The following is a 47,865-nucleotide window of genomic DNA, read 5'->3' as shown; positions in this document are numbered from 1 at the left end:
CAATTACTTCTGATAATGGAAGTGAATTTGCAAATATTAAAGAAATTACTGATTTAGGTATTGATTGGTATTTTGCTCATCCTTATTGTTCTAATGAGAGAGTAAGTAATGAAAATAATAATAAAATAGTTAGAAGATTTATATCTAAAGGTGTATCTATGGATCATTTAACAAAAAAAGATGTTAAACACATTGAAACATTCATGAATAATTATCCAAGAAAAATTTTCAATGCTTTAACATCTAATCAAGTTTATGAGTGTCTATTAAATCTAGTTTAATTAAACTTTTGGACACTTACTATTTTAATTTAGGTTTTAAAAAATAGCATTATTACAAATTCTTGTAATAATGCTATTATAATTAAAATTCTTCATATACTATATTTTCTAATTCTACAGGTTCTGTTCCTGAAATAAATAAAATTTAAAAGTATACGCTAACAAATGCTAGTTTTTACTAGCTTTTAATTGCTTTAAAAATCATAAAAAAGTAAAAAAAATAACGTTTTTTAAATAAAAATGTATTTTTTAGGGAAGTTTTCTCTTACTAAAAAAGTGAGTTAGTTAAAAAAGTCTAGAATATCTTTTGTATCTTATTATTTATCAAAACTCATTATCATATCCATAAGTGCTTTAGAAGTTGTACATTTATTTTCTTTCTTGTATTTATTTAACACTCTATTCATTTCATTGTATTCTATTTCAGTATATTTATATCCTAAAAATCTTTTATCTTTTAGAACTCCATTTTCTTTGTTAGGAACTCCCTTTTTTCTTCCTCCAAATTTTTTACCTGTAGTATTCATTTTAACCTCCTATTTTTTCAAATATAAATAGCCTTGTATTAATGTGATTAGTATAATTAATACTACCAACCCTTTTAATATTATTTCTTTCATTTTCTCACTCCCTTGCTTTTTTAATATATATAGTGTAAAATAAAAGTAGAGTAAGGTAGAGGATTTCTCCTCTTACCTTTAAGCTATCGCTATTATTAAAGTTACTATTATTAGAATTTCTTTTATTATTTGAAGGGTTATTAGAATTTCTTTTTTAGTAATTTTAGTAGTAGCTTTTTTATTTTTCTCTACTTTTTTGTTTTTCATTTCTCTTACCTCCTCTCTACATATATATTATACTATATCTAAAACTAAAAGTCAAGTACTTTTTCAGATTATTTTATCTATAAATAAAAAAAAGAAGGGCAAGATTTCTCCTGCCCTATAAATTCATTCCATCTATAATTTCTAATACTTCAACATTCAAATGGTCTATATGATTCTTAATAGCTCTTGCAATATTTTCAGTGCTACATAAAGTATTAATCGAGGTACAGTTATTTCTCTCTTTTTCCTCTATTGCACATTTTAATATTTCCATACACTTGGTATGTAATGACGAATAGTTATCAGTAATCAAGTCACTAATCTTTAAAAGATTCATTCCGTTCGTTTGACCTCTAACAATTTCTTTCATTCTATTAATGATAGTCAACATCTTCTTGTCTAACTCAATATTAATATTATCATAATTTGCTTTGATATTATTTCTAATTAAATATTCTAACATTTCAGCCTTATATGTTTCGCATATTCTAATCCAATAAATTCTAACATAAAATTTCAAATCTTCATTACCTAAATGACCATTAACTAATTTCTCTTTAACTAAGATTATTGCCTTTATTATTTCCTTTTGATTCTCAGCATTTTCTTTGAAATATTTAGAGGTAAAATATAAAAGAATAGCACTAGCTACTAAACTAATGCCGTTATCTCCGATTAATTTTATTAGGTTGCTTATTAATTCTAATTCCATATTACCACCTACTTACCTATATACCAAGTAGCACCAACTCTAGCAACTGCCTCAGTTTCTTTAATATTAAAAGGTTTTGTTTTTATAGCTATATCTCCATATACCATACTTCTTGAATAATCTCTTTTAATATCTCCTAAAACATCGCTAAAGTCATTATATTGATATAGAGGTTTAGGGGAATTTACTTCCCCATTTCACCTTGATTTTCTTCTTTTGCTTTTTCTTCTTCCTCTTTTTCTAAAGCACCATTAATTTCATTTATTTTCCAAGCTTTTTCAATAGCTTTATCAACTATATTTTCATTGATTTCTTTTCCAATTTCTTTTGCTCCTCTTTCAATAATTTCTCCAGCAAGTGCTTTCTTACTTGCTCCTGACTTATCTAAAAAGTGTTTATCAACAAAGTTTACTGCTTGAATAGATATTTCTAATATTTTATCATCTACAGTAGTTGCACTTTTCTTAGCTAAATATCTAAATAATGGTAATAAACTACCAAACAAACCTACTAACACTCCACTGACTAAATAAATAATTTCCATTTTTGACATAATAATCACTCCTTATATTTTTATATTTTAATTTTATATTTTATGTTCCAACTGTAAATTAATAGTTTACTGTTGCTTTTTAATTCTTGTAAAATGTGGTTGTAAACTAATAGTTGACTACCACTTTTTCAGTTGTTCGGGTTTTCCGAACTACTTACAATTTCAATTCGAAATGAGGGTAATCTTTGAAACTTCTCCAGTCTCCTCCCCATTCTACTTTAACGTCTAATTTTCTAGCTACTTCTTTAATATGATTAGCTACTATTCTTAATTTGTTCGCGTCCCATTCAACCTTACCAGGAATGTTAGGGTTATAAATAGCGATATCTATAGCATAACCGAACCCATCTTTTTTAGCCTGGTGATTAGACTTCTTAATTGTACCGTCACAATTTGTAACTTTTTTTCCCGGCTTAGTTCTTCCTTGTTGATACAGTCTATTCTGTTCTTCTTCCGTCCTAACCCCTTGAGTGATTAAAAAATCAAAAGGAGACTCCTTAATAGCCTCCTTAAATACTTTTACTAATAATGGGTGTATGCCCTCAAGTCTTTCTAAACTCTTCTTGCTAAAATTATATGCCATGAAATCTCACTCCTTCCACATTTACTTTTTCTATTAAATTTTTATTTTTTAACGCCACTATTACATCGTAAGGCATTAGATTAATATAATCTTTAGGATTAAGAAAATCTAAAGATTTATCAAGCATTTCCGCTACCCATTCTGAACAAGTATACTTATCTGGATTATGCCTTCTCCTATTAAAGATACAAGTTAAGATAACCCCTTTCCAATCATATTTCTTACCTCTAGTTTCTTTGTAGAAAGTTTCTAACCCCTCTGAAACATCTACATTTAATTTGAATATGTCCCATTTTTTAGGGTTCAATCCTTGCTGCACCCTTCTCACATGCTGATCATTACTTATTCCTATAAGTACTCCATCTTTATAAACTTCTATATGAGAATATGGATGACCGAGCCACCACATTATTGGTCCGCTCCAAAATGTAAACTTATCTTTATAAGCAACTACATATATATTATTCTCTTGTAAGTTCATACGTTTTCAACTCCTCTTCGTTCATTGTTTTGATTTGTTCTCTTATTTTTGACCATTTAATCATTGCTTGAGTAGTCTGTGTGGACATGATCATTGCCATTTCCATTAATTCTTTTAAGGTTAAGTCAACGTAATGCTCGTTTCCGTTATTATCTTTCATCTTCCAATTTGAAAAATGATTTTGCTTAGTAGCTTGCAGCATCATGATAATTTTCATCAACGAACTTTGGTCTTCTAATTCTCTATTAGGTTGAAGGAAGCCCTTGAATTCGAAAGACTTTTCTTTTTCAATTTGTTCGTAAGTTTTAGTTTTATTAAGTAGAAACTCCCTTTTCTTTTCAAAGTCATACTTTAATACTCCTTCATTAATATATTCATATTCACCAAGAGAAATTTCTTTAATTGATTCATTTTCTATTATTTCATTAGATTTTAACTCATATTCTTTATTCTTATATTTTGAATATTTGAATTTTTCTATTTCCTCTTGATTCATAGAAATAATTTTCCCATTTTCTATTTTAGAATATTCAAAAAATTCATTTGAAATAATTCCTCCCGGACAAGATTTCAATATATCTTGATTTTCTATTTCATCAAAAAAAGAGCCTATATAGGCTCCATTACTGTCATATAAATATTTACTCATTTTTATTCACTACCCTTCTCTAAATCTTATATTCGGAAAGTTGAAATCATTTCCACTATTGCTTCCTTTTTTAGATCATTTTAATCTTCCCATTCATCTACCGGTGGTTTAAAATGATTATTTCCATTATTAATTGGTTTAGATCCAAATTCGTTATCTCCTTTGAATTCTAAGCTAAATGGAGGTATAATGTGCGCAAACTGACACTCGTTCCAATCTCCAGCATCATCATAAGACCAAATAGCATAAAAAACCTTAATATATAAATATCCATTTTCAAAAGTGTACCCTGTATTCATAAACTCATCTTTAAACCTGTTAGTATCCCTAGTTTCTTCACTGAAATTAAGTGATACATTTATAATGTTCCCATTTTCAATAGTAAAGTTCAATTCAGTATCAATTTCCTTTGGCTGCCAACGGCAATATGTGTCACCGTCACCTCTAACGTCCGTTGCACTTAAATAATAAGCATACCTAGCTCCCCACGGACCTTTAGTCCCCCATTCTTCATGTTGATTTCTATCAGTGAATACTGACTTAAATCTGTACACATAATTTCCATCTTCCTCTAATTTGAAATATATTCCATATTTATTGAACTCATGATTTAAAGTTCGAGCACTCTTGCCTGAGTAATCACTTCCTTCCATATCATTGAAATACGGTAGCCAAAACCTGTTAGTTGTTATTTGCGTTGGGCTGTAACTAAAATTAAATCCATATGTGGCATATGAATTTTCATGTTGAATATCGTAAATATGAAAATTAAAAATATTTTCTTTTTCTTCTAATTTTTCAGTATATTCAAAAAAATTTTGAAAAACTCCAAATTCAAATTCATTTCTATAAAAATCTTTTAATCCATATTGTTTTATTTTTTTTAGAAAACCTCCAAAACATAAATATGTCTTTAACTCTTGGGATGTATATTTGTGAACAGGATTATTGTTTTCTAAAAATTTTTCAAAATTTGTATAAATTATTTTCCTTTCATTTAAAATATCTTGTTTTTTTAAATAAGTATAATTTAAATTATTTCCATACGAGATTTTTCTTGAAAAATAAGGGTTGCTTTTTTTTATTTCTTCATAAGAATTATAAGTTTTATCGTAATAATCTTTTATGGGAAATTTAAAGAAAAATTTAGGGTCATAGTTATTTTTTATAGCAACTCTTTCAAATGTACTCCAAATATAACTGACGTCGACTTCTTCATTAAAAAATACAATAGTTTTCAAATTATATTGCTTTCTTAATTCCTGCTTTCTTAATGTCCATTTACTTTTTTGTCTGTCTCCATTTAATCCTTCAAAAAACATCCATTTATATAAATTTTCCATACTATCTACTATATCTACCTTATACCCATTTTCTCTATATCTTAAACCTACTTTCTTGAAGTTACTTTCGTCCACTAATTCTTTTCTGACTCCGTTTACACCTTTATACTTATATAGATAGTTTCCATATTTAACTATATCACCTTTATTAAGTACGGCAGGTAAAGTCTTTGGGGTAACTCCTATTATGGTATTTAATGTAGGCTGTAATTCCTCTTTGTATAAAATTTCATTAGCCATTTTCTACCCCCTTAAGTCTATTCTTTTGAAATTAGTCTCGTCCGGTATGGAATAGCTACCTGTTCTCTTACACTTATATAGATACCACTTGCTACCATTCTTATATTTCATTACATCACCTTTTGAGTATGTTTGAGAGCTACCTCCTTGTTTAATAACTCCCTCGCCTATAATAGTTTTTAATATTTCTTGCATTTCCTCTTTAAACACCATACTAAACACCTGCCCATATATCGTCTAACCTAGCTCTTTTGCTCTCTAGAATTTCATTTAATCTTGGTTCATCAACTAGTCTTTTCCATTCATTCCAAACTCCATCTCTTTTTGAACGAACATTAACTGTAGGGTTATCTTCTTCCGTCAAACCTAGCTGAACTCCCCAATCAGTGTCATATTGAAAATTAAGAAAAGATGTTGATTTCCCTCTTATCCTATTTTCTCCAGAATTTACGGAATAAAGACCGTTTGATAAGAAACTATTCATATCCTTTTTTATAGGTTTATTCAAACCTATACCGAATTCTTGTATTTTTTCTAATGCTTTTTGTTTAATTTCATCGAATGAGGTTATGCCTCTGTTATCATTAGATATAGGCTCGAATAAAGTTAAATTTATATCGGTATTATCCCCTTTAGTTAAGGTTAAACGTCCATTACTAAATGCTCCGTTTTTTAGACTTGCTTTTAAGGCATTCTCTATCTTTTCCATATCTCCATTGTAATCGACTCTTTTAAGTGAATCAGTTCCAATAAATTGGTTTAACTGGAACACTTGAGTTTTGTTAGTACTCGCCATTTATCTACCTCCTATTCCTTACTTTCTTCTATACGCTTTCGTTATATCTTTCAAATCTATTCCAACTTAAATTAAGTCCGTCCCACGCGTCCCAATTCTTATTATAAGCTTCATATTTAACCCAAATAAGTGAGTTGAAATATATAAGCAGTTCAATGTGACTTGGAATTATTAATTTTAATTCTTCTCTTAATTTCTCTTGAATTCCATCTAAGTTTTCATTAGTGTCATGAACTCCTATCAATACTCTATAAATTTCGTTCTGCTCCGTTACTTCCACTAACGTATCTTGATTTAAGATGTCTTTAATAATGTAAGCTAGATTTAATTTGGTGATAGTCTTCGAACCTCTTAATTTCGTAAGGATATCGAGTTTAGTCTTAGACGTTCCTAGAGTCTTAGACCAAATATCTAGTCCTTCTTCATTAGAGGTGATTATAATTAGTTCTCTTTTTAGTTTTTCTATATTATCAAAATTTTCTTTTTCAATGTCTAATAATTTATCCTCTAGTTCGTCGAACTCGGGTATACCTTTGTAGTAATCAGCTAATCTATACATTTAAATTCACCGTCCCAAGTACCGCTATACTTTCTCCTGGAATAGATACTCCGTTAGTCCCATTATTAATTCTTAAATCGTTGAAGTCAATTAGACCTTTTAGTCCATAAAGAATAGCACTCACACGACCATATGATATAGAGCCATTGTTTAAATTAACATTAGTAATATATTCGTTTAATTTAACCTTGAATTCTTCTTTAATAGTTTCTATGTCAACTAGCTCACTTTTACTAATTCTCGCAGTAAAGTTAATATTTAGTGGTGTAGCATTAGCTACTGTCACAGTCGCCCCGATAGGTTTAAGATTATCAATATACCTTTTAACTTCTTCTATCTTCTCATTTTCAACAGTTCGACCTAGATTACTAATTACTACCACTTTTACTGTCCCTGGTCCTGCATGGAGAGGATATACCTTAGCTTGCCCTATTCCATTAATCGATGTCGCCCAACGTTTATAATCATATACGTTTCCAGAAGTTGCAGGTTCTCTAACTTTCTCTAAGTATCTCGCTCTTAATTCAGAGTCAGTTTCAACGTCTTCTCCGCCTTTGAAATCATTTTCGTTAGTCACATTACTAACCCCATTAATGGTAGTCCCTAACTTATTAATCATATTACCTTTAATATTATAGTTTCTACCTATTTCAGTAGCTACCACCTCTATTGAAACATTGCCTTCAACTCCTATTTCACTATCTATTAATGTAGCATATTCCAAGTTGTCGCATAATACTATGGTATTATGAGATATTCTAGTGCCTTGAGCCCCCATAAATTTAACTATTCCTTTTGCTTTTTCTCCTGACTTTCTCTCCATTCCTACTTCTGCTACTTTATGGTCTAAAAATTCTCCGGTTGCAGTAATTCCAAATGAATTAATAAATATATTCTTCATTAATTTTAATTTTTCTATATTATCATTAGCTACTATACTTAGTACATCATGAAATATACTTCCCTCTTCTTTATAGAATTGGTCAGGAATCATAGCTAACAATCTTTTAACTTCTTCTTCCTGAGTAGGTACTTCTAAATTGATTAAATCAATCATTTACTATTTCCTCCTCCCATTCTAGTATTTTTTTATTTTTTAATTGAACATCAAAACGTATATTTAATGTCTTATTCTTTTGAATTATTTTAAGTTCGTTAACTGCCAATATGTCGTCATATTTTAATAATTGCTCTTTTAAATTACTTTCAATTCTAATTTTATCAACTAAGGTATATTTTTTACCATAGGTCAGTTGCTTGTAATTAGTTCCATAAGTTTTATGAAACTCCCATTTTCCTAATTCTGTATATAGTAGTTTTTGGATATACATCTTAGTCAGTAGCTCTTGGTTATCTATTTCTGGAATACCATTAAAATATTTCATTTTTTTATTTTTAAAGTCAACTATGTATGAACTAGTCCCTTTTATATTTTCTTTGCTCTCTTTTGATTCAACGGACGTGTCCGTTAAGATTTTTGGTAATATTCCCATTCTAATTCAACCTCCTTTAAAGGATCCATAATGTCTACTATGAAATATTGGTCCTCAGTTTCATTTGTTATTACAAGTACCTTGTCTCCTTTTTTTAAGGTTACTAAGAATTGAGCCTTGAATTTTCCTTTTTCTTTAGTTGCCATTTTAGAACTAAATTCATCCATATTTCCACTTGGTACGGATAAGTCAGTAACTACTGGGTTAGGTGGACTTGGTGGAGCTATATGTACTATATTAGCTGCCGCAGCCTTTAAATTCTTAAATGCTAACTTAATTCCATCTTTAATCTTATGTATGTTTCCTTGACTTTCGAATTTTTCAAAAGTCACATCTATATCAATTCTATTAGTAATACTTCTAGCTATAAATATTTGGTCTCCTTCAATTTCATGGTCTATCTCCATTGCTCCATTTAGTAGTTTCAATTTTAAATTTGGCAGAGGATCTATTACTTCTGCTATCATAGTGCCTAGATACGATCTATTTTCATTAGCTTTAAACATTTTTGCTAATTCTTCGAATGGATTATTGTCCACCTATACCAACTCCTTTAATTCTAAATTACCTTTAAATGCTCCATTTTCAAAGTCTAAGTTAACTGACTTAATCAAATAGTCTACATTTTCTAATTTAATCTTCTTACCACTTATAACATAAGTATCAGTAATTAGATTAACATTAACCACTTTTTTGATTTTGTTTAAACTATTTAAAGTAGTGCTGGCTACTGATTTCGCTTTCTTGTTTTCTTTGGAATTAAGCTCTACCACTTCTTGAAGTTTTCCATACTTATTGATACTTCCGCTATCTTCATTTTTAGCTAGCACTTTTAATGACTTATTGTCGTCCGATAACACTAATATTGAATTTTTCAATTCCTCTATGTTCTCACTTACTACTTTTTCACTTAACAATTTATCACCTTTAAATGTTTCTGCATCGTTTAATTTGAAACTAAGTGCCACTTCCTCATTTCCTAACTCTTCAATATATACTTTATTATTTAAAGTATATATAAAATATTCCTTACCGGTTTGCTTAGTATCTTCTTTAATGATATCAACTATACTATCACTAGCGCTTTTATTCTTAAACATAAGGTTAACCTTGGTGTCTAAACCACTTTTAATATTAATAGGTATCCCTAGTTCAGAACATATAGCCTTTATTCCTTCTTTCGCCGCAGTATTTCTAATCTGTTTTAGAATCATATTCTTACTTAAATAAAAAGCAATATCAAACGCCTTGATTTCGGTACTTTCTTTATCATAGACACAGTCTACTACTATACCTTGAAATATATGGTCTATTTCTAGTTTATCCCCAACTTTAACTTCTACTAAGAATTTAGTATTCTTGTAAAAAGGAAAAGAGATAGAAACAGTAGTAGATAAAGTATCTATGGAATTACTCATATTTAGCGACTGAACTAGTTTTGTCACATTCTTACCATTTAATTTAACTATCATATTTCTACCTCTTTATATTCTTTAACTTTAATATTAAAAGAAATATCTCCAACTCTGTCTAAATTGGAGTAACTAAAGCTAGCTAAACACTCCATTTGAACTATAGTAGTATTATCGTTACCTATAGTAATTAATAAAGGTTTCTTTTCTTTTCTAGGTCTATCGAAAAAGTTAATATACGAACTTAAATTCTTATTAGCTCTACGAGAATAGAATACGTAATCTTTCTCACTAATTATTCCAGTTATTTCAAACTCCCTTAACCTAGCATTACCAGGAATAGCATAAGTTTCGCCTAATATATTAGTAAATTCGTAATCATCGTATTCTCTATTTATTTCAAGTGCAGTTGAAAATGGAAGATGGAAGTCTACTCCATCATATGTAAATATTATCTTATCCAAGTACGTTACCTCCTTGTAGACCAAGTTGTCTATTAAATATTGCTGCGACTTCGTATGCTATTTCTTTAGAACTTTTGTCCGACCCATTTATATTTATGGTGATATTAGCGTTGCTTGTTTTGTTATTAACTATCTTCTTACTTAGATCATGAGGAATGATTTGACTTCCGTTAGGTAAGTTTATTAATTCTCCTCCACGTTCGTTAACCATAGTAGGTCCACCTTGGAAATAAGGAGTCCCCATTGCATTTTTAGGAATTTCAACACCTTTACCAAACCCAAATAAACCTTTTATCTTATCTATACCACCTGTTATAAGTCCAGTAATACCATCTTTTAATTTAATTATTATATCTAATACAGGTTGTATATATGATAACAAACTCTTGAACCAACCTATTAATGTTTGTATTGGTCCTGAATTTTTAAATGCAGTCCATAACTCGCCAATTTTAGATTTTACCCAATCAAAATTTTTGTATAAATAGTATGTTCCTGTCGCTAGTCCTACGACTGCTCCAATGACTAACGCAATTGGCGATGTTAATATCGCTAACGCTGTATTTAAAGCCCAAGTGGCTGCAGTCATTCCCCAGGTAATTAACGTACTACCTATCATTACTGTTTTTTGCCATAAAAAGGCTCCTATAGATTTTAAAATACTAGCATAAGTAGTATTTTCGGCTATGATTCCAAGTGCTTTAGCGTTATTTAAAACTTGTTGAGAAAAAATAATCATCTGCTTTGTTTTGTTATAAATTTTTAAAATTACAATGAGTCCCGAAAGTGTCACCGCTAATTTTTTTATCCAACTCCAATTATCTGACAACCATTTAATAAGTACAATTAAAGAATCTATTAATTTTATTGTAAACGATATCGCAACATTTATTGAACTTGTTATTACAGGTTCTATTTCTTTAATTTTTTTTATAAGGTCCATTAAATATTTCTTTATAGTCGGGATATTTTTAAGTAGTTCTTTCATTATATTTGTAACAACAGGCTGTAAACTTTCTCCTATGACTTCTTGTACATCTCCAAACTCATTAGCTAATGCTTTCGTTACCCCCTCCGGTGTTTCTCTTATTTTTTTATTTAAGTCTCCTATGGAAGTCTTAATCTTATTGTTTAAGAATTCGATTTTCTTTTCCGTATTTAACAATTTAAACGTTTTTTGTTCTGTCTCGTCCAGAGTTATTCCATAACTTTGAAGACCTTTAACCTTTCCTGAAAGAGCTTTAACAATCGCCTTACCTGCCATCATAGAATCTTCTACGGTAGCATTTAATCCTTTCTCTTTAACTAGCATATCACCTAAGCCACTTGTTAATTTTTTTATTTGCTCACCTTTTAATCCATATAGAGCCAATTCATTCATCCCCATTTGAAGAACTTCGTCACCTATTACTCCTTGTGACTGAACCACTCCTGCATAATCAAGTGTACTTTTAATCATCTGGTTTGTCATACCTTGTTGTTTCTTTAAAGAATTAGTTAACGTCAACGTAGCTCTATTTTGTACTTCATATGATTTTAATGAGTCTTTCATATATTTCCCTAACGCAGCCACAGAAACGATAACCCCTTTTACTATATATCCTCCAATTAATTTAAATGTTTTCTTCGCTCTATTTTTTAATTTTTTAAAATTTTTAGAAATATTTTTAAAAGATTTTCCTGTTATTTTTTCTATTGTTTTCATTCTTTTTGAAAATTGATCCTTTAATTCAAAAATAGCACCAATTTTAATAGCCATCTTTTAACCTCCATTCCTAATATTTTCATTTTCTATTTCTAACATCATAGAATAAGTGTAAATGATCATTTCATCTTCTGATAATGTAAGAATAGAGGACAAAGTGTGTCCTCTATTCAAATAATACGAAACAAGATTACAATAGTTGTCTTTTTTAAAATTATTGAATCCTTTTTCAAACTCTTCTATGACTTTTTTTCTACATCAACATCTAATTGATATACCTCAACGTTTATAAAATTAAATATTTTTTCTATAGGTTTTAATTTTTCATCATATATTTTAGCAATAACGTTTTCTCTTTTTTGCACTCCGCTTTTTTCAAATAACTCGTCGCTTTGGAATAATGGAACGTGTTCATATATTATCTTGTACATTGTTTCTAACGCTTTGTCGGTATTTTTATCCGCACCTTCTTGCATTTTACTAAATCTTCTAAGTGAAAATTTCTTAATTTCTAATTCCATATCTAAATATTCATCATAATATACATGATTATTTCCTTTGTTTTCCAATTTATCAATTAATAATCCTAATTTATCTTCCATATTATCTCTCCTATTCCATATGTTCTAAATATTCAAATTCTCTTGCTTTAAACGGTAATTCAATTTCGAATTTTTCATTATCTATCTTTTGTAATGTAACTTCCTCGAACGTTACTCCGTAATATGCAATAGCTTCTGAACCATTAAATGCTTTATCTTTCAACGTTGACTGCATGTTTATTTCAGGACAGTATCTATCTTTGATAATTTGTTCAATTAATTTCCCAAATTTAGAATTCACCTTGTTTATAGTCATCGTTCCTGAAATCTCATACCCTGCAAATTTCTTATATTTAACTAAATCATTAGCCCTTTCTACATCGAAATATTCCATAGTGACTTTTATTTCTGACTTACTTACTTCTTGGATAACTTCTCCATCAACTATAATTTCTCCAAATTTTGCTGATATTACTGACTTATCACCTTTGCTTGCTGCCATATTCTACCTCCTTAAACTGTTAAGAAAACTCTTAAATCAAAGTTTTCTATTACCTCTAATATTTTAACACTTGAAACGAAATATACATTTTTCCCACAAGTTTTGTGTCTTATGTCTGATTCACTTAATGAACTAGTGTCCTGACCTTTACCTTCCCAGTATATACGCATAGCCTCTATATCCTGGTCTATAGTATTGTCGAACTCAGGATCTAGCACCTCTAATCTTGTTAATTCTTTGAAGTAAGCTTTAATTGACGTAATTATCATCATTTGCATCGAATAAGTATTCTTATACCCTCCGATATATAGTCTAAAGTTAGCATCTATATCATCCCTCATTAAGTCCATTGCCTCAACTACTACTATACTCTTCATAGCCTCCGAATGGTCTTTGTCTACCGTAGTTAAAGTGTTGACTCCTGCCACTATTTTAGTCTTTTCACCGTCATAGTTAAGCACTAGATTACCTTTGTTTATTTCAGCATCAATATCTTCCACGTTTGATGTTTTTAACAAACCAGATAAGTTGTAGTTAGTAGCACCTCTTGAATAAGGCATTCCAGCTAGGACTCCTAATAAGTAAGGAACCACTTTCCAACCATCTACTTCTCCTCTACTATCATTGAATGTTACTTTAGTATTAACTAAATTTATTAAATGCATGCAATCCTGATTAGTTAAGTTGTATACTACCCCTTTAATTGTCTTTAGCGCCTTATCTGCCGTCTTAATATATTTTGCCAATTTAGTATGGTCTTGAGCATCCCCTGACAATACCCCTACATAATTAGCTTTAATGTTTTCTAAGTCTTTAATAGCCTTATCTATAGTATAGCTATCCCTAACATTTAAGATAGTCACCTTAGCTGCTCCACCCACGAACACATCTTTAACATATTCAGCATTCTCGGTTGCTAATCCATTGACGTCAGTTAATTTCTTGAATACTTTAATGTTTTCATTTAAAGTATTATCTTTTATTATTAGCGTCACATGCCCTTTAGGACTAATCTTAACGGCATTAGCTACGTTTTCTCTAAATTTAATATTAACTATTGGTGCTCCCATTAATATTCCTCCTTGTTTTCTATTTTTTCTATTGTTTCATATTCTTTTTCATTAATTAAACTATCTTCATTCTCTCTAAGTTCTGTTTCATTATCATAGATTCTAGTACTCCTATAATCTAACGCGCAAGTAATGAAGTCTTCATTATCATATACTTCTTTACTTAATATTTGCCATCCATTAAATTCAAATGAAAATATTTGGTCTAGTTTCTCTCCTATTTCTAAAAGTAATATTCTATTATCTACGTTAGGTTTAGGATAGAAATTGATAACGATACTGTAGGTATACTCGAGAATATTCTCAGTAATTCGATTTAAATTTCTACTAATCAAGTCTACTTTGAAACATGGGTATACTCCGTTTTTATCGATGTCTTGACTAACTATTTCTATTCCTGGAATATACTTATTTAATCTATCATTTATATTCTTAATCAATTCTACTATCATTAGAAACCTCCCTCGTCTATTACTTTATCAAGCATGTCCTCTAAATCTTTTTTTATATTTTGACAATACTTACTCACGCCTTTTGTAATCGGATACTTACCTGGTACATAGCCTTTTGAGGTCTTGTATCCATACTCTATTAAATGAGCGTGTGGGCTAGAATTGTAGGTACCTACAGCATAAGTACCAGTGTCTTCAAGCACTTTTGAGGTTTTGAATCTATTGTGATACTTTTTCCTAGGATTCTTTTGTTTTTTTCCAACCCCAACCAATTGTTTTGCAGTTTTCTTAATGGTTTTCGTCATGTTTTTACCCACATTTTTCAAATGCTTTTTCACTAATTTTGGAGTGTTTTTAGACATCTTATGTAACTCTTTAAGTATTTCTTCCGTTTCCATGTCAAATTCTAAATCCATTATTCTTTCACCTTCTTAGTGGCGAATATTTCGATATATTCATTAGATTTGAAATCTAAATTCCAGTAATCTATAGAGTATTTAACACCTTCTAATTCTAAGATACACTTAACGTCTAGCCCTTTAAAAGACTGTTTCCTTATAATAAATTTATATTGTGAATTTTCTTCTTCACTTTCCTTGTTTAAATCATTTAAAGAATTTTTTAAAGGCATGACCTGAGCGTATACTTTCTTAAACGGAATATATTCGTATGTACTTTCGCCTAGAGAGTTTTTAATTTTAGTATATTTCAATACTTGAACTTTTCTATTTAATTTATTAGTTAGATTCATAAGTAACTCCTAATATGTCTAATTGTCTAATTAACGAGCTGATAATATGATTAATCTTTGGTTCCTTTACTCCAGTTCCTCTATTATCGTATAAGTCCTGGACTACTGCTAATTGCAGTATCTTGACCTTTTCTTGATATTTACTATCTTCTTTAATTTTCTCCCAATTGGTGATAGCTCCTTCTAAAAATAAATCAGCCACAACTGAAATATTATAAAGGAGCGTATCGTCTTCATCGTAATCTATTCTAAGATATGACTTAATTAATTCTAAATCCATACGCTCCTCCTATATTAATTAAGCGTTAGCCCATTTAACATATTGAATTGCTTCCGAATCTAATACTTTATAAGTGAATCTTTCCATAGCTCTTATATATATCGACCCTTCTAAGAACCCAGCCTCATTAGATTTAGAGAATTCTAAAGTTTCTCTATCGAATTTAACTAAATATTGACTTAAGTCACCAACGAAGAATTCTACCTTATTAGTTTCTACTTTTGGTAATACTACGTTAGGTAATTCGAACACTGTGAATCCTAAGAATTTCTTAACATAAGGATTTAATGGATCAGGTATTAATAAGTATCTACCGTCGTTATCTTTTAAAGTTGCTAACGCTTTAACACCTTCTGTCGAAGTTACTATAGTAGAGTCTCTATGTAACGGGTCTAAGTTATATATAGCTTCTTCTAATTTTTCTAGTAACTTAGTCTTAGTAGCTTCTAACGGACTAGTCTTTTTCTTCAACTCAGTAACTACACAATCATTATTAGTTCTAACTGATTTTTTAGCTATTCTCATTTTAATTAAATCTTCTACGTTGAATGCTGCGTCAGCCATTAATTCTTCTGATACTGCCATTACATCGACATATTTATCTACAGTATATGATAACTGAGAGAATGATTCTTCTGATACGCTAGCTTTAACTCCTTCACCTAATTTTGTCATTTTAGAGGTAGGTTTGTTATCAGCTATTGGCATTACTCCTTTGTTAGTCTTAACTGGTATCTTAGTAACTAAATCTTCTAATGATGGTAAACTTCTTTTATGTTCATGTAATTTAGCTATGAATTCAGTAGGAACTAAGTATCCTCCTTTAGTATCTGTCCCTTCTACTTGACCTGTGAAATTTAAATATTCTTCCCTTTCCTCCGCGCTAGCTCTTCCTGTAATTAATTTCGCTAGAATCTCACTTACTCTTTTATTTTCCATTTTAACATCTCCTTTTATTTCAATTTTTGTGTCATTTGCAATTTCCAGTTTCTTTGTATCTTCAATTTTTTTAGCTAATTTAACTGAGTTTTTTAAAGTTTCTAACTCAGCTAATTTGTTTATAATTTCTTCTTCCGTATGAGTTTCAGTCATTCCTTGAATCTCATCAACCATAGCATTGTATGCTACTAATAAATCTTTATAATTTTTCATTTTTCCTCCTAAAATTTCTTTAAATTTGATACTTTTTCAATGATTTCTGGTGATAGTTTGGACGTTTCACTCTCGTTTTCTTCTACTTTTTCTGTGTTTTTTTTCAATAAAAAAGATGGGGCGTTCTCGAACTCCATGTTCGTAGTGCAATTCAGCACCTTAACCTCATCTAATAACTCGATATCAAAGTACTTTGTAGCTTCTTCTCCAGTGAACCACGTGGTAGCATTGACCATCTTGCTAATTTGCTTATCAGTAACTCCGTCTAATGCCTTCTTCTGATACACATATTCAATGTTATTCTGTATTTTATCTAATAAATTAGCCGTATCTCTTAATTTATCCGAATCGCCACTTAAATTCGCAAATGGTTTATGAATCATTAAATAAGAATTCTTTGGCATCTTGATTTTGTCGCAAGAAAATGCTATTACACTCGCGATGGAACCTGCCAAAGATTCTATATTCGCTATAGTTTTTCCTTTATGAGTTCTAATCAGATTAGCTATTTCTGTTCCTGAAAAAACATCCCCGCCACCACTATTAATATTAAATATAACATCGATGTTTTCATTTTCTTTCAAAAAATTTCTAATGTCTCTCGGAGAAGTAATATCTTCACCATAAAACCATTTCAAATCATCCGGCATAATGTCCCCACTAATAGTAATATCAGCTTGACTCTCTTCCACTCTATTTAGTATTATCATCCTCGATTACACCTCCTTTTTCATAAGCTTTTCCTATATCTTCCAACTTAACATAGGTTCCGTTGATTAAATTAACGTCTCCGTTTGGTAATTCGTTTTTACCTAGCATTACTCTAGCCTCATTAACAGTATATACTCCAGTAGATACTAAAGTTCTAATGGCTTCTGATTGAGTCTTACTGTCTCCTCTTAGAATTCCAGATAGATTAAACTTGAAGTTATATCCTTTAGCTCTTTCTTGCTCTGTTAATAACTTGTAGTCAAGTTCTTCCTCGTACTGTTTCAATATAGCTAACATAGTATCAGTATAGAAACTTAAATTCTGAGCCTCGCTATTAGAATAACTAGCCTTAGAATAGTCATTAAGATATATAGGGCTAATTCCAAACACTGCAGCAATTTGATTAGAAGTATATTTTCTAATTTCAAAGAACTGTGCATCAGTTAATTTAAAGTTTAAAGGAGTCATAGTAGCACCTTTTGGTAATATAAGAAAATTCTTATTAGAATTAGTTCTTATATCTCTCGTTAATACGTCTAATAACACCTTTCTTTTAGTGTCATTTAAACTTTGGTCTACTTCTACAACTCCCTTAATATTTAACCCATGATCTAATAATCTATTAAAGAATTGGCTCCCTTTTTGGTTAGTGTCGAAGGTATCTTTAAGTATATTTACTGCACTTTTGCCAATCACACCATCTTCTGATAAACCACTTTTTAAATGGATTATTTCATGTGGTAATAACACGTGTTTCTTCCCGTTTAAACTTATTCTATAAAGAACGTCAGGAAGTCCCTCGATGTCCCTATTGATTACCACTTCCACATTTCCACTTTCAAGCGGATATAAACCTTCTACCATACCAAACTTATTAAATTTAATATAAACATAAGCGTTTCCCTTATGATTACGTGAATATTCTATAGTTTGTTTAAATATACTAGGTGTCATGAACGAATTAGGGCGTTGATTAAGCAATCTAATTACCTCATGGTCATATATTCTGTTGTTTTTATCATCATATAGATGTATATTAAGTTTCGATACAGCTTCACTCAACTTCTTTAGACACGTATAGTATGTTATTTCACTCATAGGATTAGCTCTATAAACTTCGCGTTCCTCAAACATATCGAAATTAACTTCCCTTGTTTCTCTTTCTTCTACCTTATTAAATAAATTAAATATCCCCATCTTATTCACCTCCTCATTTATTTTCTTTGTACCACTCGTCAAACGAATCATTGACATCCTGTTCATATTCGGAATTGTTAAACATTAAATACCACGCATCTATGATAGATACGACAGGATCTATCTTTTCATTCCCATTTTCTTTTACTACTTTGGGCTCTCCGAATGAGTTATAAGTCACTTTAGCGTTACCCAATGACCATTTAAGCAAATCGTTATCTTTGTTGTAACTAACTATCTTACCTTCGAAACATATTCTAAAGTCATCAACCGTACTCCCTAGATTACGCGCACTTTGTTGAACAGAGGTGATACTATCTGTAATTTCCTCTAAATCACTTAAAAAAGCTCCCGCACCATACGGATCGTACCCAATATCTACTATATTCAATTCGTAAGTTTCTAATGTGTTTTTCAAATACTCTAATATGAATTTGTAATCTGTCTTGAATCCAGGTGTTAAAGTAATTAGCCCTCTTCTTATCCAATCTCTATACGGAGCTTTTGAGACACGTTCTTTCTTCTCTATTACTTCACTTGGCACGAACGAATGAGAATGTATGTAATAAGTCCCGTCCTCTAATTTAAATACCATTCCTATACTCGTTAAGTCTCCTCCACTCGAAAGGTCTAATCCTACATATACCTCTCTACCTCTCATAAATTCCAATGTTAAAAATGACCCGTTCAATTTAATTTTCGACTTATCTAGATAATCATTTTCACTCTTTTGTACCCAGAAATTCAACTTCTTAGTAAGAAAGTTATTCATGGTACTACCTTGCTTTTCCAATGCTTCCTTGTATTCATCGTTTATTCTTTTAATACCTTCTTCATTAATTGAATAGTCTTGGTTTAAGCAAATAAACGGATTAGCCTTAATCCAGTTATTAGTATTACTTACTTTGTCTTTGTTATCTAAATCGGCAATGAATATGAATAGTGAGTCCTTTTCTACTATTTCATTTAATATATTCTTACAATATGTATATTGGTGATAACAAGGATATGATAAATTAGGTCCTGCGGTAGTAATAGCGATGATTAATGAGTCGTCTACATATATTTGCCCGTCTGAAATAAGTTTATATACCTCCTCAGTTTTATGTGCATGGTATTCATCTATGATTCCTAATACTGAATCGAAACCGTCCAGTGACTTACTATCTTTCGAAAGAGCTATGATTTCATTACCAAACTTACTTATGATTAAACTCGCGTGTTCTTTGACTTTAAAGTATTTCTTTTTTAAAACTTTGTTGTTTTCTATAAATGTCTTAATATTCTTCCATACTATCTTTGCCTGTTCTTTTTTGGTTGCTGCACAGAATATACGAGCATTTCTAAAAGACTTAAACACAGAATAGTATATCGCTAGCGCAGCTAACAGTAACGACTTTCCGTTTTGTCTTGCAAGCTGTATATAGCCTTCGCGATATAAATTCTTTCCAGTCTTAACTATTTTCCATCCGACAAGGTTACCTAATATGAAATTCTGGAAATCTCGAGTCTTAAATTTTTCTATTCTACTATTTTTAACTATTACAAGTAGGTTGGTAATTGATATGATGTCATTCACCGCTTGAAGGTCCAAGTAATATTCCCTTTTTTTCTTTAAATTTAGATATCTTTTTATCACCAGAAACTGATTTGTCCCTATCGGCACTTTATGCTTAAATACATTAATTACATATAGGTCTAATGGGTTAGTAGGATCTAACTCTTTTAGTTCTTTCTTACTTAATGAAAGTTTCAAAAGGATCCACCTCTTCATCTTTCGGTTTAGTAGTAATTAGTTTAGTCCTATCGATGCTATTCAGCCCTAATCTGACCGCATAATCTAAGACAGTTTTTTGCATTAGTTTCAAGATATCTACATTAGGATTCTTACTAGTAGTGACGCTACCTTTATCGTTCATACGGAATATGATGTACCCTTCCTTATCTATTAAATTAGTTAGTTCTTGAACTCTAGCGTATGCGTCACAATAAATTGAGAGTAGCGGTAAATCTAAATTATCTAACAATTCTTTTTCATCTAACTCGGATACTATATCATAGAATATCACCTTTGATTTTTCATTCAACCATCCAGGAGGTATCATATTCCTACCCACCTTAGATTCTCTTTCTTGATGTTCTCTTAACGCTCTTTCCTCTTTAGTCAAATGACTCGTTTGTTCCGAAAGAGACTTTCTAGGTCTAGCCATATTTGATGACACCTCCTTTCGTGTTTATAAACAAAAAAAAACACTGATGAACTCAGTGTTTATATTTTATATTTTATATTTTTTTAAATTCCTAATTTATTAAAAATTTTATTTACAACATAATAGAAAGCTAACTCCAAGAAATAAATTAGAAATAGTCCAATCATTAAACAAATGAAATAGAATAATTTGTTTTCCCAAATCATACCAATTAACCAACTTATAACCATATAAGGCAATGTAGTATATAAAACCATACATATAAAACAAAGAATTAATATTCCAATCATTTTTTTCACCTAACTCTCTCGAATTTCCTTTTTTTAATTATAACATACCTTCAAATTAGTTTCAATACGTTTCACATGAGTTTTCGGAATTTCTCCACAGAAAAGAATCGACGCGGTCTCGAGGGCATTTTCGTGAAACTTTTTCACCTACCCCCTACCCATTTTTTCAGTTTAATTTGTAAAGCTTTTTTATCATTTCCGCTCTTATCATAAATTCGATGTATTCTGTTATGATTAGCAGTCGACACTGGAATAAGATTGTCAACATCAAGCGAACGTTTCTTCGACTCCTCTAAAGGAACAATATGATGAACTATCTCCGCAGGAACTATCCTTCCAGTCGTATTCAATTCGTATACATCTAAGTAATTGAATCTTTCTAACACCATCTTCCTAACTTTTATCCACTCTTTAGAATGATAGAATTCTTTAGCATCTTTATTTCTATTAAATTTATCATAAATCTTATGTCTACTCTTATTACATAAACATGTTTCTTTTAATTTTAGTTTCTTCTTACATTTAGCACATGTCTTATACAGCATTTCCACCTCCTAAATTAAATATAGGTGCCACTTAAATGACACCTATTTAACGAAAGGAAAACAGTATGAAAAAAACATTAAATTTATTCATCTATGCTTTTACACTTTATATTATAGCATACTTTCATATACACTATCGTATCATTTAGCGTATCACTTTTTATAAAGAAATCAAACTTTTAAACTCTTTAATCAGTTTATTATGGTGTCTTTTGTAACTACCATAACTAATATGCATAGTTTCTAGCACGACATCCAAATTTAAGTTATTGAAATATTTCAACTCTAGTATCATATAATACTCATTCTTTTTAAGAATATTTAACGCTCTTTCTATCTTGTTTATTACATCAGTATAATCTTTCAATTCTTTCTTTAGTTTTTCTATCTTTTCCTCTTTTTTTTCTAATTCACTTTTATATTCTTTGGTTCCTTGAACATTAATTCCTTCTTCTTTGAAATTTATAGGAACATATTCAGGACTACCAATATAATCAATGTCGAATTTAATCTTTTCCACCCTTCTTTTATAACTAGGATAATTTTTTAAAAGAACTTTACTGTCTTCTATTTTTAAGTGCTGAATATCTTTCATTTCATATTCTACGGCTGTCTTAACCTCTTTTTTAATTAACTCTCTTATTTCCAATTCTTTCAATTTAACCTCCTAATATGTCCTTGTGTATTTTTCCTAGCCAAGTATTAGCTAGAGTTAATAAAGTCTTTTCTTCCTTGGTTTCCTTACCTTGAATTGCTACTTTATAGTTATTGAAACATATTCCAATTCTGACCACATCTTTAACCATCTCTTTAATTTCATATATATCATGCATTGTTGCAGTTCTATAGTATTTCATGTAATTGTCGACAGTGTCTTTCTCTACCCTTTGCATATAATCTTGTAAAAATTCTTCAAAAATTAATCTTACTTTATTAGAAACATTAGTTTCAGCATCCTTATATAGTTTACTCCACCTTTTAATTAGTGGGCTAGTAGGATAGTCGTTAAACACCTCTTTTTCCTGGAAAACGATTTTAGTTTTACTTTCACACATATCAAGTAATATTCCTATTTGATTGACATCTTTTTTAAAGTCTTTATTCCAATAAAGAAGTTTAGCGAATGAATTCATAAGGACACCTAAGATTACTAATTTAATTCCTTTTTCTTTAGTTTCTTGGTCTAAAGGTTCTTTTTTAAATTTCAGTTTTCTCATTATTATTCACCTTATTTAATTCTAATTTAAGTTCTCTAACTTTGTATTTAAGCACGATAATTTCTTTATTCTTTTCACTTAAAGATACTATACAGTCATTAAACTTCTTAACCATTTCTTCCGTATCTCTTATTTGACTTTTAAGTTCTCTTATCTCTTTTTCTAGCTCTCTTTTTTCATGTAATAATTTTATATTCATCTCATATAGCTTATTTAATTGCTCTATTTTTGGTTTTTGGAGTTCTAACGACTCATTCCACCCTTTAAGGTACTTTTGAGCTCTAGCATACCAAATGAAGCCATATAGAGCTATAGCAATTAAGTTGGTACAATATAATATTTCAACTATCATGTTCTCCTCCTACTTTCCTGCGTTTTCTTCATATTTTAAGTTATTTTGATAATCTTTTTCTGATTCTTCATCGTAGCAATCTTCTATATTAGTCACATTAGCATTTCCAACCAAATATATGTCATATACATCTGATAATCTTTCCACATCGACCCAGAAATCACCTTCATTGTTTAATTCTACCACTCCTACTTCTCCATCGAAATATTGAATGATATCATTCTCATAGAAAGTTCCTTCATTCGTTATACATATTCCCTGCTCTACCTTGAAATCTTCACTCAAAGGAACTGCTTTAAACCAACCTTCTTTCATTATTCTAGTTCCATCCTGACTAAGAAACAAGTCAGGTTCATATTTCTTTTCTTTAGTGTTCCATATTCTATAGTTCATTATTCCTCCAGCAACATTTTCTTTATTCTTTCATATTCTTTATCTCTTTCTTCTTCAGTATCAAATGAAATGTCTATATCAACGGACTCTATCGGAGCTGTATCATTTACTGACAAACCTACTCCGCCAAAATTAAATCTAATATAAAATTCATCATAATCTTCGTATTTACAAAAAAATTTCACACTATCTAAGTTTATTAATGGTTTCCAATTTGCATTTTTTGGTTCAATCCATTTTGACATTTTTAATCCTCCTTAATATTCAAAAGGTAAAAAGCTTAATTTTGTTTCGCCTTTATACCCCTTGATAAATTTGATATAACAAAACATTGCACTGCTTTTATTTTTAAATGTTTCAAAATTTCCATTTTTACTGCACAATATTCTACTTGTACTAATAAAGATTGTATGAGGTGGATACTCCTTGTAAATTTCATATCTCCCTTTAGTTTCCAAAGCATACATAGGAACTAAAAATAAAAGTTTTTGTCCATCTTCTGCAATATCTAAGAATTTTTTTAAAAATTTATTTAATTCTCTGAAAGGAGGATTAGTTATTACATAATCAAAACCTTTTATATCCTCAATATCATACATATTAATAACTTTGTCTAATTTATAATCTCTTTCAACTAAATCATAACTTACTACCTCATCCGCATAATCTTTAAGGACAATGCTCATATGTCCATTACCTGCACAACTTTCTAATATTTTTTTATCCTTTAAACTTTCAATATTATTATCATACCAATTTACAAATTTTTTAAAATCTTGTGGGTTGGTTGCATAAAAGTCTAAACTTTCTCTTTCAATTCCAACCCTTGAATTACTTGCTATTTTCGTTATATTCATTTTTAATCCTCCTAATTTTCTTTTAATCAATTTCAGCCTTAACTTTTCTTAACTTTTCTTAACTTTTCTTAACTTTTTAAAATGCTTCAATATATAGTTTTATATCTTCTTTTAGTTCTAAACTTTTTAAAAAATTATTTTTAAAACAATCATTTTCATTTAAAAACTCACATAAATTATAAAACATCAATATTTTACTAGTTTTTAACATAAGCCACGTTTCATAAACCGTACCTTTTTCTACACCATCTTTACTAATGGGAACATTATAGTATGTTCCATATTTATTTTTAGTCGGTCTTAAATGAATATCATTTTTTATATTTGGAACTATTACTTTTTCGTTAAATTCTTTTAAATTTTTAATTTCGATTTTATCAATACAATATTCGTTATCCTCTAAATATTCTTTATCAATTAGATTTTCACTTATTAAGTATTCATACAGACTATCTGGATAGTCGTTATTTCCAAATAATTGATAATCCCCTATATCTACCCCATCTCTTTCTACATTAAGGTATATTCTATAACTCATTGCATACTCCTAATTCTTTATTCTTTTTAAAGTTTCGTCATCTATGATAATATTTTTATTTAATTTCCACTCACTAATATCACCATTAAACTCTGAGCCATTGAACATACAATACATATTTTTAACACTAGATACAACCCACTTGCTAATATCATCATTAAAGTATGAATTTTCAAACATATGGCTCATATCTTCAACATTAGATATATTCCATTTACTCACATCTCTATTAAATGAAGATTCTTTAAACATAGCATACATATCTTTAACATTTGATACATTCCAATTACTAATATCTTGATTAAACTCACAACATTTGAACATATAGCTCATATTTTCAACATTTGATACATTCCACTTAGATATGTCGTGATTAAATCCACTAAATGCAAACATTCCACACATATCAGTTACATTACTCACATTCCAATTTTCTATACCAGTGAAATCTTCCCTAACTGTATCAAAAAATAGGTCAGTCATATCTGTAACATTAGATACATCTATATCCCCTAAATTAATATCTAAATCATCTACTAATTTTTCTAATTCTTCTTTAGTTTTCGGTATGTATTTTTCCATAGTTTTCTCCATTCTCTAAATTTTCTTAATCTTTAATTTCATAACCAATTTTTCTCAAATTATCTTTATGTATAAATAAGTTCTCCGTGTACGATTTAATTTTACTAGCATCAACACAGTTATTTAAACGACTTTTAAAACCCGTTTCCCATATACTTATAAAATTTTCAGGGGCTTTGTACTCACTAATTAAAACAATGAAATCTTTTGATAATGTTTCCACCAAATCCCAAAATTTTACATTATCAAATTTGTTATGATAACCAATTACATCACTATACGGCGGGTCTATATAAAAAAGTGTATTTTTATCAAATTTTGAAAAATCTATATCAAATATATCGTTATATTCAAGTTTAACCTCTTTTAATTTATTTGATTGATTTAATAGATTATTATATCTTTCAAGTTGCATATTTCTAATCTTTCCTTTATCTTTTAAAAAACCAATGTATGCTTCAAACCACATACTCCCAAAAGAACATAAAAAAGCACAATATGCTACAAACCAATCTTCAAAATGTTCTTTATTATACTTAACTTTTAAATACTCGTCTTTTTCAATAAACCTAAATTCAAGTTCATTTCTTTTTACTTTCTCTAATAAACTAATTAAATATTTATTATTATCTATAGCCATCTTATTTTTAACATCTATATCATATTTTGGATTGGCAACAATATTACAACCCCCAGAACATAAATCTACAAATGTTGTTATATTATTATTTTTTATGATTTTATTTATTATGGGAATTATAAACTTTGCATATCTATTTTTGCTACCTTGATAAACCATTTTTATCTCTCCATTCTTTAATTTTTTTTAGCCTTTTAAAATGCTTCTAATATATATTCAAGCATATCTTTTAGCTTTGTTAGCTTATTTTTCATTTCTTCATCAGCAAGACTATCTAAATCAAAATACAATACATTACAAATTCCTTGAAGTGTTAAAATATCATTTTTTAATTCATCTCTATCAACTCCTGAATTTCCAATCTTTTCTGTTCCATATTTTTCGTTTAATTGGTCTACTTTTTTTTGCAACAACGGTACGTCAACGTTTAAAATTTTGTTGGGTTCGTTATCAGAAGTTTCCCATCTTCCTAAAAGTCCTAACACTGGTTCTTCTTTCTCTTCAATCATGAATAAGGGACTCAAAGTACTATATACTCCCAATTCTTCATCTTCAAATATTCCCCTAGGTAAAACTTCCTCATTTTGATGTGTTATATACCACACACTCCACTCTTCATTTATTTCAACTATTTTTAATTCTAATACTTTTTCTTTCATTTTCTTTTCTCCACTCTTTAAATTTTTTTAGCCTTTTCAAATGCTTCTAATATGTATTCAAGCTCATCTTTTATACCTGATAGTTTCTCTTTCGTTTCTTTATCGGTAAAGCTATTCAAATTAAACGAGAATACATTGAATACTCTTTGAAGTCTTAAAACGTTAGAATTTAATTTGTCTCTATCAACCATTGAATTTTCAGTCTTTATCCCATATTTTTCATTGATTTCGTCTACTTTTTTTATCAGTATAGGTAAATATTTGTTTTCAAGTATTTTAGGAGTTATATCATAGTGAATTGCTTTCCCTTTGATATTCAATATCCAACCTTCCTTTTCATCCTCAAAAATTGTAGGTTGCATAAAACTGTATACGCCTAATTCATCATCTTTAAACTCCCCTCTAGGAAACACCCACTCGTTTTGATATGTTATCCACCAAACTGAATATTCTTGGTTTATTTTTTTAATTTCTATTTCTAATACTTTTTCCATTTTATTCCTCCTCATAAATTTCTAAAAATGTTTTACCATCAATCGCAACACTTGGACTCATAACTCTGCTTGATATAAAGTCTTCTAGATTTGACCTAAGAAATCCTGTAGAAACTCTATATTCTATATTTTCTCCTACTATTCTATATCTAACTGAATATTTCATTTTAGGATTATGTCTACTTAAAAAATCTAATTGCTCCCCATTTAATATTAATTCTTTTATTTTCTTAATTACCTTGGCTCTCTTTTTTCTTTCAACGTTTTTCATTATTCCTCCCCTTCTTCATCTCCGTATTGATTTCTCCAACTAGCTATATTCTTCAAATTACTCGATTTGTTCCTACAAGCTAAACATGTATAAACTATCTTATTCTCTTTTTTAAGTGTTATCTTATTAACTATTGGATCTATTTCTTCATATGTAGCCTTAACTATAATATTGTTGTCACATCGTTTACATTTCCACATTTTTTCTCCTTATTCTACCCAAATCTCAACACCTGGATTTTTCTTATCATATTCATAATTGTCAAATATCGGAATTATATTATCTGCATTATCATCATCTATCCAACCATGTTTAGTCATTAAATCACATGGTAATTGAACTGCATTATGATAATCAAATTTCCTTTTACTATCTCTAATAAATTTAAAATGTATTTTTAGCGGTATTTGTTTATTGCCTACCATTTTAAGAAAATCACTTTTTTTGTACTTCCATTGGATTTCATATTCTTTCAAATATTTTCTTACTGTTTTACTCGATATTAAACAATTTCCAGTCCATTGTTTTGAATTTTTACTGCTAGGAACATTTCCTTTTATAAAGATTTTATCCATTCTTACTTTCCAGCCTTTCTTGATATTTAGTAGTCCATAGTTTAATTCTTTCTTTATCTCCAATTTCTATTACATGATTAGATTCTATATTTCCAATTAATAATGGTATATCAACATTCTTAATATTAGAGTAAACATTAACCATATTTCTTAATTTTGAATTTAATAGAATTTCTAGCTTATCACTATCCATTTGACCTAATCTCTTTAATCCACCTAATTTATCTACTATCACATGAACTATTGGATTATCAGAAACATAAGCTATTGTTGTGTTTTTAGTCATTTGTTTTATTTGGAAATATACCTCATGGTAAATTTGCTCATCTTTTATTATTTTTTTATTTTCTATAATCTTTCTAATTTCTCCTGGTAACGGAAGTTTAGAATAAGAATTATTTTTTAAATAATCTTCTATTCCTACAGTGTATTCTTCATTTTCTAGATCATTAAGTAAGTAATAATATGCTTTTAGCTGTTCTTCAGTAAATTTCTTATTTAAGACTATTTCTAAAAGTTGAATTCCTCGTAAAAATATTTCTTTTTTTAACTTGATTTTATGCATTTTTCTCCTTTCAGAAGATTTAAAGAAAAATGTTGTGTGTTTTGTTAAAATTTTTTAACCCTATATATATTATTATAGTATTATTTATTATTTACACACACATATATTATTCTTTTATTTATTATATTCTTTTCTTTATGTATTCTATATAATTAATTCTATGTTATTACTATTTATATTATTACTATCTATATTAGGGGTTGCTTTTTCCAACCTACTCTAAGTTGCTTTTTCCCATCTAGTGTAGGTTGCTTTTTCCAACCCACTCTTATTTTTCTAACCAATAATATTTACTAGCTTTTCCTTTTTTTCTAATTACTTTTATTATCCCTATTTCTTCCAACTTTTTAATTGAATCTGTAATATCTATTAAATAATTAGTGGTAAGTACTTTTTTTAATTCTTCTCTTGTAACAATAAAATATTTTTCTTTATTTTCATCTTCTAGCTTAGTAATACTTGCTCTTTTTAACATAAATAAGTAAATTTTCACTGTATTATAGTTTATTTGGTTAGATAATATAGCATTGTATATTTTGTTACTAACCTTATAAAATTTACTTGCCAATTATCTAACCTCTCTTTCTTTTAAATTACTTACCTAAAATGGAAAATCATCCTCTTCTTCCATTACTTCTACTTTAACTGCCTTTGAATTATTATTTGGTTGATTATTATTTTCATCATTTTTATATTCTATAAATTCAATTGAACCTACTAATATATCAGTTGAATATCTTTTTTCTCCACCCTTTTCATAACTACTTACTGATAATCTTCCTGTAACTAGTATTCTTTGTCCTTTAGTGAAATACTGTGCTATTAATTCTGCTCTTTTTTCCCAAGCAACACAATTAATAAAATCTACTTCATCCTTATCATTGTCTCTTCTAACTGCAATTGAAAATCTTAAATAAGCTTTACCTGTTCCTGTATATTGAACTTCTGGGTCTCTTGTAAGTCTTCCTAATAATGATACATAATTCATTATTCATTTACCCCCTCTTCGATTATTTCTCCAGTAGTTTCATCTATTATTTCCACTTCTTCAATTTCCATAGGATCTAAAATTTCATTGCCTATATTTGATTTTTCTATATTTTCTTTTTTAATTTCATAAGTTTTTTCATCTTTGGATGCACTTTCTAAAAATTCAACTGAAACAGGTAAATATTTTAGTAACTTTTTAATTACTGTTTTCTTTGCCATTTCATTAAAATCAGTTTTCCAAGGACTTGAAGAGCTATTAGCAGCTTTACTAAATTTATCTCTATGTTTTTCTATTTCTTCTTTAGTCATATATTCAAAAGAAACTGCACCATCTTTAAGTTTAGCTACAGCATAGTATCCTATTTCTTTTCCTCTATCCTTGAAATTAGGTATATGCACTACATTTCTTTCTATACCAAATGTAATTTCAAACTTATCGTTTTCATATACTGGATAAGCATATATATCACTTAACTGCCCACTTCTTCTTAATAGCTCAATTAAACCTTTGTACCCTATTTGAAATTGCACTTGATTTCCGTAAGGTATTAAATATGCTTGCCCTAGTATTCCAGGCTCTAATCCTAATTGTGCCGAAGTCATTAATGCTCCTAATAAACTAGCTTGCTCACATTTAGCTAGTTTTGGATTTTGTCTTATGCTAGTTAAAGCTATTCTTACAAATCTATCGCTATTAACATGTTTAGGTAATGCTACTTCGAATTGCCCTTTCATGCTTTGAATAACATCATAAATTGTTTTAGGCTTATCTTTCTTTGCTATCTCTTGTTTTGTATTATTAGTTATTAATCCACTTTTTACTGTTTCCATAATTTTATTCTCCTATTCTTTCTATTTTTAAAAAGTTCACTTGATATGGAACTTTATATTTATCTTCTATTTCTTTATACTGTGTTATCATTTCTTGATAATCTTTTTTAAATTTAGGGTCTATTTTAGTTCTATTTTGTGTTACTAACTTAACTTTAAAATTATCTCCTACCATTAAATTGGTTTCATTTTCTATTATTTCATTCATTAAATCTTGTTCAATAGACTTCACTTTTTTTTCTAAATCCTTAATGCTTCCTTTTAATATTTCTAAATGTTTGATTTTGTCTTCTTGTTCTTCATCTATTTCAATTCTATTTTCAAAAGTTTCATACTTACTTAGCAATTCTTTTTGATATTCACTATATGCATCACTTCCATCTGGTGCTGGTAGTCTTTTAGGAATTATATATGTTTCCCAGAAATCTTTAGCAGCCAGTTTAATCATTTCTATCTCCCCTACATTTCTTTCAATGTAGAATTCTTTATAGTCGTTACCTCCAATTAAAACAGCTATAACAGCATACTCAAAACCAGTAACTGCCATATAATGCATTACTTGAGCATAATAACTCGTTGGAACCTTACCATCTTTCCACTCTTTTGCTGTGAAAATATTTGCAGTTTTAATTTCTAACACTCCAAATTTTTTAGTTTGTTTGTTATAGATTATGCCGTCCAAATTAGCACGTAGATGCTCAAATTTTAATGAAAATGGTGCAAGGTATACATCATATACCCCCTTGTTCTTTTCTTCAAAATATGAACGTATAACAGGCTCTAATTGACGTCCCCATTCCATTGAAGAGTTATCTTCTACTTTTTTACCTTCAACTTTATCTAAATAGACATCTACTAAGGATCTATATTTATTCACTCCTAATATCGCTCCTATATCACTTCCTCCAACTCCCTTTTTCCTTAATTCAAGCCAGTCTTCTTCAACGCTGTAATCAAGTATTTCAGTTTTTTTATTTTCTAATATTTCATGTATTTGACCCACTAATAAACTTACTGCCATATTATCTCTCGCTTTCTTTTTTAAATTTTTTAACTAATTCTATAAATATATCTTTTAAATTTTCATTACTATATCCGTAGAAAAAATCAGATTTATTATCATAAAATATAGTCATATTCCATACTATAAATCCTTTTTTTATAAATGGAACAAAATCTGTTATACTATCCATTTCTATAGTTACTAACTTACCTTCTTTATTCTTTAATTTTAATGTTTTCATTTTTCCTCTTGATTATTATTTAAACTAAGTATATAATTTGATTAAGTATAAACTTTTAGAGTATAGTTGCCAGCTATGCTCTTTTTTTATTCAAACAAACTGTATTGTTTACTAATTTTGATTTTATTTTCATTTTTTAGATTTTCATATCTCCTTTCAGCATTTTTTATTATTTCTTTTAGATCCTTTAAAAGCTTTGAAAAATTGATATTAGATTGAAAGTTTTCTATCATTAATAAGTCTATTTCTAAAGAATTTCTCACGTGTTTTAAAAAATGCTCGTGTGCCTCTCTATTTACTTTATCTATATCTATTACTTCTACTTCCCTAGGAACAACAGCACAAGCCCATTTTAAATGCGTTTCTAAATTTTCTACAATTTCTATTAACACTTTTGACTGCTTACAATCATATACTTCCTTATGTACTTCTGGAGTTTTCTTTTCTCTATCTATAACTACAAATATAACTGGTATGGTTGTATCATCAAATGCATTTTCTATCATGTTTAATTCTTGTAAGTTATTTCCTATTATCTCTCTAAACTTAGCTTCACTATTCCTATAAGATACCCCAGGAAACAAAATATAAAATCCATATCTTTTAGTATATTTTAAAGATTTTAAAACAAATATATCATCAACTACTCCTGACTTCTTCCAAGGAAATTCTTTAGTTATATTCTCTTGTTCTTCAATAGATAATTCTTTAAATTTCAATGAGAATGGTGAGTTCATAACTACGGCGTCAACTAATATGTCTTTGTTGTAATTAAAGAAACTACCGATTTCTATATCTGAATTCTTATAATTTTCTTTAGCTGCTATAACTGATTTTTCTTGAATATCTATCCCATAAAGCATTGACAGATTAATATATTGTTCTAATTGGCCCGAGCCAATAGCTCCGTCAAAAATTATCAAAGGTTCATCACCTAAATATTTCTTAACTTTATCGGCCATATATAATCTTAGATTTTGCCCAGTGATATATTCTGCTACCTTTTTGGCTTCCTTTCTGTTATTATGTTCTTTAAACTCCATTGTCATCCCTTTCAAAACTAAATAATTCTCCTCTATAAAACTCATATATCTTGTCGAAGAGGTTTATTTTATTATTTAAAGTGTCGATTTCTCTTTTACCTTTTTCGTATTTTTCAACAATCATTTTTTGCATTTCTATAGTTGGAAGTAATAACTTTAATCCTAAAATATCATCCACTTTAATTCTCAATGTATTTGTTCCAGTGACTAACAATTCTACATCTTTTCTAAAAGTAGAATTGTAATTCATATATAAAGATATATATCTTAAATCAACTAAATCTTTAAATTCTTCTTTCAAACTTAATATTGCTCCATGTCCTGCTATAGCCACTTCATCATTACCATAGTAATATAAAGTTTTTCCGATATGTTCTATACTAAAATCCTCAAGATTCATAAAAATATCTAAAGGTTTAATTTTATTGCTGTTTGAAAATTTTTCATAATTAACTTTAAATACAATATCTTTTGTATAACTATCATATACTCTGGACACATTTCCAGTACTTAAACATGAATATCCTTCATTTAATAAGTCCTGTTTATTCCAAGGTGCTTTTTAGTATTTGACTTTATGTCAAATAAAATGCATAAATATATTTCACTGTATCCATATACATCTAGCATTACTTCTAACGCGTTTTTAAAAGCATTATCTATTTCCATATTCTTTCCAACACTTCTTCCCAGTAGCTACCTAAAGTCATTATCCCAAATGATAAGATTATCCAACCTATTATAAATAGAAAGAACCAATTATCCATCTCATTATCTCCTAGTCCTCCAGTGCAAAAAAACATTAAGAAACCTATAATTTCTAATGCGTTTCCTATTTTTTTCATAAATTGTTCCTCCTTTCTTAAATAAATTCTCCACTTAATCCGAAATATTCCCAGTACCATTTAAGTGAGGTACGACCTCTTCCGAAGACTGTATAGTCTTTCTTGTATTTCTTTCCACAACTCTTATTAATTTCTCTAATAAGTGTTATCGCCTTACTCTCGCTGCATTGGTTGTGTTCCATTATGAATACCTTGTCTATTAAGTCGTCTAACATATATTCTTTATTTCCAACGGATTTCCACTTTATTTCTAAACATGTTTTAAGCATTTAACTCACTTCCTTATCTATTTCCTTTTTATTTTCTTTATTTTTAAGGTATAATATATTAAATAAAAACATTTAAAGGAGCATACTTATGAATTTAATTAACAATATCATTGATTTTCTTACATCCAAAAACATTTTAGTCTTAAACACCTTACTTACTTTTTTATTATTTATAAAAAATGGTAAAGATATTTATTTAGATTTACGTGGTTTAGAAATAAAAGATTTAAAAGCAATTTATTGCGATAAGACGTTAATAATCACTTTCAAATTACTTAATTTATCAAGTAAACCACTACATTTTACAGAATATAAATTCAATAATATTAAAGCTACCTCTTTAAATAATGATGATTTTTTCTACCAACCTAATAATAAAAAATTTTTTATCGACACTATTAAAAAAAACTATTCTACCAAAGAGTACAAACTATTTTTCTCACCTATGAGTCCAACTGTTATCAACCCTGGGAACAACGTATATTTCCACTTTGTATTTAATGAACTTGATAAAAATAATATCCCCAAAGAATTATTTTTAGACTTAGGATTAAAAACAAAGAAAATAAAGATTTCTTATATTTCCTATTAGCTATTTTTAATTCTGTGATAATCAGGTAGGTTGTTATTATTGTATCCATCATAAACATAAATTCCATCACTTGTGTCATTTTTAACCTACCTCTTTATCCATATTAGCCTTATAACCTAAACTTTTCAGTATCTCATGTATCATTAATCTACCCTTTTGTGTCCAAACTGTTTCTATCACAGTTTTATCTTCTCTTACTTTAAATGTATTTGATTTTGTATATCCTTTATTCATGTGTTTGATATATAAAATCCATTGACCGTTTACTTTCCTAATTATTCCTTCTTCCGATAATATTTTATTTAAAGCTTGTGCTGATAGACCATAATCGCCTGCTATTTGTGTAATTTTCATAGTGTCCTCGCTTGCTAAGATACAATCTAAATAATCTTTAGCAGGTTCTAATTCACCTATCAATTGATTTTTTATTTCTATTTCGCCTTCTAAGTTCTTATTTATTAAAAGTAACTCTTCCTTTTCCTCTTCTTGTTTAATTAATTGCAATAACGCTTCCTTGTATGTCCCAGGCAATGAAAATTGATTTTTTAGTGCATTTTCTAATTTCTCAATATACTCTATAACCATCTTCCTAACTTTTTTATTTTCTCTAACTAAGACCTGTTTAGCTTGGTTGAATGTAAGAATAAACATTGGTTGTTCCCTATTCCAACTATCTTTGTAGTAGGTCGGCGAAAATTTTCCCTCACCTATTTCTTCTTCAAATTCATCTCTAATTACTTTCAACAAATCCTTATGCTGTAATTCATTTTTACCTTCCACTTCTTCTCTAAACTGATTTATTTTTTCTAACAATTCTAAGCTTGTTATATTTTCTCTTTTTTCATTTAACGTTAGTTCCATTCTTACTCCTTTTCCCTTCTTATGCAACAAAATTGGTAAAAAAAATTTCAACAAACCTTTCTTTATCGTTTATTTTGAATAATTTTATCATGGTATCTATATCTTTAGTGTTAAATCCATCACTATTCAAACGAGCGTAAAAGGTCGCCTTAGATATATTTAAAATTTTAGCTACTTGCGGTATAGAAAGTCCATTTTCCATTATTATAGCTTTGAGTTTATTTTTATTTATCATAAATTTTCACCTCCTTTTTCCCTTTACATGCAACTAATATATCATAGAAAATTTCCCTTGTCAAGAAAAAAATATATTTTTTTTAACCACACGATAAAAAAAATTTGACTGGTATGCAACTTTTTTGATATAATCATATTGAGGTGAATGATATGACAAGAGGTGAAAGAATTAGAAATAGAAGACTTGAAATGAATTATACGTTGGAAAAATTAGCTAATCTAATGAATATAAGTAAGTCGAATTTACAAAGATATGAAAAGGACGAAATAAACATTCCTATGGATAAGATAGAAAAACTATCTAAGTATTTAAATGTTTCTCCAGCATATTTTTTTGAGCAAGCTTTTATCGATGACTCTAAAATAAATTACTGCTCAATAGATGATGTATCTGATGAAGAATTCTATTTAGTTGAGCATAAAGGCAAGATGATAAAATTCTATATTAAAGAATTAAGTCCAGAAGAAAGAATTGAACTTACCAATAATAAAAAAGGCGCTCTAGCTTTTAATGATAAAGTTTCAGAAGAAGATATGAATCTTTTAGAAAATATATTGAGTGAAATGTATTTAAAAAATAAGTTAGGAAAATAAATTAATATATAGGATGAAACAATGAAAAATACAACCATAAAACATTACGAAAAAGTTAGTTTCTTACTAGCTCTAATGACCATATTTATAAACTTATTGGATATATTGGAATATATTAATTTAGATAACTCTAATCTACTCTATCTTGATAATTTCATATAAATATACTTTATACTTGAATATGCAATTAGGTTACATTATTCAGATAACAAAAAAGAATTTATAAGAAACAATAAATTAGATTTAATTGCTATTATACCGTTTAATTCTTTATTCAAGGTATTTAGGTTATTTAAAATATTTAGAATTTTAAAGGTTACTAAATTATTGAAAGCGTCTAAAATGATTAAAATTTTTAGTTTTTATAGCAAAATTAGATACAAGATTCATAAATTCCTGTACACTAATAATTTAATATATTCATTATATGTATCTATATTTTTAATTACCATAGGGGCGTTAGGAATTTATCTTTTAGAAAAAGGAACTACAGTAAATACTTTTGCCGATTCTCTTTGGTGGGCATTTGTGACTGCGACCACGGTCGGATATGGCGACGTTTCTCCATCTACAATACCAGGTAGAATAGTTGCCGCCATATTAATGCTTACGGGAATAGGTACTATCGGATTACTAACTGCTACATTTGCTACCTTTTTCATTAAAGAAAATGAACCTATTGAAACAGGGGAATTAGAGAAATATATTAGAAATAGTAATGAACTATTGAATAACGAAAAAGATGAAATAATAGACTATATTAACTATTTAAAATCGAAAAGAAAATAAAAAGCACCCCACTCGCCAAAGTTAAAGGTGCTATTAGATATCAAACTTTATAAAAACAATACAATAAGTATTGCCTTTTGTAGTATTATAGCATTAAACGTGGCATTTGGCAATACTAGAAAGGAATAAATATGGCTATAACTAAACAAAAAAATGGAACCTGGCAAGCTGATTTCTCATACGATGATTATTATGGTAAAAGAGTTAGAAAAAAGACTGCCGGCTTTAAAACTAAAAAAGAAGCCCAGGAATATATAAATAATTTTACTATAAAAAAAGAAGGGAAAGCTGATATTTTATTAAAAAACTTAGCTGAGGAATTTGTAGAATATAAAAAACCTTTTGTAAAAGTTAGTACTTATAACGGCTATCTGAGTAGGCTAAAGTTAATTAAAAATGGTCCGTTAGCTGAACTAAGACTGAATGAACTTGAAAGAAAACATTGTGTAAAATTTGTAGAAAGTTTTTTGAATACACCTCATATAGCTAAAAGGGCAAAAATTTTCATTTCTTTAATGCTTTCTTATGCTGAGATACATTATAATTATAGCAACAAAAACATCATTAATTTCAAGCTAAATTTTAAAATAAAAGAAAAATTACAAGATGAAGAAATTACCGAATTACACGTTTGGTCCGTTGAAGAATTTGAGAAATTTGTTAATCATTTAAAAGAAGGTTTAACGGCTAGTAAAAAAAGAACTTTAGCATATTTCAATTTATTATTTTATACTGGTGCTCGTCCTAGTGAAATATGCGGTTTAAAAATAGACGATATAGATCTAGAAAATAAAAAAATAAAAATAAGCAAAACTAGAATTTCTAGAGACAATGACAACTCACCTAAAACTAAAAGCAGCTTCAGAACTGTTAGCGTTCCTGATAAAGTTATTAATTATTTAAAAGAATATTTAGACTCTATTCATATCATTAAAAAAGAATATTTATTTGCTACTAGAGTTATTTATAATAGAATTCTTTTAAGAATGATAAAAAGGTTCGAACTTAAACCTATTACATTGCACGGTTTTAGACACTCACACGCAAGTCTATTAGTTAAGAAAAGTATACCTATTACTGATATATCAAAGAGGTTAGGACACGCTAACCCTGGCATAACTTTAAAAACATATTCTCATTTTTACGACGACAAAAAAGACGAGATATTAGATTTGTTAAATGAAATATAAAAAGCACCTGGTTAAAAAACTAGGTGCTAATTTTTCGAAAAAAAAGGGAAGAAATAGGGAAGAATTATTCTAAATTAATTTTCCCCGTTCTCTCTAACCCTCTAAAATTCTTCATATACTATATTTTCTAATTCTACAGGTTCTGTTCCTGAAATAAATAAGGCTTCCCTTGAGTTTACTCCATCACTGTCAAGTAATCCACTTCTTAAATCAATTACTCTCTTAACTAATCTTTCTTCTGCAATTCCATCTTTAATAAATTCAAATCTACCTATATCAAAGTTTCCTAAGTTTACTACTGCTTGCATATAATTTTTCCAAATTGGTAAAGCTGCACTAGCTCCACTCATTCCACGTCCCATTGATTTATTATCATCATTTCCAACATAAACTACAGTAACTAAAGTAGGTGTATATCCAGTAAACCATGCAGAAACATAATCACTTGTTGTTCCTGTTTTACCAGCTACAGGAACTGTTTTACCTTTAGCATAAACTTGGGCACCTTTACTTCCTCCATATTTAACTACTGACTCCATCATATGAGTAATTAAAGCTGCATATTCAGGTTCTAACACTTTTTCTTTTGTCGTATCAGCTTCATATACAACGTCTCCAAATCTATTTTCAATTTTGTATATGAATTGTAGTTCTACTTTACTACCTCCATTAGCAATTATTGCATACGCTTTAGCCATATCAATAGGAGATAAAGTTATAGATCCTAATGCTGAAGTTAAATCTTGTGGTATATCTTCTTTAGAGAATCCAAAACTTTCCCATAGTTCATTTAACTTCTTAACTCCTACTAAATCTAATGATTTAACTGCAACAACGTTATCAGAAATTTCTAATGCTTTAAGTGTAGTTAAATTATTTCTAAATTTACCATCATAGTTTCTTGGAGACCATTTACCAAAGCTACTAGGAGAATCTTCAAGTGTTGTTGCCATAGTATAATTATCTAAAAATGAAGCTAAATATACAAACGGTTTAAATGATGATCCTGGTTGTCTTTTAGCATTTAAAGCTCTATTAAAATCACCTTTTTGATATTTTTTACCTCCAACCATTGCTTTAACAAATCCATTTGAAGGATCTATAGAAATAAGTGCTGCTTCTAAGTCTTTTCTGTTTCTTAAGTTACTATTACTTGCAAAAGCTTTATATGCAGCTTTCTGCATGTTTATATCAACAGTTGCATAAATTTTATATCCATTAAATAATAATTTTTCATCTTCTTCTGTTTCAATATTTAATATTTTCTTTACTTCATTAATTACAGTTGTAGTGAATTCTGGTGAAATGTTAGATTTAGAAATTTTTTCATCATCAGATAAATTCTTATTATCTAAATCAACAAAAGTAATTTTTTCTTCTTTAGCTTTTTCATACTCTTCTTCAGTTATAACACCATTTTTATACATTAAGTTTAAAACAACTTTTTGTCTTTCTAATGCATGTTCTAATTTTGAATATTTAGCTGGTGATTTAGGTATTGAAGCTAAAATTGCTGCTTCAGCTACAGTTAAATCTGCAGGTAATTTACCAAAATAATTTTTTGCTGCATTTTTAATACCGTAAGAACTTCTACCAAAATTTATAGTATTTAAATATAATTCTAGTATTTCATCCTTAGTATATTTTCTTTCCATTCTTGTTGCAAGAACTGCTTCAACTATTTTTCTTTTTAATGATCTATCTGGTGTAAGGAAAATAGTTTTTATTAATTGTTGTGTAATAGTTGAACCACCTTCACGCCCAGTTCCAGTTACATTTAGAATTAATGCTTTAGTCAATCTTATATAATCTAAACCATTATGACTTCTAAATCTTTTATCTTCAACTGAAATAAAAGCATCTTGAACCATTTTTGGTATTTCATTTATACTAATTGGATCTCTTCTCTCAATAGTAATTAAATCTATTTGATTACCATTAATATCATAAATAGTTGACGGTATTAATGGTTTATAATTTTCAATTAATTCTGGTGGATAACTTTTATTAACTTCATAAACTACATACGAAATACCTAAAAAACCTATAATAAATAGACTCGCAATAAAAATTGAAAGATACTTAATTAGTTTCTTCATCTTTAATCTCCTCTTTCTTTACTTTAAGCTGTCCACATGCAGCTTGAATATCATCACCCTTAGTTTCTCTTAGAGTAACATTTAATTTGTGTGAAAGTAAATAATTATAAAAATCTTTTTGTTTTTGAATACTAGGTGTCTTATAAGGTTTACCAACAACCTTATTATACGGTATTAAATTTACTAAATGATTAAATGACTTCATAAATTTAACAAGAGCTACACCATCTTCTTTTTCACAATTGAAATCATCTATTAATATATATTCAAAAGTTATTCTATTCTTAGTTTTATCTTGATAATTTATTAATGCCTCTTTTAACTTTTCTAATGGATTAATTTTATTAATAGGCATTAATTCACTTCTTTTTGTATCATTTACACTATGTAATGAAATTGCTAATCCAACTTGTTTTTGATCTTCTGTGAATTTTTCAATTTCTTTTATTAATCCAGAAGTCGATACAGTAAAATTTCTTTTTGAAAAATCTTGTCCTTCTTTAGAATTTAACATGTTAATAGATTTATTTACAGCATCATAATTTAAGAATGGCTCACCCATCCCCATATAAACAACATTAGAAATTTTATCATTTTTCTCTTTCAAAAAATTTTGTAAGTAATAAAATTGCATTAATATTTCTGATGCTTTTAAGTTTTTTTCAAATTTCATCATCCCTGTAGCACAGAAATCACATTTTAAAGGACAGCCTACCTGAGATGAAACACAAATACTATATCTATTTTTATACTTTAATAAAACAGATTCTATTAATCTTTTTCCCGGTAAAGAGAATAAAAATTTAACAGTTTCTTTATCTTTTGATACTTGATGTGTAACATACTTTAAAGTCCCAATTTCAAATTTTTCTTTTAAAAGTTCTCTTGTTTCTTTTGAAATATTTGAAAATTCATCAAAATCAAAAACCAATTTTTTATGTAACCATTGATATACTTGTAAGGCATTAAATTTCTTTAACCCCATTTCTAAAAATATTTTTTCTAATTCATCTAGAGATAAATCTAGAATATCAATTTTTTCCATTTTTCTCCTATAATTTAAATAATTTTTCAAATCCTAAACTTGCAAGTTCTAAAAACTTATCTAGCTCTTGTTTTGTAAATGTTGCATCTTCTCCAGTACCTTGAATTTCAATAAATTCACCCTTACTATTCATTACAATATTCATGTCAACTTCAGCTTGTGAATCTTCTGAATACTCTAAATCAAGTAATAACTCATTAGAAACTTTACCAACACTTATAGCTGCAACTTTTGCTTTAATTGGGTTTTCAGATAATAAACCATGTGATATTAGTTTGTTGATTGCAATTTCCATTGCTAAATACCCTCCTGTAATTGATGCTGTTCTTGTACCACCATCAGCTTGAATTACATCACAATCAACCATTATAGTTCTTTCACCTAATTTTTTTAAATCTATCGCTGCCCTTAATGATCTTCCAATCAATCTTTGTATCTCCATTGTTCTACCACTTAATTTCCCAGCGCTTGATTCCCTTTTATTTCTTGTATTTGTTGCTCTTGGCAACATAGAATATTCAGCTGTAACCCAACCTTGTCCTAAATTTTTTAGAAAAGGAGGTACTTTCTCTTCAACAGTTACATTACAAATAACTTTAGTATTTCCAAACTCTATTAAAACAGAACCTTCAGGATAAGTTATATATCCTTTTGTTATTTTTATCTCCCTTAATTCATTATTTTTTCTATTATTATTTCTCATTATTTACCTCTTTTTTTTTATTATTATATCATAGTTACTATTAAAATACAATTTTGAAAACGCTTCTAAACTGTGTATAATCCGTTTTCTATATTATATTTTTCTTTCAAATATTCTAAAAATTGTTTACCTACAAAATCAATTGGTTCATGATATAATATATCGACAATTTTTTTATCCAATAATGTTACAGAAATTACTTTCCTTATTTTATCAACATTTTCTTTATTAACTCCATTAATTGCAATTCCTTTAGTTTCTCTGTTATTAATATTTTTAGATAAAACTAAAAATATTTCTGAATTATCAATATTAGTAATTTTGTCAAGTATCTCAAGTTGATTTTTTCCATAAACATAAATATCTAACATATTTTCATATGGTATAATATCTAATAAAACATTTTCTTCAAAAATATTTGAAATCTTTGATATAGTGTCATCTTGTAAACTCTCAATATATATCTTAATATTATATATATTTTTATCATTATCAATTTTATTTAATTTAAAGTCAACTATACCTTCATCATCATTTTTAATATTTTCAAGCATTGCTAAAACATCAATATCTTTTTCAATTTTAAAATCCAAAATAAAATATGAATATCTATCATCATCAAGAGATGTTGGGATATAATTATAAGCTTTACCAAATTCTCTTAATCTTGCTAATATATTACGTCTCGAAAGATAAAAATATGGAACTTTTTTATCTAATGTGAAGTTTATATAATAATAATCTTTATTCTTATTTATACTTTCAAATTCGTTCCTTAAATTCTCAATATTTAACTGTAATTTTTCCTTAGTTTCTCTAATCCTATTGTGATCTCCAGCATAATAAAGGTTGTATAATGCCTCAAAATTTAATAAAGTTTCAAATATAATATATTTGAAAATAAAAAATTGATAAGGATATCTTTCAATATATGCAAATATTTTTTTTAGTGTTGAAACAATATCTATATCTTCTGTATTTCCTATAAAATATATATTATTTTCAACTTCATTAATTATTTTAGTAAGATATACAAATTCTTCTTCTCTTGGAGTCTGTATTTGTAATAAGATTTTTTCTATTTCATTTATTTTCTCTAAACTACTCTTTATAAACTTAATATCCATATTAACCTTTCAACATTTCTATTATACTTTCTATATTTAAAATTTTTGCTTTTTTAACTGATTTTAAAAGTACTTCTCCCATATAAATTTTTGATTTCTCATTTTTATTGAAGAAAATATCTTCAAAATAGTGTTTTTTATTTACATCAATTACTGTATACTTATTATTTGTTTTAACTAAAAGTCCTAAACGATCTACATCTTCATTCTCAATCGGTAATTTAATATATTCAATATTATTATTTTTATACATATAATAGTTATAACCATTTATATTGCTAATATTTTCTTTATTAAAATCAAAAGAATCAACGACATATTCTGTATTAATTACATATGTTTTATTATGTTCACCAAAAACTAAACCATAAATAAATAATATTTTAAATGGTATGTTTATTACATAACTTATAATATCCTCTTTATAACCTAAAGAAATGTTCCCATTTAATTCTTCTACTGTATTATTAAATTTAATAAAATTCATAATTTTTTCTTTATCATCTAATTCTTCTAATGCATTAACATAGTTTTTATTAAAAACAGTTGCTAATATTTCTTTTTCAGTATATCTATCATGTCCATTTAAGATATTTGCTTTTAAAGCATTATTATATATTGAATTTATATCAATTTTACATCCTTTTTCTACAATCTCAATAATCAAATTGTATTTTTCTTGTTTTAAGTTAAGCTCTAAGATAAATCTTTTATCTTCATCAATATTTCTATTTTTTCCTTCAGAAAAAGTTAATATTGAATTATGTAATACATCAATTAAAGGCTCTTTTATTTTAGCAAACATTGTTTTATCAATTTTAATATCATTATGATTAATATTTAGTTCAACATTTAATCCAAGTAAAGAAACATATTCTTTAATTATTTTTTCAATATTATACATCTCTTTTTTTATATCAATTATTCTAAGTGAAAACGTTGCTCTTTTTAAATCATACTTTAAACTTGAAAGTAATTTTAATTCTTTTAAAAAATCATTTTTCTTAGAATTATCAATATGTTTTGTATATTTATTTAAATTTTTTCTAATAAAATACATTTCATCTATTTTTTCAATTATTTCATTTAATTGATCTATAGAAATATTTATATTATCTGTTTCTTGATTGCTCACATTTGATCTAAATTTTGTAAACTTAATCTCGTCAAAAGATTCTAGTTCTGCTTTAATAAACTTATCAAAAGATATAACTTCATATTTAATATATGATGCTAATTTAAATGGATTAAAATGTTCTATTGTAACATTTTCATCAAAAATATAATCTCTTTTTACTATATTACATTTTTCATGTATAAATTCATCTATTTCTTTATACCTAATATTTTCTAAATTTATATCTTCATTAAAAAATACCTCTACAATAAAATTTCCACTCATTATTTACTCCTAAATAAAGTATTTAACAAAATAATAAACTATAGGTAAAACAAATAAAGCACTGTCAAATCTGTCTAAAAAACCTCCATGCCCCATTAAAATTGTACCACTATCTTTTACTCCAAATTCTCTTTTAAATTTAGATTCAAATAAATCTCCAAGTACTGAAAATATTGCTATTAATATTGATAAAATAAATAATTTTACAATATTTTCTGAGATTAATACAGAATCTATCTTTTCAACATAAGTTAATATTTTTAAATAAGATAGAATATTTACTAAAAAGTTATAAATATGTTCAAAAAATAAACCAACAAAGAATACTCCTAAAATTCCACCAATAAATCCTTCAATTGACTTTTTAGGACTTATTTTTTCTGATAATTTCTTTTTGAATATTTTACCACCTATAAGCATTCCAACAATGTAAGCAAAAATGTCTGCAGCCCAAATACTAAAGAATGAATAAAGTAAAATTATTCTTCCGCTTTCTAACCCTTCTCTTATCGATACCATATATGAACTAAATAAAGGAATATATATAATCCCAAAAAGTGTTAACATTAACTCATTAGTTGAATTCTTTATTTTAGACGATAATATTTGAATTATTGCAATTAATAAAGTAGAAAATACAATATATCCTCCAACATCAAAACTTATATTTTCTTTATTTAATATTTTCATATATCTAAAGAAAAAACTTATATCTTCTCTATAATAAATAAATATAGGTAAAAACATACCTAACAAAATACCTGTTTTATAATAAACTATATTACCTTTATTCTTTAATATTGTGTAAAATTCATGTAAAGCTATTGCAATTACAACAACATTAAATGCTAAAAATGATATTTCGCCTGATAAAAAAATATATATTAATAATGGTACTGCTAATATTATTACTAGTAGTCTACTTAACATTTTATCCCTCCAAATCTTCTATCTCTTTTTATATATGAAAATATTGCATTATGCAACTCTTCTTCAGTAAAATCTGGCCATAATAACTCACTAACATATATTTCTGAATAAGCCATTTGCCAAAGTAAAAAATTACTAATTCTATAGTCATTACCTGTTCTAATAATTAAATCTACATCTGGTATAAAACTATGATATAAATTTTTTGAAATATTCTCTTCATTTATTTCTAAATTTTGATTTATAATTTTTTTCACAGAGTCAACAATTTCAAGTCTACCTCCATAATTAAAAGCAATATTTAAAACAAGTTTATCATTATTTTTTGTTAATTCTTGAATATAATCAATTTGTTTTATTAGAGTACTTGATAAATTATCTCTACTTCCACTTATACATACTCTAATTTTTTCCTTCATAAACTTCTCTTCATTTATTTTAAGGTACTTATTAAAAAGTTTCATTATAGTTGTTACTTCTAGTTTTGGTCTTTTCCAATTTTCAGTAGAAAATGCATATACTGTAAGATACTTAATTCCTAAGTTTGCAACATGCTCAATTACTTCTTCTAATTTTTCTGCTCCTACTTTATGACCTTCAGTTCTAATTAAATTTCTTTTTTGAGCCCATCTACCATTTCCATCCATAATAATGCCTATATGTTTAGGAAATTTATCTATATAATCCTTCAATATATTCACTTCTTTCACCATCATTTCTATAAATATAAATTGGCTTTTCTAAAACAAAACCACTTTTAGCACCTTTAACTATTTCAACCATACAAATCAATGATGCATCATCATTAACCTTTGTATAAACTGGCTTAACTTTTTTAATTACAAGACATGTGCCATTTAAATATCCAATTATTTCTGCTAATCTTTCTGTTCTAAATATTAAAAATAAACTGGCATTATTTTTCAAAAGATAAATAGACATTTCTAAAATATCTTTTATACTTAAACTATCTTCAACTCTTGCACTTCTTAATTCTAACTTCTCTTTTAATTGATTTTCATCTTTATGTGTAAAGTACGGTGGATTTGAAACAATAATATCAAAACTTTGTTCTTTTAAAAAATTTCTATAATTTAAAATATCATTATTGATAAATCTTACATTTTGAATATTATTAGTTATAATGTTTAAATTTGATAAATCACAGGCTTCAGAATTTATTTCAACACCAATTATATCTGCTATTGTTTTTTTACTTAATAACATAGAAATAATACCAAACCCAGATCCAATTTCTAATATATTTTTTGTTTTTCTATTTATCTTTACATAATCTGAAATTAACATAGAATCTAATGTTAATGATTGTAATCCTTTTATTTGCTCAATTTTAAGCCCTGCAACATTAACAGTATATTTTTCCACAATTATTACTCCTTACATAGACAAAAAACTATACCTAAGTATAGTTTATTTATTTTTTCCCTGTACTTCCAAATCCACCTTGATTTCTTTCAGTTTCATTTAAAATTTCAGTTAATACAAAATTAGCTTTTATATATGGTGCAATTACAAGTTGTGCAATTCTTTCAAATTTTTCAACAACATAATCCTCTTTACTGTGATTATGTAATGCAACCATTATTTCTCCTCTATAATCACTATCTATTACACCAACTTTATTTGAAGGAGCTATACCTTTTTTTAATGCTAATCCACTACGAGCATATACTAATCCAACTAATCCTTCTGGTATTTCAAGTGATAAACCAGTTTTTACCATCACAGTTTCTCCTGCTTTAATTAATAGATTTTCATCTATACATGCATATAAATCTGCACCTGCTGAAAATTCTGTCCCATAAGTTGGTATTACTGCATTTTCATTTATTTTTTTTATCTTTACTTCCATTATTTTTCTCCTTTTTAGCTGTTATTTTCTTTATATCATTATATAGAGTCCAATATCCAGTCAATATTCCAAGGAGTATTAAACCTATAATTACTAAGTCATTTTTCTCAAATCCAAATTTTTTTTGTGTAACAAAATATATAGTTAAAAGTAGGATTATTGGAGCTAAAATTGTATAAACAAAACCTGTTGCAAAAGATAAATATCTACTTAATTTAGATTTTGCAGGAGCAATTTTAGGATCAACATATTCCTCTC

71 protein-coding genes (1 of these 71 running past the window's edge) are annotated in these 47,865 nt (G+C 27.9%); 5 read left to right on the top strand and 66 right to left on the bottom strand.

Features of this window, described 5'->3' with window-relative positions:
• On the top strand, window positions 1-281 hold a 281-nt coding region (locus GM111_RS00975; protein ID WP_156299028.1), incomplete at its 5' end, for an IS30 family transposase.
• Between the two features lie 317 nt (window positions 282-598).
• Here the strand turns inward: GM111_RS00975 and GM111_RS00970 are convergent.
• From GM111_RS00970 to GM111_RS00710, 54 genes are all read right to left on the bottom strand, one after another.
• Window positions 599-808 (bottom strand): hypothetical protein, encoded by a 210-nt coding sequence (locus GM111_RS00970; protein ID WP_156299027.1) that lies wholly within the window; start codon window positions 806-808, stop codon window positions 599-601.
• 171 nt (window positions 809-979) lie between these two features.
• On the bottom strand, window positions 980-1,108 hold the full coding sequence (locus GM111_RS08470; protein ID WP_269320124.1) for a hypothetical protein: 129 nt from the start codon (window positions 1,106-1,108) through the stop codon (window positions 980-982).
• A 115-nt stretch (window positions 1,109-1,223) separates the two neighbouring features.
• On the bottom strand, window positions 1,224-1,820 hold the full coding sequence (locus GM111_RS00965; protein ID WP_156299026.1) for a hypothetical protein: 597 nt from the start codon (window positions 1,818-1,820) through the stop codon (window positions 1,224-1,226).
• Window positions 1,821-2,004: 184 nt separating this feature from the next.
• On the bottom strand, window positions 2,005-2,373 hold the full coding sequence (locus GM111_RS00960) for a phage holin, LLH family (protein ID WP_156299025.1): 369 nt from the start codon (window positions 2,371-2,373) through the stop codon (window positions 2,005-2,007).
• Window positions 2,374-2,527: 154 nt separating this feature from the next.
• Window positions 2,528-2,956, bottom strand: a complete 429-nt coding sequence (locus GM111_RS00955) for a M15 family metallopeptidase (protein WP_156299024.1) — start codon at window positions 2,954-2,956, stop codon at window positions 2,528-2,530.
• Complete coding sequence (locus tag GM111_RS00950) at window positions 2,946-3,437, bottom strand: hypothetical protein (protein ID WP_156299023.1); 492 nt, start codon at window positions 3,435-3,437, stop codon at window positions 2,946-2,948. Before GM111_RS00950 ends, GM111_RS00955 begins: the two co-directional genes overlap by 11 nt.
• The gene (locus GM111_RS00945) at window positions 3,418-4,086 is read right to left on the bottom strand and encodes a hypothetical protein (protein ID WP_156299022.1); all 669 of its coding nucleotides are present in this window, start codon (window positions 4,084-4,086) and stop codon (window positions 3,418-3,420) included. The genes GM111_RS00950 and GM111_RS00945 overlap by 20 nt, the downstream gene beginning before the upstream one ends.
• 80 nt (window positions 4,087-4,166) lie before the next feature.
• Complete coding sequence (locus GM111_RS00940; RefSeq protein ID WP_156299021.1) at window positions 4,167-5,669, bottom strand: hypothetical protein; 1,503 nt, start codon at window positions 5,667-5,669, stop codon at window positions 4,167-4,169.
• Window positions 5,670-5,672: 3 nt separating this feature from the next.
• Window positions 5,673-5,882 (bottom strand): hypothetical protein, encoded by a 210-nt coding sequence (locus GM111_RS00935; RefSeq protein ID WP_156299020.1) that lies wholly within the window; start codon window positions 5,880-5,882, stop codon window positions 5,673-5,675.
• A gap of 1 nt (window position 5,883) precedes the next feature.
• On the bottom strand, window positions 5,884-6,465 hold the full coding sequence (locus tag GM111_RS00930; RefSeq protein ID WP_156299019.1) for a pyocin knob domain-containing protein: 582 nt from the start codon (window positions 6,463-6,465) through the stop codon (window positions 5,884-5,886).
• A 28-nt stretch (window positions 6,466-6,493) separates the two neighbouring features.
• Window positions 6,494-7,024, bottom strand: coding sequence for a hypothetical protein (locus tag GM111_RS00925; RefSeq protein ID WP_156299018.1), 531 nt, complete (start codon window positions 7,022-7,024; stop codon window positions 6,494-6,496).
• Complete coding sequence (locus tag GM111_RS00920) at window positions 7,017-8,081, bottom strand: baseplate J/gp47 family protein (RefSeq protein ID WP_156299017.1); 1,065 nt, start codon at window positions 8,079-8,081, stop codon at window positions 7,017-7,019. Before GM111_RS00920 ends, GM111_RS00925 begins: the two co-directional genes overlap by 8 nt.
• Window positions 8,074-8,517, bottom strand: a complete 444-nt coding sequence (locus GM111_RS00915; RefSeq protein WP_156299016.1) for a contractile injection system sheath initiator — start codon at window positions 8,515-8,517, stop codon at window positions 8,074-8,076. Before GM111_RS00915 ends, GM111_RS00920 begins: the two co-directional genes overlap by 8 nt.
• Entirely contained in the window at window positions 8,493-9,056 is a 564-nt protein-coding gene (locus GM111_RS00910; RefSeq protein ID WP_156299015.1) for a DUF2577 family protein, read from the bottom strand. The genes GM111_RS00915 and GM111_RS00910 overlap by 25 nt, the downstream gene beginning before the upstream one ends.
• A complete protein-coding gene (locus tag GM111_RS00905) occupies window positions 9,057-9,989 on the bottom strand; it encodes an XkdQ/YqbQ family protein (protein ID WP_156299014.1) in 933 nt (310 codons plus the stop codon).
• On the bottom strand, window positions 9,986-10,393 hold the full coding sequence (locus GM111_RS00900; RefSeq protein ID WP_156299013.1) for a hypothetical protein: 408 nt from the start codon (window positions 10,391-10,393) through the stop codon (window positions 9,986-9,988). The genes GM111_RS00905 and GM111_RS00900 overlap by 4 nt, the downstream gene beginning before the upstream one ends.
• The gene (locus GM111_RS00895) at window positions 10,386-12,152 is read right to left on the bottom strand and encodes a phage tail tape measure protein (protein ID WP_156299012.1); all 1,767 of its coding nucleotides are present in this window, start codon (window positions 12,150-12,152) and stop codon (window positions 10,386-10,388) included. Before GM111_RS00895 ends, GM111_RS00900 begins: the two co-directional genes overlap by 8 nt.
• 185 nt (window positions 12,153-12,337) lie before the next feature.
• Entirely contained in the window at window positions 12,338-12,700 is a 363-nt protein-coding gene (locus GM111_RS00890; protein WP_156299011.1) for a hypothetical protein, read from the bottom strand.
• 10 nt (window positions 12,701-12,710) lie between these two features.
• Window positions 12,711-13,142: a phage tail tube protein gene (locus tag GM111_RS00885; RefSeq protein ID WP_156299010.1), complete on the bottom strand. Its 432-nt coding sequence runs from the start codon at window positions 13,140-13,142 to the stop codon at window positions 12,711-12,713.
• A gap of 11 nt (window positions 13,143-13,153) precedes the next feature.
• The gene (locus GM111_RS00880) at window positions 13,154-14,212 is read right to left on the bottom strand and encodes a phage tail sheath C-terminal domain-containing protein (protein ID WP_156299009.1); all 1,059 of its coding nucleotides are present in this window, start codon (window positions 14,210-14,212) and stop codon (window positions 13,154-13,156) included.
• Window positions 14,212-14,664: a phage tail terminator family protein gene (locus tag GM111_RS00875; protein WP_156299008.1), complete on the bottom strand. Its 453-nt coding sequence runs from the start codon at window positions 14,662-14,664 to the stop codon at window positions 14,212-14,214. Before GM111_RS00875 ends, GM111_RS00880 begins: the two co-directional genes overlap by 1 nt.
• On the bottom strand, window positions 14,664-15,080 hold the full coding sequence (locus GM111_RS00870; RefSeq protein ID WP_156299007.1) for an HK97 gp10 family phage protein: 417 nt from the start codon (window positions 15,078-15,080) through the stop codon (window positions 14,664-14,666). The genes GM111_RS00875 and GM111_RS00870 overlap by 1 nt, the downstream gene beginning before the upstream one ends.
• Window positions 15,080-15,415 carry a phage head completion protein gene (locus tag GM111_RS00865; protein WP_156299006.1) on the bottom strand — a complete coding sequence of 112 codons (336 nt, stop codon included), beginning with the start codon at window positions 15,413-15,415 and terminating at the stop codon, window positions 15,080-15,082. Before GM111_RS00865 ends, GM111_RS00870 begins: the two co-directional genes overlap by 1 nt.
• Entirely contained in the window at window positions 15,402-15,695 is a 294-nt protein-coding gene (locus tag GM111_RS00860) for a head-tail connector protein (RefSeq protein ID WP_156299005.1), read from the bottom strand. Before GM111_RS00860 ends, GM111_RS00865 begins: the two co-directional genes overlap by 14 nt.
• 18 nt (window positions 15,696-15,713) lie before the next feature.
• The gene (locus GM111_RS00855) at window positions 15,714-16,847 is read right to left on the bottom strand and encodes a phage major capsid protein (protein WP_156299004.1); all 1,134 of its coding nucleotides are present in this window, start codon (window positions 16,845-16,847) and stop codon (window positions 15,714-15,716) included.
• 8 nt (window positions 16,848-16,855) lie between these two features.
• Window positions 16,856-17,557 carry a head maturation protease, ClpP-related gene (locus GM111_RS00850; RefSeq protein WP_156299003.1) on the bottom strand — a complete coding sequence of 234 codons (702 nt, stop codon included), beginning with the start codon at window positions 17,555-17,557 and terminating at the stop codon, window positions 16,856-16,858.
• Window positions 17,541-18,755 carry a phage portal protein gene (locus tag GM111_RS00845; protein ID WP_197034423.1) on the bottom strand — a complete coding sequence of 405 codons (1,215 nt, stop codon included), beginning with the start codon at window positions 18,753-18,755 and terminating at the stop codon, window positions 17,541-17,543. Before GM111_RS00845 ends, GM111_RS00850 begins: the two co-directional genes overlap by 17 nt.
• 13 nt (window positions 18,756-18,768) lie before the next feature.
• The gene (locus GM111_RS00840; RefSeq protein WP_197034422.1) at window positions 18,769-20,511 is read right to left on the bottom strand and encodes a terminase large subunit; all 1,743 of its coding nucleotides are present in this window, start codon (window positions 20,509-20,511) and stop codon (window positions 18,769-18,771) included.
• Window positions 20,492-20,860: a phage terminase small subunit P27 family gene (locus GM111_RS00835; protein ID WP_197034421.1), complete on the bottom strand. Its 369-nt coding sequence runs from the start codon at window positions 20,858-20,860 to the stop codon at window positions 20,492-20,494. The genes GM111_RS00840 and GM111_RS00835 overlap by 20 nt, the downstream gene beginning before the upstream one ends.
• 538 nt (window positions 20,861-21,398) lie before the next feature.
• Window positions 21,399-21,800 carry an endonuclease gene (locus tag GM111_RS00830; protein WP_156298999.1) on the bottom strand — a complete coding sequence of 134 codons (402 nt, stop codon included), beginning with the start codon at window positions 21,798-21,800 and terminating at the stop codon, window positions 21,399-21,401.
• A gap of 160 nt (window positions 21,801-21,960) precedes the next feature.
• On the bottom strand, window positions 21,961-22,458 hold the full coding sequence (locus GM111_RS00825) for a hypothetical protein (RefSeq protein WP_156298998.1): 498 nt from the start codon (window positions 22,456-22,458) through the stop codon (window positions 21,961-21,963).
• Between the two features lies 1 nt (window position 22,459).
• Window positions 22,460-23,017, bottom strand: a complete 558-nt coding sequence (locus tag GM111_RS00820; RefSeq protein WP_156298997.1) for a hypothetical protein — start codon at window positions 23,015-23,017, stop codon at window positions 22,460-22,462.
• Window positions 22,998-23,369 carry a hypothetical protein gene (locus GM111_RS00815; RefSeq protein WP_156298996.1) on the bottom strand — a complete coding sequence of 124 codons (372 nt, stop codon included), beginning with the start codon at window positions 23,367-23,369 and terminating at the stop codon, window positions 22,998-23,000. Before GM111_RS00815 ends, GM111_RS00820 begins: the two co-directional genes overlap by 20 nt.
• Before the next feature lie 9 nt (window positions 23,370-23,378).
• Window positions 23,379-23,762, bottom strand: a complete 384-nt coding sequence (locus GM111_RS00810; RefSeq protein ID WP_156298995.1) for a hypothetical protein — start codon at window positions 23,760-23,762, stop codon at window positions 23,379-23,381.
• Window positions 23,762-24,007, bottom strand: a complete 246-nt coding sequence (locus tag GM111_RS00805) for a hypothetical protein (protein WP_156298994.1) — start codon at window positions 24,005-24,007, stop codon at window positions 23,762-23,764. The genes GM111_RS00810 and GM111_RS00805 overlap by 1 nt, the downstream gene beginning before the upstream one ends.
• Before the next feature lie 12 nt (window positions 24,008-24,019).
• Window positions 24,020-24,619, bottom strand: a complete 600-nt coding sequence (locus GM111_RS00800) for a hypothetical protein (RefSeq protein ID WP_156298993.1) — start codon at window positions 24,617-24,619, stop codon at window positions 24,020-24,022.
• A gap of 76 nt (window positions 24,620-24,695) precedes the next feature.
• Window positions 24,696-25,157 (bottom strand): hypothetical protein, encoded by a 462-nt coding sequence (locus GM111_RS00795; RefSeq protein ID WP_156298992.1) that lies wholly within the window; start codon window positions 25,155-25,157, stop codon window positions 24,696-24,698.
• Between the two features lie 9 nt (window positions 25,158-25,166).
• On the bottom strand, window positions 25,167-25,739 hold the full coding sequence (locus GM111_RS00790) for a BspA family leucine-rich repeat surface protein (protein WP_197034420.1): 573 nt from the start codon (window positions 25,737-25,739) through the stop codon (window positions 25,167-25,169).
• Between the two features lie 25 nt (window positions 25,740-25,764).
• On the bottom strand, window positions 25,765-26,538 hold the full coding sequence (locus GM111_RS00785) for a DNA adenine methylase (protein WP_156298990.1): 774 nt from the start codon (window positions 26,536-26,538) through the stop codon (window positions 25,765-25,767).
• A gap of 35 nt (window positions 26,539-26,573) precedes the next feature.
• A complete protein-coding gene (locus GM111_RS00780; RefSeq protein WP_156298989.1) occupies window positions 26,574-27,038 on the bottom strand; it encodes a hypothetical protein in 465 nt (154 codons plus the stop codon).
• Window positions 27,039-27,055: 17 nt separating this feature from the next.
• A complete protein-coding gene (locus GM111_RS00775; protein WP_156298988.1) occupies window positions 27,056-27,532 on the bottom strand; it encodes a hypothetical protein in 477 nt (158 codons plus the stop codon).
• A 1-nt stretch (window position 27,533) separates the two neighbouring features.
• Window positions 27,534-27,803, bottom strand: a complete 270-nt coding sequence (locus tag GM111_RS00770; protein ID WP_156298987.1) for a hypothetical protein — start codon at window positions 27,801-27,803, stop codon at window positions 27,534-27,536.
• Window positions 27,803-28,003 (bottom strand): hypothetical protein, encoded by a 201-nt coding sequence (locus GM111_RS00765; RefSeq protein ID WP_156298986.1) that lies wholly within the window; start codon window positions 28,001-28,003, stop codon window positions 27,803-27,805. The genes GM111_RS00770 and GM111_RS00765 overlap by 1 nt, the downstream gene beginning before the upstream one ends.
• A 9-nt stretch (window positions 28,004-28,012) precedes the next feature.
• Entirely contained in the window at window positions 28,013-28,378 is a 366-nt protein-coding gene (locus GM111_RS00760) for a RusA family crossover junction endodeoxyribonuclease (protein ID WP_156298985.1), read from the bottom strand.
• Complete coding sequence (locus GM111_RS00755; protein WP_156298984.1) at window positions 28,371-28,943, bottom strand: hypothetical protein; 573 nt, start codon at window positions 28,941-28,943, stop codon at window positions 28,371-28,373. Before GM111_RS00755 ends, GM111_RS00760 begins: the two co-directional genes overlap by 8 nt.
• 268 nt (window positions 28,944-29,211) lie before the next feature.
• A complete protein-coding gene (locus GM111_RS00750) occupies window positions 29,212-29,511 on the bottom strand; it encodes a hypothetical protein (RefSeq protein WP_156298983.1) in 300 nt (99 codons plus the stop codon).
• Window positions 29,512-29,544: 33 nt separating this feature from the next.
• Complete coding sequence (locus GM111_RS00745; RefSeq protein WP_156298982.1) at window positions 29,545-29,931, bottom strand: single-stranded DNA-binding protein; 387 nt, start codon at window positions 29,929-29,931, stop codon at window positions 29,545-29,547.
• Window positions 29,931-30,764 (bottom strand): recombination protein RecT, encoded by an 834-nt coding sequence (gene recT / locus GM111_RS00740; protein ID WP_156298981.1) that lies wholly within the window; start codon window positions 30,762-30,764, stop codon window positions 29,931-29,933. The genes GM111_RS00745 and recT overlap by 1 nt, the downstream gene beginning before the upstream one ends.
• A gap of 4 nt (window positions 30,765-30,768) precedes the next feature.
• Window positions 30,769-31,785 carry a YqaJ viral recombinase family nuclease gene (locus tag GM111_RS00735; RefSeq protein WP_156298980.1) on the bottom strand — a complete coding sequence of 339 codons (1,017 nt, stop codon included), beginning with the start codon at window positions 31,783-31,785 and terminating at the stop codon, window positions 30,769-30,771.
• 1 nt (window position 31,786) lies between these two features.
• Window positions 31,787-32,008 (bottom strand): hypothetical protein, encoded by a 222-nt coding sequence (locus GM111_RS00730; protein ID WP_156298979.1) that lies wholly within the window; start codon window positions 32,006-32,008, stop codon window positions 31,787-31,789.
• Window positions 32,009-32,094: 86 nt separating this feature from the next.
• Window positions 32,095-33,057, bottom strand: coding sequence for an N-6 DNA methylase (locus GM111_RS00725; RefSeq protein ID WP_231479742.1), 963 nt, complete (start codon window positions 33,055-33,057; stop codon window positions 32,095-32,097).
• A complete protein-coding gene (locus GM111_RS00720; RefSeq protein ID WP_156298978.1) occupies window positions 33,041-33,550 on the bottom strand; it encodes a restriction endonuclease subunit S domain-containing protein in 510 nt (169 codons plus the stop codon). The genes GM111_RS00725 and GM111_RS00720 overlap by 17 nt, the downstream gene beginning before the upstream one ends.
• A gap of 160 nt (window positions 33,551-33,710) precedes the next feature.
• Entirely contained in the window at window positions 33,711-33,896 is a 186-nt protein-coding gene (locus tag GM111_RS00715; protein WP_156298977.1) for a hypothetical protein, read from the bottom strand.
• Between the two features lie 17 nt (window positions 33,897-33,913).
• Window positions 33,914-34,165 (bottom strand): hypothetical protein, encoded by a 252-nt coding sequence (locus GM111_RS00710; RefSeq protein ID WP_156298976.1) that lies wholly within the window; start codon window positions 34,163-34,165, stop codon window positions 33,914-33,916.
• Between the two features lie 88 nt (window positions 34,166-34,253).
• Between GM111_RS00710 and GM111_RS00705 the strand changes: the two genes are divergently transcribed.
• Window positions 34,254-34,757, top strand: a complete 504-nt coding sequence (locus GM111_RS00705) for a hypothetical protein (RefSeq protein WP_156298975.1) — start codon at window positions 34,254-34,256, stop codon at window positions 34,755-34,757.
• 81 nt (window positions 34,758-34,838) lie between these two features.
• Here GM111_RS00705 and GM111_RS00700 read toward each other — a convergent pair whose 3' ends face one another.
• Both GM111_RS00700 and GM111_RS00695 read right to left on the bottom strand, forming a co-directional pair.
• Complete coding sequence (locus GM111_RS00700; protein ID WP_156298974.1) at window positions 34,839-35,618, bottom strand: phage antirepressor KilAC domain-containing protein; 780 nt, start codon at window positions 35,616-35,618, stop codon at window positions 34,839-34,841.
• 19 nt (window positions 35,619-35,637) lie between these two features.
• Window positions 35,638-35,853, bottom strand: coding sequence for a helix-turn-helix domain-containing protein (locus GM111_RS00695; RefSeq protein ID WP_156298973.1), 216 nt, complete (start codon window positions 35,851-35,853; stop codon window positions 35,638-35,640).
• A 152-nt stretch (window positions 35,854-36,005) separates the two neighbouring features.
• Between GM111_RS00695 and GM111_RS00690 the strand changes: the two genes are divergently transcribed.
• The 3 genes from GM111_RS00690 to GM111_RS00680 all read left to right on the top strand — a co-directional run bounded on the left by GM111_RS00690 (window position 36,006) and on the right by GM111_RS00680 (window position 38,428).
• The gene (locus GM111_RS00690) at window positions 36,006-36,449 is read left to right on the top strand and encodes a helix-turn-helix domain-containing protein (RefSeq protein ID WP_156298972.1); all 444 of its coding nucleotides are present in this window, start codon (window positions 36,006-36,008) and stop codon (window positions 36,447-36,449) included.
• A 162-nt stretch (window positions 36,450-36,611) separates the two neighbouring features.
• Window positions 36,612-37,238 carry a potassium channel family protein gene (locus GM111_RS00685; RefSeq protein ID WP_156298971.1) on the top strand — a complete coding sequence of 209 codons (627 nt, stop codon included), beginning with the start codon at window positions 36,612-36,614 and terminating at the stop codon, window positions 37,236-37,238.
• A gap of 131 nt (window positions 37,239-37,369) precedes the next feature.
• Window positions 37,370-38,428 carry a site-specific integrase gene (locus GM111_RS00680; RefSeq protein WP_156298970.1) on the top strand — a complete coding sequence of 353 codons (1,059 nt, stop codon included), beginning with the start codon at window positions 37,370-37,372 and terminating at the stop codon, window positions 38,426-38,428.
• A gap of 101 nt (window positions 38,429-38,529) precedes the next feature.
• Here GM111_RS00680 and GM111_RS00675 read toward each other — a convergent pair whose 3' ends face one another.
• The 10 genes from GM111_RS00675 to GM111_RS00630 all read right to left on the bottom strand — a co-directional run.
• Window positions 38,530-40,527: a transglycosylase domain-containing protein gene (locus GM111_RS00675; protein ID WP_156298969.1), complete on the bottom strand. Its 1,998-nt coding sequence runs from the start codon at window positions 40,525-40,527 to the stop codon at window positions 38,530-38,532.
• Window positions 40,511-41,572 carry a 23S rRNA (adenine(2503)-C(2))-methyltransferase RlmN gene (gene rlmN, locus GM111_RS00670; protein WP_156298968.1) on the bottom strand — a complete coding sequence of 354 codons (1,062 nt, stop codon included), beginning with the start codon at window positions 41,570-41,572 and terminating at the stop codon, window positions 40,511-40,513. Before rlmN ends, GM111_RS00675 begins: the two co-directional genes overlap by 17 nt.
• A 7-nt stretch (window positions 41,573-41,579) precedes the next feature.
• The gene (rph, locus tag GM111_RS00665) at window positions 41,580-42,275 is read right to left on the bottom strand and encodes a ribonuclease PH (protein WP_156298967.1); all 696 of its coding nucleotides are present in this window, start codon (window positions 42,273-42,275) and stop codon (window positions 41,580-41,582) included.
• 65 nt (window positions 42,276-42,340) lie between these two features.
• The gene (locus tag GM111_RS00660) at window positions 42,341-43,402 is read right to left on the bottom strand and encodes a PALP domain-containing protein (protein WP_156298966.1); all 1,062 of its coding nucleotides are present in this window, start codon (window positions 43,400-43,402) and stop codon (window positions 42,341-42,343) included.
• 1 nt (window position 43,403) lies between these two features.
• Complete coding sequence (locus GM111_RS00655; RefSeq protein WP_156298965.1) at window positions 43,404-44,804, bottom strand: ATP-binding protein; 1,401 nt, start codon at window positions 44,802-44,804, stop codon at window positions 43,404-43,406.
• 9 nt (window positions 44,805-44,813) lie between these two features.
• Window positions 44,814-45,734: a phosphatidate cytidylyltransferase gene (locus GM111_RS00650; RefSeq protein ID WP_156298964.1), complete on the bottom strand. Its 921-nt coding sequence runs from the start codon at window positions 45,732-45,734 to the stop codon at window positions 44,814-44,816.
• The gene (uppS, locus tag GM111_RS00645) at window positions 45,728-46,447 is read right to left on the bottom strand and encodes a polyprenyl diphosphate synthase (protein WP_156298963.1); all 720 of its coding nucleotides are present in this window, start codon (window positions 46,445-46,447) and stop codon (window positions 45,728-45,730) included. The genes GM111_RS00650 and uppS overlap by 7 nt, the downstream gene beginning before the upstream one ends.
• Complete coding sequence (locus tag GM111_RS00640) at window positions 46,407-47,120, bottom strand: tRNA1(Val) (adenine(37)-N6)-methyltransferase (RefSeq protein WP_156298962.1); 714 nt, start codon at window positions 47,118-47,120, stop codon at window positions 46,407-46,409. Before GM111_RS00640 ends, uppS begins: the two co-directional genes overlap by 41 nt.
• Before the next feature lie 49 nt (window positions 47,121-47,169).
• The gene (gene dut, locus GM111_RS00635) at window positions 47,170-47,607 is read right to left on the bottom strand and encodes a dUTP diphosphatase (RefSeq protein WP_156298961.1); all 438 of its coding nucleotides are present in this window, start codon (window positions 47,605-47,607) and stop codon (window positions 47,170-47,172) included.
• Window positions 47,579-47,865 carry the 3' portion of a hypothetical protein gene (locus tag GM111_RS00630; RefSeq protein ID WP_156298960.1) on the bottom strand. It continues 127 nt past the right edge of the window, so the window shows 287 of its 414 coding nt (coding positions 128-414); its start codon lies off the right edge, out of view; it ends in the stop codon at window positions 47,579-47,581. The genes dut and GM111_RS00630 overlap by 29 nt, the downstream gene beginning before the upstream one ends.

It is taken from the genome of Streptobacillus canis (assembly GCF_009733925.1).
Lineage (GTDB): Bacteria > Fusobacteriota > Fusobacteriia > Fusobacteriales > Leptotrichiaceae > Streptobacillus > Streptobacillus canis.
The sequence above is the reverse complement of the archived record's forward strand: the minus strand, read 5'-3'. Positions and strand labels throughout refer to the sequence as shown.

What these genes read in the sequence shown, in the direction of transcription:
- GM111_RS00970 (WP_156299027.1), bottom strand. Translation starts at nt 808, where the DNA reads ATGAATACTACAGGTAAAAAATTTGGAGGAAGAAAAAAGGGAGTTCCT.
- GM111_RS08470 (WP_269320124.1), bottom strand. Translation starts at nt 1,108, where the DNA reads ATGAAAAACAAAAAAGTAGAGAAAAATAAAAAAGCTACTACTAAAATT.
- GM111_RS00965 (WP_156299026.1), bottom strand. Translation starts at nt 1,820, where the DNA reads ATGGAATTAGAATTAATAAGCAACCTAATAAAATTAATCGGAGATAAC.
- GM111_RS00960 (WP_156299025.1), bottom strand. Translation starts at nt 2,373, where the DNA reads ATGTCAAAAATGGAAATTATTTATTTAGTCAGTGGAGTGTTAGTAGGT.
- GM111_RS00955 (WP_156299024.1), bottom strand. Translation starts at nt 2,956, where the DNA reads ATGGCATATAATTTTAGCAAGAAGAGTTTAGAAAGACTTGAGGGCATA.
- GM111_RS00950 (WP_156299023.1), bottom strand. Translation starts at nt 3,437, where the DNA reads ATGAACTTACAAGAGAATAATATATATGTAGTTGCTTATAAAGATAAG.
- GM111_RS00945 (WP_156299022.1), bottom strand. Translation starts at nt 4,086, where the DNA reads ATGAGTAAATATTTATATGACAGTAATGGAGCCTATATAGGCTCTTTT.
- GM111_RS00940 (WP_156299021.1), bottom strand. Translation starts at nt 5,669, where the DNA reads ATGGCTAATGAAATTTTATACAAAGAGGAATTACAGCCTACATTAAAT.
- GM111_RS00935 (WP_156299020.1), bottom strand. Translation starts at nt 5,882, where the DNA reads ATGGTGTTTAAAGAGGAAATGCAAGAAATATTAAAAACTATTATAGGC.
- GM111_RS00930 (WP_156299019.1), bottom strand. Translation starts at nt 6,465, where the DNA reads ATGGCGAGTACTAACAAAACTCAAGTGTTCCAGTTAAACCAATTTATT.
- GM111_RS00925 (WP_156299018.1), bottom strand. Translation starts at nt 7,024, where the DNA reads ATGTATAGATTAGCTGATTACTACAAAGGTATACCCGAGTTCGACGAA.
- GM111_RS00920 (WP_156299017.1), bottom strand. Translation starts at nt 8,081, where the DNA reads ATGATTGATTTAATCAATTTAGAAGTACCTACTCAGGAAGAAGAAGTT.
- GM111_RS00915 (WP_156299016.1), bottom strand. Translation starts at nt 8,517, where the DNA reads ATGGGAATATTACCAAAAATCTTAACGGACACGTCCGTTGAATCAAAA.
- GM111_RS00905 (WP_156299014.1), bottom strand. Translation starts at nt 9,989, where the DNA reads ATGATAGTTAAATTAAATGGTAAGAATGTGACAAAACTAGTTCAGTCG.
- GM111_RS00895 (WP_156299012.1), bottom strand. Translation starts at nt 12,152, where the DNA reads ATGGCTATTAAAATTGGTGCTATTTTTGAATTAAAGGATCAATTTTCA.
- GM111_RS00890 (WP_156299011.1), bottom strand. Translation starts at nt 12,700, where the DNA reads ATGGAAGATAAATTAGGATTATTAATTGATAAATTGGAAAACAAAGGA.
- GM111_RS00885 (WP_156299010.1), bottom strand. Translation starts at nt 13,142, where the DNA reads ATGGCAGCAAGCAAAGGTGATAAGTCAGTAATATCAGCAAAATTTGGA.
- GM111_RS00880 (WP_156299009.1), bottom strand. Translation starts at nt 14,212, where the DNA reads ATGGGAGCACCAATAGTTAATATTAAATTTAGAGAAAACGTAGCTAAT.
- GM111_RS00875 (WP_156299008.1), bottom strand. Translation starts at nt 14,664, where the DNA reads ATGATAGTAGAATTGATTAAGAATATAAATGATAGATTAAATAAGTAT.
- GM111_RS00870 (WP_156299007.1), bottom strand. Translation starts at nt 15,080, where the DNA reads ATGGATTTAGAATTTGACATGGAAACGGAAGAAATACTTAAAGAGTTA.
- GM111_RS00865 (WP_156299006.1), bottom strand. Translation starts at nt 15,415, where the DNA reads ATGAATCTAACTAATAAATTAAATAGAAAAGTTCAAGTATTGAAATAT.
- GM111_RS00860 (WP_156299005.1), bottom strand. Translation starts at nt 15,695, where the DNA reads ATGGATTTAGAATTAATTAAGTCATATCTTAGAATAGATTACGATGAA.
- GM111_RS00855 (WP_156299004.1), bottom strand. Translation starts at nt 16,847, where the DNA reads ATGAAAAATTATAAAGATTTATTAGTAGCATACAATGCTATGGTTGAT.
- GM111_RS00850 (WP_156299003.1), bottom strand. Translation starts at nt 17,557, where the DNA reads ATGATAATACTAAATAGAGTGGAAGAGAGTCAAGCTGATATTACTATT.
- GM111_RS00845 (WP_197034423.1), bottom strand. Translation starts at nt 18,755, where the DNA reads ATGGGGATATTTAATTTATTTAATAAGGTAGAAGAAAGAGAAACAAGG.
- GM111_RS00835 (WP_197034421.1), bottom strand. Translation starts at nt 20,860, where the DNA reads ATGATACCTCCTGGATGGTTGAATGAAAAATCAAAGGTGATATTCTAT.
- GM111_RS00830 (WP_156298999.1), bottom strand. Translation starts at nt 21,800, where the DNA reads ATGCTGTATAAGACATGTGCTAAATGTAAGAAGAAACTAAAATTAAAA.
- GM111_RS00820 (WP_156298997.1), bottom strand. Translation starts at nt 23,017, where the DNA reads ATGAGAAAACTGAAATTTAAAAAAGAACCTTTAGACCAAGAAACTAAA.
- GM111_RS00815 (WP_156298996.1), bottom strand. Translation starts at nt 23,369, where the DNA reads ATGATAGTTGAAATATTATATTGTACCAACTTAATTGCTATAGCTCTA.
- GM111_RS00810 (WP_156298995.1), bottom strand. Translation starts at nt 23,762, where the DNA reads ATGAACTATAGAATATGGAACACTAAAGAAAAGAAATATGAACCTGAC.
- GM111_RS00805 (WP_156298994.1), bottom strand. Translation starts at nt 24,007, where the DNA reads ATGTCAAAATGGATTGAACCAAAAAATGCAAATTGGAAACCATTAATA.
- GM111_RS00800 (WP_156298993.1), bottom strand. Translation starts at nt 24,619, where the DNA reads ATGAATATAACGAAAATAGCAAGTAATTCAAGGGTTGGAATTGAAAGA.
- GM111_RS00795 (WP_156298992.1), bottom strand. Translation starts at nt 25,157, where the DNA reads ATGAGTTATAGAATATACCTTAATGTAGAAAGAGATGGGGTAGATATA.
- GM111_RS00790 (WP_197034420.1), bottom strand. Translation starts at nt 25,739, where the DNA reads ATGGAAAAATACATACCGAAAACTAAAGAAGAATTAGAAAAATTAGTA.
- GM111_RS00785 (WP_156298990.1), bottom strand. Translation starts at nt 26,538, where the DNA reads ATGGTTTATCAAGGTAGCAAAAATAGATATGCAAAGTTTATAATTCCC.
- GM111_RS00780 (WP_156298989.1), bottom strand. Translation starts at nt 27,038, where the DNA reads ATGAAAGAAAAAGTATTAGAATTAAAAATAGTTGAAATAAATGAAGAG.
- GM111_RS00775 (WP_156298988.1), bottom strand. Translation starts at nt 27,532, where the DNA reads ATGGAAAAAGTATTAGAAATAGAAATTAAAAAAATAAACCAAGAATAT.
- GM111_RS00770 (WP_156298987.1), bottom strand. Translation starts at nt 27,803, where the DNA reads ATGAAAAACGTTGAAAGAAAAAAGAGAGCCAAGGTAATTAAGAAAATA.
- GM111_RS00765 (WP_156298986.1), bottom strand. Translation starts at nt 28,003, where the DNA reads ATGTGGAAATGTAAACGATGTGACAACAATATTATAGTTAAGGCTACA.
- GM111_RS00760 (WP_156298985.1), bottom strand. Translation starts at nt 28,378, where the DNA reads ATGGATAAAATCTTTATAAAAGGAAATGTTCCTAGCAGTAAAAATTCA.
- GM111_RS00755 (WP_156298984.1), bottom strand. Translation starts at nt 28,943, where the DNA reads ATGCATAAAATCAAGTTAAAAAAAGAAATATTTTTACGAGGAATTCAA.
- GM111_RS00745 (WP_156298982.1), bottom strand. Translation starts at nt 29,931, where the DNA reads ATGAATTATGTATCATTATTAGGAAGACTTACAAGAGACCCAGAAGTT.
- recT (WP_156298981.1), bottom strand. Translation starts at nt 30,764, where the DNA reads ATGGAAACAGTAAAAAGTGGATTAATAACTAATAATACAAAACAAGAG.
- GM111_RS00735 (WP_156298980.1), bottom strand. Translation starts at nt 31,785, where the DNA reads ATGGCAGTAAGTTTATTAGTGGGTCAAATACATGAAATATTAGAAAAT.
- GM111_RS00730 (WP_156298979.1), bottom strand. Translation starts at nt 32,008, where the DNA reads ATGAAAACATTAAAATTAAAGAATAAAGAAGGTAAGTTAGTAACTATA.
- GM111_RS00725 (WP_231479742.1), bottom strand. Translation starts at nt 33,057, where the DNA reads ATGACAATGGAGTTTAAAGAACATAATAACAGAAAGGAAGCCAAAAAG.
- GM111_RS00715 (WP_156298977.1), bottom strand. Translation starts at nt 33,896, where the DNA reads ATGAAAAAAATAGGAAACGCATTAGAAATTATAGGTTTCTTAATGTTT.
- GM111_RS00710 (WP_156298976.1), bottom strand. Translation starts at nt 34,165, where the DNA reads ATGCTTAAAACATGTTTAGAAATAAAGTGGAAATCCGTTGGAAATAAA.
- GM111_RS00705 (WP_156298975.1), top strand. Translation starts at nt 34,254, where the DNA reads ATGAATTTAATTAACAATATCATTGATTTTCTTACATCCAAAAACATT.
- GM111_RS00700 (WP_156298974.1), bottom strand. Translation starts at nt 35,618, where the DNA reads ATGGAACTAACGTTAAATGAAAAAAGAGAAAATATAACAAGCTTAGAA.
- GM111_RS00695 (WP_156298973.1), bottom strand. Translation starts at nt 35,853, where the DNA reads ATGATAAATAAAAATAAACTCAAAGCTATAATAATGGAAAATGGACTT.
- GM111_RS00690 (WP_156298972.1), top strand. Translation starts at nt 36,006, where the DNA reads ATGACAAGAGGTGAAAGAATTAGAAATAGAAGACTTGAAATGAATTAT.
- GM111_RS00680 (WP_156298970.1), top strand. Translation starts at nt 37,370, where the DNA reads ATGGCTATAACTAAACAAAAAAATGGAACCTGGCAAGCTGATTTCTCA.
- GM111_RS00675 (WP_156298969.1), bottom strand. Translation starts at nt 40,527, where the DNA reads ATGAAGAAACTAATTAAGTATCTTTCAATTTTTATTGCGAGTCTATTT.
- rlmN (WP_156298968.1), bottom strand. Translation starts at nt 41,572, where the DNA reads ATGGAAAAAATTGATATTCTAGATTTATCTCTAGATGAATTAGAAAAA.
- rph (WP_156298967.1), bottom strand. Translation starts at nt 42,275, where the DNA reads ATGAGAAATAATAATAGAAAAAATAATGAATTAAGGGAGATAAAAATA.
- GM111_RS00660 (WP_156298966.1), bottom strand. Translation starts at nt 43,402, where the DNA reads ATGGATATTAAGTTTATAAAGAGTAGTTTAGAGAAAATAAATGAAATA.
- GM111_RS00655 (WP_156298965.1), bottom strand. Translation starts at nt 44,804, where the DNA reads ATGAGTGGAAATTTTATTGTAGAGGTATTTTTTAATGAAGATATAAAT.
- GM111_RS00650 (WP_156298964.1), bottom strand. Translation starts at nt 45,734, where the DNA reads ATGTTAAGTAGACTACTAGTAATAATATTAGCAGTACCATTATTAATA.
- uppS (WP_156298963.1), bottom strand. Translation starts at nt 46,447, where the DNA reads ATGGTGAAAGAAGTGAATATATTGAAGGATTATATAGATAAATTTCCT.
- dut (WP_156298961.1), bottom strand. Translation starts at nt 47,607, where the DNA reads ATGGAAGTAAAGATAAAAAAAATAAATGAAAATGCAGTAATACCAACT.